Consider the following 56731-nt stretch of genomic DNA (forward strand, 5'->3'; position numbering starts at 1 on the left):
CCGGATAGCAGCCTCTCCGCTCCAGGCGGCTCCGAAAATCCGATACGGTTGCCCGGCGATGAGACGCGCCCCCTGCACGGGACGCGCGATCTGCGCTTTGACCTCCATCTCCGCGAGGGGTACCAGCCTGGGTTCCCCGAGGCTGCGCTCCCAACGGAAATAGTCGCGCGCCTGCCAGTAGCCAAGGAACGGTTGTTCCACAACCGTGATATGCGTGATCCACTTGACCCAAGCCATGCCGAACCAGCCACCCACGACCGCGCGTAGCGGGTAGCCGTGATCGCGCGTCAACGGCTCCTCGTTCATCGAATAGGCAAGGATCGTGCTGTCAGCGATGGCCTTCTCAAGCGGTAAACTGCGCGCAAAAGCGATGGGGCCGGGAGAAGCCGTTTTCCTGTTCGTGTCGACGACGCCGCTGTCTGCGCCTACGAGCAGAACCTCACGTGCGGTTCGCTTAACGCCCGCCATTTCCAAAATCTCGCGCAGAAGAACACCTGTCCACGCAGCATTGCCGACGGCTCCGTTCTGCCACTGCAACCCCTCCTTCGGTGGCACATAGTAGATGCGGCCGTTCCCTGCGCACTCGACGACGGCGGTGAAAGTCGTGCTCCGCATCGCCTTGATGCTGTCGAGGCCAAGTTCGATCGGCCGCTCCACCGCCCCGCCAACGCGCAATCTCCAGTCTCGCGCATCGAGGTCCGGCGACGGGAAATGGTTTCGCACGAAGAACAGCTCGGTTGGGATCAGCCAATCGGAGAGCGACGCAAACGGAAACTCGATGTTCTGTGGGGATTTCTGTCGAACTATTAGACTGGGTTGCTGTGGTGTCGGCATCGTCCTCGTCTCCCCTTTTCAAGAGCACAACGTCGGCTCTCGGTCGCGCGAATTCCGGTACGATCACACCGCCCTCGCAGTGCGTCTGTCGCATTCTGTCTTCGGGCCGCATTCTAGCACATACCGCACGTTCCTCGGATCGACCTCGAACGGCAGAAAAGGGGCCGACGGCGGACTTGATCGCTTGCGCCCTCCGGCGACCGTGATGACGCCACTGCTGCTCGGTGAAAGGCCGGCATCGATTGTCGTCCTTGCTGCAGCGGTCACATTGTTCGGTATCTTGCTGATCGCCGGAGAACTCGACACCGCGAGCCGTGGTGATTTAGTCGCCCTGCTATCGGCCGCTTGTGAATGGCCGAGCTCGGCCGGCACATGCAGGCGCATGGCGACGCGGCGATGGCTGCCAGCGCACAGTTCATGCTGGCGGCGCTGCACAAAATCGACCTCGACGAACCCTGGTGGCGGATCGTTCCAATCCCCGAAGGTGCGCACCGGAACTGATCGGCGAACCGCTGAACTCATTGCTGCCCGCCGGCGCTGACCGCCGCGCGCGACGATACGTACTTCCGTCAAGAGCCGATCGATCGTTGCTGCGCTTACAGCAGCTTCGAGCAGAGTTTACCATCGAGCTGCAATCGGCCATGCCGCTCAAGGGCAGGCAACAAGACGGGGATCATCGGTCGCAGTCGTTTGGAGCACAGTCGCTCGGACGCCTCCCACAGCACGATCAGCGCCTCGCGGACATCTTCGCCATAAAGAGCGCTGTGCCTCTTGCTCGCAAGTGACTTCTTCTCACGACGGTTCAGCGCGCGGATTGCATGCTTTCGATGATAGCCCGTCACCGCTACAAACTCATCCAATATACGGCATTTATCCTCTCGACGAGCCACTTTGTATCGCTCAGTAATTGCCTCGATCAGTTCCGATCGCGTCGCCATGCTGATCCGCCCGACCATTCATCCCCCGAACCGGCACGGCACGACCTGTCCATCCCTTCGGTACACAAACACTATCGGTAACATTTTGCTTGAGGCAATGCGGGGGTCAGTTTCTCATTTCGCCCGACATTCTGAGAGCTGCCGGTCGACTACGAAAGCGATAATGCCGCCTGTGAGCCGTTCAGGCGGCTAGCGTTCCCGCAATAATCGAGTGCTTTCCATCCCATTCTCAATACTTTCAGGGCGTCAGGTGAGTTGAGCGAGGATATCGTCGACGACACTTGGGACGGTACCCGTCGTGTCGATATTGATGCCGATGGGAAGATATTCCCGGGTATGATGGTAGCGGAGCACCAGCGTCCGCTCGGCCGGCTCGAAGCCCGGCTCATTTGGCCGCCCATCCAATCGTCGGTTCAAGGTCTCAACGTCTATATCGAGCACGAAAACCTTGTCGAAAAGGTCCAGGAATTTGTGGAAATTGCGCGAGCCGCCACAGAAGAAGGTGGCAGGATGGGTGGTGTCGGCAGCAATAGCGCGGACCTTGTCGACACGCCAGATCCAGTGGGCGTATCCCCAAACAATGCGGTCCGCGCCTTCGGGTGGTCCTGGGAGTGCCTGGCCCGTCTCGGGGTCGCCGACATAGGCCAAGACCCGGTCACCATGGACGACATGGTAGCCCCGCCGCTCCAGTTCGGTAGCGACAGACGTTTTCCCAGTGCCGGAACCGCCTTCGATCAGATAGTTTTTGATTCCCATAAGCGCTGCTTATCATGGCCTTCGATCTGGTGAGAAGACACAATACCTGGGAACGCTTCGCCAACGAAATGACGGCCCCTCTCCCTGCTCACACACGTTTTCCAAGCGGCCAACCTTTGGCCGAAGAATAACTCAAATGGGCATTGCACAATACGATCCAACTGCACCGGACCGTCCCGCATGGAACGCCGGCCGGAAGGTCGGCGTCAAAAAGCCGCTGAAGCAGCGCCAGATTTGGGCGATCCGCTTCTTCCTTGACAGGGAAGGACGCATGAGAGATCGCGCGTTGTTTTTTCTCGCGATCGACAGCAAGCTTCGCGGCTGCGATCTCGCGAAATTAAAGATCGGAAGTCTTGTTCCCGGGACGGAAATCCGAAACCGGGCGATGATCGTTCAACAAAAGACCAGCCGTCCGATTCAGTTCGAGATCACGACTGACGTCAGGGCGTGTCTGCTCTCATGGCTCGAACTCCGTGGTGGAACAGTCGACGACTATGCCTTTCCCAGTCGGGTCGACCATGCCGATCATCTGAGCACCCGCCAATATGCCAAATTGGAGGATGAATGGGTGACCGCAATAGGGCTGCGACGCGAATACTACGGCACGCACTCGCTTCGGCGTACCAAAGCCGCGATGATCTACAAGGCGACAGGCAATCTCCGCGCGATCCAAATCCTGTTGGGCCAAACCAAGATCGAAAACACGGTCAGGTATCTGGGGGTGGACATTGAGGTGCGCTGGAATTAGCGGAGCATACCGAGATTTGACTAGTGCGGCCCCGCATCCAGCGGGGCAGGTCGTCTCGGCGCAAATGTCTCCATTCAGAATATTGCGATCGAGCGGCTATGCGCCCCCATGTCGGCCACAGAGGGAATCTTTGCCTTCGCCCGGAAGCCGGCATTGCGGTGACCACCTAGAGTTCATAGTCGCGCCACAACCGGCCATTCCCGCAAGTTCTGTGTGCGTCACGCCCGACTCGCCCGAACGCTCAGCCACCGATCATGGGGCTTTCCGACGCACCGACGTACCTCGCTGACGATCCAGCCGGCGCCTGTGAGTGCGGACCGCAGGGCAGACTCGCGCCAGTACGTCTCGACGTAGCGCCGGGGCGCTGCAGCACTGCCGTGTGTGGACACATCCTCGCCTTCGCCCTCTCTAACCGAGGCGTGCAATCGGCCACCGGTCCGGGTCGCCTCGGCAAGCCGCCCAAGCACCGTGCCGAAATCCTCGCGCGCGACATGAATCAGGCAGGCACAGGCCCAGATCCCGTCGTACGGCGTGCCGGGACGCTGCGGGTCGGCCAAGTCTTCGGTCAGCGGGTCCAACAGGTCGGCCTCGAAGCCACTTTCGCGAAGCAGTTCGACGAAACCCTTTGAAATGTCGGTGCGCCGGACGCTAATTCCCCGCTTCTCAAGCTCAAGTGCATCTCGCCCGCCACCGCTTCCGATCTCCAGCACCCTGCCCGAGCCGCCCAGCTCGGTCACGAACGCATCGATCTCTGTCGCGACCCATTCGGGCATCGCCGCGGCCTCGGCAGCGTACTCCGCCGCGACCGTATCATAGGACCGCACGGTATCCAGGTCGGTGCTCATCCTAGCGCTCCTCCTTCAAGACAAGAGGCCTGATGAGCGAGAGGCCCATCAGCCCGTTGCGCCCTTCACACTTCGGCAGTTGGTGACATTGCGGGCGATTTGCTTCCCAGCTTTAGCAGAAATGCGGTCAGAGACACCACCGACCGAGCCAATGCTGCCTGGCGGCACCCGAAACCCTTCACATGTCGGTCATAGAGCTGACCATGTCCGTATCCTGCAAGCGGCCATCGTTTGTTCCCGCCCTTGAAGCCACTCTGCGCAAGAAGTGGACTTCCTGATCTGACGCATATAGGGGGCGGACACTAGCGGGCGGGAATGCGGAGTGACTTCGGCCACCCTCTAGTTTACGCTTGTATGCCGTTCTGCAAACACGAAGCGCGCGACGCATGCCCCGCTTTCTCGCTGTCTACAGCATGAAGCCCGAAGACCTCGCGCGCTTTCGCAGCCTGCCCAAACCCGAACAGAACGCGGTCGACACTGTCGGATTAAAGCAGTGGGCGGATTGGGAGGAGAGGAACGCTGCATCGTTCCCGGATCGCGGCGGCATGGTCGGAAAGACGACGCGGGTGACCAAGGACGGCATCGCCGGCGCCGTGAACTCCTTCTGCGGCTACATCGTCGTTGAGGCCGAGACCATAGACGCCGCCGCCCGCCTCTTCGAGAACCACCCGCATTTCTCGATCTTTCCAGGGGACGGCGTGGACATTATGCCCCTCCTCACCGACCCGGCGCCCTAGCCCTCCGCCTGAGTCGCATACGTCACGACTCGTTCAGCTAATGCTTCACCCGTCCCAGAGACGGGGCAAGACGACCTCCGCTAACGCCGCATGTCGGCCGCAGAGGCGGATTTTGCCTCCGCCCGGAAGCAGACATCGCGGCTGACCATGCTGAAGGTCGCGCTCGCGCCATAACACGAGTTTCAGGGCCTTCCTTCAAAGCTGCCCTTTGCGCATCGGCTCGAGTCGACCCAAGTCGGACCTCTTGCGGGACGGCGACCGCCGTTGGCACGAGAGCAGTCGGACTGCCTCGAGCGACCGGAATGCAGAACCGGACATCCACCTAGTTTCGATAGACGTCGCAGTTTGGCCCACCGGGCCCAATTGCATGGCCTCCAGGATCAGGCTGGGACCAAGCCACGCACCACACGGAACATCATGGGAAATGATCGGGGTCCATCGGGCAAGCCAACTAGATACCCGGCACGAACATGCTGCTCGATCGAACCGCGGGCGTCATCCGAAAGTGCCATCAACATGCCTGTGACGCTGCCCGGGCCGTCGGTGAACGTAGCCCAATAGTCCGCGAAGGACTGATACTCGCAATCTACGACAACGGGAACCTCCGTCACCTCGGCGAGGCCGATCTTCCGCCACAACGCCGCCTGACCGTTCGGCCAGAAGTGCGTGCGCCCCGCCCGCATGGATCTCATCCTGGCGACGTCGGTATCAAGCACAGCACCGGTATTATAGACGAGGTCGAAGGCGGGCATGCCACCAAAGAACTGAGTAACAGCGGACGCGACCACGCCGCCCGGACGGGTTACGCGCTTCATCTCGGCAACTACCTGTTCAATTTCCGGGATAACGTCCAGGGCCAGCGAGGAAACGGCCGCATCGAATACGTCATCGTCGAACCGCAGGTGCCGGACATCGCCGTGTTCATATGCGATATTGGGGTGGGATCGACGAAGGCGGGCTCCTTCCAGGTATCCCTCCGATGCATCAACACCGATCACATGCGCGCCCGCCTCGGCCAGTGCTTTCGTCAACACACCTGTCCCACAGGCTACATCGAGTACGCGACCGCCCGGAGCGACATTGACACGGGCGAGAAACGGGCTTGCCAGATGTTCGCTCCAGCGCCCCATGAAAGCCTCGTAGGCGTCGGAATCAGTCCAATTATATCGTAGTTGTGCAGTTTCCATGAGTTGCCATCCTCCCTCAATCAAGAATGGACCTTAACACGGTCATGCGGGCTGCGCGCATCGCCGTCACACCGGGCAATCCAGCGGAACCTTGTTTGCGCTTCCCAAGAAACATGACGCAGTGGCAACCCCTGCCACGCTGGCCTTTCCGCCGGGGTGGTCCGAACTTCCCGCTTTGGTCGGTTTGACCAGTTCGATCCGCGTAGGTCGAACGGCGGGTATGCGCGCAAGGCGGCAGAACCTTCGCCCTCGCGGCAACGGCCGCCTCCCACCCCACCCAGTCCTTCGGCGCTCATTTCGGCCGTTCTTCAGGTGCCCGAACCAGCGGGACGCCCCATAAGGCGACCTTCATGGCGCTCCCTCAAAGCTGCCCTTCGCGCAACGGATCGGGTCGGACCTATCGCTGACCTCTGGCGAGCGGTTTGGAGAGGTTGTCATTGCCAGCCGCCTACGCCTCGTCCGCGATCCATTCGAGCGAGGCGCCATGCGGGTCGGTCCAAGCGACAGGGGAGCCGTTCACAGATAGGAGGAAGTGGCCTGGCGGCCGGCTTTTTCCGGCGCACCTGGCGATGCACGGGAATACGCGAGGGAACTCGTTCGATACCCAATACGGAGAGAGACGCATCACCTGCTCAGCAAAAGCCTCTCTGTCTGCGGGGTCGGAAACATAGTCGAGGACGGCTGTGTGAAAGATGACGAGGGTAGCATCCTTTGGAGCTTCGCTGCAGAGCCGCACTAAGTCGCTCCCGCGCAGGTCGCCCTTCAGCACTCGGGGCTTGACCGTGGCAGCGATCTTTACGGCCGCCCGCAGATTGGCGAGCCGCGCCGTCTGCTCTGGCCAGACCAGCGTCTCAAGCCATGCGACTTGCGAGGGGTCCGAAGCATCGATCGGGCTCAGGTCCAGCCCTGCCCGCCAGACGACTTGCGGTGCGGCCGCAGGCATCGGCGTTGTCTCACTGGCGGAACATCGGAAGACAGGCGGCTCCGCGGCCATCGCGGGTGCGCGGATCGCCTTGCGCCCGTAATCGTAGCTGTAGAGGTCGGGCATGAGGCAGAGGCCTGCGGAAGTCCCGACCTCCAGGAGGGCCAGCGGCTGCGGCAAGCGCGCCAGTACGGGGAGTAATGTGGCGCACCTTCCCGGCTCGTTGGTTTGCGTCGAGCGCTCGAGCATTAGTGAGCGGATAGCGTCGGGATTAGCCTGAAGCGCCTGGCGAAACTCGTTCCATCCTGTCGGCGTACCGAACAGGTGACGCACCGCGGCGAGCAGAAGGTTTGGTTGCCGCTTCACGTCCGGGAGGGTCGACAGGAAGCCGAGTGTTTCCCGGTCCCCAGCAACCGCACGAGCCAACTCCTCGTATAGCGGCGACCGACCGTGAGCCTCCGTATCGGCGAAGCGAATATATCGGGCTGAGATTTCGGCCAAGCCCTCCTCGCCCATATCCGCTGATCTCCAATCCCGACGTCTCGTCACAGTACACGATCCAAGGATCAGATTGGAGCGAGGCGCGGCGCTTTTACACAAGTTCGACCCATTCCGGTCGTCAAGACGGCGGGTGTTACGCTTTTGCAGTGACCCAATGCCTCGTCACTTCCGGCTGCCCCTCGAAAGTGGCCTCGAAGGTTGGCGCGGCCAGTATGGCCTGCATGTGCAATGTCGCGCTTCCGGTATTACGAAAGCCATGCCAGATGCCGGCCGGCACGATGACTGATTGTCCCGTCGATACTGTTTCTCGTTCATCATCCAACCACAGCTCGGCTTGGCCTTCCAGAACGGAGCGTGAGGCCATGGCTGTCAACCGCAAGCTCCCTGAGCACATACTCGTCATCGAGATCTCGCACGTACTTTCTCATTGCCCGAAATGCATGGTCCGCTCGGGCTGTGGCAGCCGGAAGTGTGGCCTGATACCAGCAACGTTCCCTCGTTTGCGGAGATGTTGGTCGCCCACGGCAAACTCGCGGAGACGGTTGAGGATGCAAACGATCATCGACACGGGTAATCGCGACCGCCTCTATTAACTCGATGAACCACCGGTTGCCGGCTTCATGCGGACGCGGCGTGCTACTTTGCCAACAGAGGGGATCATGCAGATTATCGATCTTAACCTTCAGCCGACAGAAGAGTGGCGTCCCGGCGTGTTGACCAGAATGCGCGTTTCTGCGTTAACCGAGGCAGCCACGCTCTGCATATTCGAACAGTGGGTCGCACCAGGAAGTGGCACACGTACTCACACACCATGGTCAATTCAGAGGACTTGCGGTCCTCTTCCTTATCGCAATCAGCACCATTCATTGGCTTTCTCCCGAGATTGACGACCTACTTGCAGGACGCGCGAAGCCGTCGACTGGATGTCCAGTCTTCGAAGCGCTGCCGCCGACACTAGCCGTCGGCAGATCACGATGTTTCAGCCCGCTCAGGCGGTCCTGGTCTTCATCTGGCTCAAAGCGGCTAAAAGCGCCTCCGCTGCCTCACTCGATGACGCGGGGTTCTGACCGGTGATGAGTTGGCCATCAACGACCGTGTGCACACCCCAGTCCTTGACCTTGGAGAAGACCGCGCCGAGGCTGATGAGTTCGTCCTCCACCAGGAACGGCACGACCTTCGTGAGACCTACGGCCTCTTCCTCGCTATTGGTGAAGCCGGTGACGTAGCGACCTTGAACGAACGGCGTGCCGTCGGGATTGGTCACCTGACGCAGGACGCCCGGGGCATGGCAGACGAGAGCGATCGGCTTGCCGGCCGCGGTGAAGGATTCGATCAGCTTGATCGAATTCGGATCTTCGGCCAGATCCCACAGCGGGCCGTGGCCGCCGGGGTAGAAGAGCGTATCGAAGTCCTTCTGGTCGACGCTGTCCAGGCGCACAGTTCCCGCGAGCTGCGCCTTGGCAACCTCGTCATTCATGAAGCGCCGCGTAAGGTCCGTCTGGAACATCGGCTCGTCGCTCTTCGGGTCGAGTGGCGGCTGGCCGCCCTTCGGCGAGGCGAGGGTGATCTCGGCGCCGGCGTCCTTGAAGAAGTAGTACGGCGCTGCCAGCTCTTCGAGCCAGAAGCCGGTCTTCGTGCCGGTGTTACCGAGAGTGTCGTGGGAGGTGAGTACCATGAGGACTTTCATCGTTCGGATCCCTTCGTCAGATGATACGCCGTGAGGGCGTCGTAGCCGGTTGATTTGGAGCTCGATCAGCCGCATCGGCCTTTCGATGAGCTGATAATGGCACCTGCCCACATATATCAGAAATTTACTTCTTTGATTTTAGATATTCATATGAGATTACATCTCGATGAGATACGACCTGAACCTGCTCCCGGTTTTCCTCGCACTGATGGAGGAGCGGAGCGTCACACGGGCGGCAGCGCGACTAGGCATCACCCAGCCGGCGCTTTCCAACTCGTTGAACCGCCTGCGCGATACCCTGCGGGATCCGCTGTTCATCCGTGAACGGTACGGCATAAAGCCGACGCAACTGGCCGAGGAGATCGCTCCAACGATCGAAGCAGCGCTGGCCCAACTGGACGATCTCGTTTTGAACCAGCAGGAGTTCCAGCCAGCAAACGCCGAACGACTGTTCACGCTTGCCCCGAACAGCTACGTGGAGCTTGTGTTGATGCCGGGCCTCGTTGCGAGGACGCGTGAGCTGGCGCCAGGTATCAAGCTCCGCATGACAGCATTCGGCAACGATCTCGCCGAGACCGGCGTCATTTCCGGTACCACGGCCATGGTGCTTGGCCGCATCGTCGATCCGCCGGACAATCTTGTCGTCCAGCATCTTATGGACGATGGGCTCGCCTGCGTGGTGCGCAAGGACCATCCCGACGTTCGAGACCGTATTTCCCGAGAACAGTACGAACGGCTCAAGCATGTGAACGTGCTCCCGCCGGGCCGGCTGCGCGCGGGCCTCTTCCAGGCATTGGGGCAACAAAACCTCAAGCGAGAAGTCGCCGTTTCTGTCACGCACTTCCTTGCCGTGCCCGAGATGCTTGTCGTCACGGACTACTGCGCAACGCTGCCGAGCCTTATCTGTCGCAGCCTCGAGCGGGATTCGCGCCTGAAGGTACTACCGGCGCCCGTCGACCTCGGCACTTTTCCAGTGCAGATGGCTTGGCACGTTCGCTACCGCCACGACCCTGCCCACAGGTGGTTGCGTTCAATGATCGGCGAACTGGCAAAAGAAGTGACTTCGGAAGAGACCTAAGATGGCTTTCTCGTATGCGTGTTGATCTCTGACTCAACCGCGGGCGCCCTCCCGCGCAGCGAGTTCGTTCTACGGCCCCAAAGCAGACCTTCGCAGCATGAGCACGACTGCTATAAAAAATTACGCGAAATCAACGAATTGCTCCGGACCCGCCTACTCCGCAGACTGAGAATACCCCGGCGCTGTGGAGTTTCATGTGAGGGCGCTGATGGCTGGATGGGTTTGCCGATCGTAAAGCGCCAACTCCTCGGCGGTTGGCGGCTCGAACAGCTTCGACCACCTAAGCAGGTCCGCCCGCGAGATGTCGAACGTGCCGACTGGAAGCTCGGCGTTTCGCCGGGAGACCCGGTTCCAAAGCTCATCAAAGGGAACGTCGAGGAAGCAGAGGACGACGTGGGCACCAGCTGCGCGAGCTTCCTCCCGGCAGGTGTCGCGTTCTGCCCGTGACCACACTCCCCAATCCACGACAACGTTACACTGAAGCCTGATGGCACGTAGAGCGATCTGCCATTGTAGGCTCTCGACTTTACCTCGGCACGGACCAGTTTCGGCTTCTGGAGTAGAGATGCCGGGGTAAAGCTTGTGCATCCAGTCGTCTCCGGTCAGACGGAGGGCAGATGCTTCATGTTCGATTATCTTGGCGAGCGACGTCTTCCCCGAACCGGGAAGACCGCAAGTGAGGTAAAGCGTGGGCATTGGAAAATTTCTGATTCTGGCTTGGCAAGTGGAAATGGCCCCGCGGTGCCGTGCAGGACTGCGCTTCGCTCAATGCCGCAAGGCGCGGCCAATCAGAGGTGTGTTGCCATAGTTTATCTTGTAGGATCGCTCTGTTCAGGGGTCAAGACGGAGCGCATGGGCGAGCTGACAGGTGAATCGTCTAACCCACTGGCTGCTTTGGCTGACTGTCAGCATCCCCATCCCATCTCAGCCGTTCGCGTTTATGGGTTCACGGCCCAATTGCCTCCCCGTCAGGTTCAGGACAACGGGCCAGCCATTCCGCAGGGTCTTGGTCTGCTGATTCTATCAGCGAACACCGGTATTCGGCCTCGCGCAGCTTGCGAGCGGCGACTGGCTGTCGATTATTCGTACCGGCACCGCCCAATACGCGCGAAAGCGCAGGACGGCAACCGGAGAAGGCGAACATGTATTGCTTCAGGTCAGCGTCGTGCAGCGAAAAGCCGAACGTGTTCTGCAGCCCATGCATCTGGAACAGCGCATTCAGCCGGCGATTCTCCTGATTGGCGGCACCGCCGGCGAATGGGCTGGCATCGCAGAAAACCGGCATGATCGTTCGCTTCAACGCCTACCAGCCGGCTGCGATAGAACAGATCGACCTCGTCGTAGAGATTGGTAGGGTTATGCGGCCAATTGCTGATGATGCGATTTTCGAGAAAAGTCGTGCTGTCGGCGCGCGGAAAGGCTACGAGGAGGTAATGGTCGAAGCCTGCGGCTTTCGTCATGTCCTCCAGCCGGCGCTTCAGGTCGGCTTTCAGCTCGCCGGTGCGAACGGCGGTGGAGAGCGGAAAAGCGTTATCCTATGCGCAGTTTCGGGCTGCGCGCTCACGTCTTGTCATCGACTTATCCTCAGCCGCGGGCCATCGGTTCGGGTCTCGCAAGAGAAAGCGCTACGGCGCCGGACAACAGCAAGACTGCAACGATGCCCCGCGTCGTAGGGGCGTGAGGCATGCCGAGGCAGTCTTTGACTGATGCTGCGAGAAGAACGGAGACGAGGTCTAGCGCTCATTCATGATGTTGCAGCGCTTATAAGGCCGCTCCCAAAATATCTGTAATTTCTATTCGGCATGGGAGCCATGCATCCGGTACAAATTGACACTACGGCAGGCAGCCCGCCGCGGCGGGCGGTCAGGCAGCTAAAGTTGTTATCAAAGTCTTACTGTGCGCTTAGGCAATTTTTAAATGTGACAAGCTAGAGTGCCCGCGTGGTCTTGAGTTGTGTAGAGAGTCCAATGACCGAAATGATACGTCCCCGAGTAAAATATGTCATCGGCCCCGATGGCAGCCCGCTGACGATTGCGGATCTTCCGCCGCCGAATACCCGGCGCTGGGTTATCCGTCGCAAGGCTGAGGTTGTCGCCGCAGTGCGCGGTGGCCTGTTGAGCTTGGAAGAAGCCTGCGAGCGTTACACGCTCACCGTCGAAGAATTCCTGTCCTGGCAGTCGTCGATCAACAGTCACGGCCTTGCCGGCCTGCGCACGACGCGTATCCAGCAATACCGTCACTGAACCATCTGCCTCAGGCAAAGACATTTATTTCGGGCCGGACGCATTTCCCTGAAGGGAGTGAAGAAGGCCCGAAATTATTGTTGACGCTGCGTAGCACCACAGTCCCGGTTGAGTAAAAGCATCCGCCAGGCCCGTGGTCTTCGCCGCCGCAACCACGATCGCCACCAGTAATACGTCCATCATCGACCACTTGGACAGATATGGTACGGCGTGACGATAAAACCAGCTGCCGGTCCCGCCGCCGGCAGCTGTCGCCTCGGCGGCAATGCCGATGATCTTCAGGATCGGCAATACGATTGACACGATCCCGACGATCAGCGCGAGCGGGATATCCCCTCCGCTCCAGAGCGAAGCGACGATCTCCACCAGCGACGGCGTTTCGTCGAAAAAGTAGAGCTTCTCGAATCGGATCAGAGGCAGCACCAGCCCAAGCGCCAGGAAAAATGGTGCTGCAGCAAGCAGTACCGGCCGGATTCCCACCAGTCTTCTCATCGAATATCCCTTGGTTGAACACTGTGTCGTCACCTGCACCGGCTTGGCATGGCATGGCCGCCATGTCACGGTCTGCGTGAACAACATCGGTTTTCGGAGAAAATACAATGGACATTTGGAACGAAGACAATGCCTCGGGCGGGCGATATGTGGCCAAGGTCGACGGCCACGAAGCCGAAATGAGCTATTCCCGAACGTCGCTGAAGCTCGTCATCATCGATCACACCGGCGTGCCGGATGCCCTGCGCGGCAAAGGCGTCGGCCAGGCGCTTGCGCTTCACGCAGTCGAAGAGGCGAGAAAGGGCGGCTGGAAGATCTTTGCGCTCTGCCCGTTCTTCAAGGCGCAATCACAACGCCACGAGGAATGGCGCGACGTGGTGAATTAACAACACCAAAAGCCATGTATGACGGACTACGGCCCGTCATACATGGCTTCTTCAGGCGATCCCCAGGACGCCGCAGCCGGCGTCCGCTGCCACTCGGTCAGGCGCGGGCCCGAATGACGCTATCTCGCTCTTCGAGCGCGGTAGCGCGGGCATATTCCGCCTGCATCTCCTCGAGCGCCTGCTCCAGTGACTCTTCCTGCATCTTCAATTCCTTGATGGAAACCTGAAGATTGTCGGCGCGCTGGCGTGCCGCCTTTGCGAAGGTCGGGTAGGCGAAGTGATTCGGGTCGGAAATGCCGGACTTCTTCTCTTCGATGACGATCTGACTTTCCAGATCCTTCGTCATTCGTTCGAATTCCGACATCATCATCTGCAATTGCTGCAGCTGACGTCGTTTTTCGTTCACCTGAAACTCCTTCAGGCGAACTAGGCTCTCACGCGACTTCATACGCATTACTCCAGTGATGCGAGATCCCGGCTCTACTAAAATTGCCCTTGCGCACCGGTTTGAAACGGCCTGCAAAAAAAATTTCCATCGGTATTAACAAAAACCTACCGCTGGTAACCTTTCGTTTACGGGCATCGTTAATGATAGTGCCGATGATTTAAGGGTCGGTAAACATCACTACGCGATTTCCGGATCCTGTTCATTGGTGAGTCGAATGAATCGCTTACCAGCCATTCTTAATGTAAGAGTTAAGGAATTGGCGTTGCGGATTCTCATTGGAAAACAGAGAAATGGACAAATTGCTTAATAAATTCGTTACCTCTTGCCAGAGTGAATCAGAATTTGTTAACCATTTCGTGGCAGCTTCCAAATCACGCAGTGAAGTATTCGGTATCGCGTAGGGGGCCAGACCACCTTTCGGCGGCGGTAAAGGGGATAATAATGCGGGTACTACTTATCGAAGACGACAGCGCGACAGCGCAGAGCATCGAACTGATGCTGAAATCCGAAAGCTTCAACGTCTACACCACCGATCTTGGTGAAGAAGGCGTCGATCTCGGCAAACTGTATGATTACGACATCATCCTTCTCGATCTGAACCTTCCAGACATGTCCGGATATGAAGTGCTGCGCACTCTCCGCCTGTCCAAGGTCAAGACACCAATCCTCATTCTCTCCGGTATGGCAGGGATTGAAGACAAGGTCCGCGGCCTTGGCTTCGGCGCCGACGACTACATGACCAAGCCGTTCCACAAGGACGAGTTGGTCGCTCGCATCCACGCGATCGTCCGCCGTTCCAAGGGCCACGCCCAGTCGGTCATCATGACCGGCGAGTTGATCGTGAACCTCGACGCCAAAACAGTTGAAGTCGGCGGCCAGCGTGTTCACCTGACGGGCAAGGAATACCAGATGCTGGAGCTGCTTTCGCTCCGCAAGGGCACGACCCTGACCAAGGAAATGTTCCTCAACCACCTTTACGGCGGTATGGACGAGCCCGAACTGAAGATCATCGACGTCTTCATCTGCAAGCTGCGCAAGAAGCTCGCAAATGCTGCCGGCGGCGCAAACTACATCGAAACCGTCTGGGGCCGCGGCTACGTTCTGCGCGAGCCGGATGGCGCCGAGTACGCCGAAACTGCCTGAGACACCGAATTTCCCCTTTCGATATGAGATATCCCGCTTTTCCGGCGGGATTTTTCGTTTCGATTGCATGGTCTCAAAAAAACAAAGCCGCCCGGAGGCGGCTCAGGCCTTGAAGAATATAGGAAATCAGGCGGCGATGGCGCGGTTGCCGAAGACGGCCGTCAGGATCTTGCGGTCGAAGGGCTTCAGCAGGAAGTCGGTGGCCCCTGCCCGCTTGCCCATCATCAGCTTCTTGAGATCGGCCTCGATCACACAGTAGTAGATCTTGACGTCCTTGCCGCCTTCCATCGCCCGGATGGCGGAAATCAGTTCGAGCGCGCCGTCCATGCCGGAATCGACGATGATATATTCCGGAAGCTCGGCCTGGCAGCGCGAAAGCGCTTCGCTTGCATTGGACGCCTCACTGACAAGGAAATCGAGTTCGGAAAGGATACGCTTTCCGACTTTGCGGACGACATCCGAACTATCAGTGATCATGAACCGCTGCATGCCTGCTCCTTCGCTCCACTTTTACCCCAGTGGAACTCCCTCAGTCCTTGAGAATAGGTCCATTAGGCTAAGGAAGTGTTACCTGGGACGTGCCAGGCTGCAGCGATGCAACCATGACGCTAGACAAAAACCGCCTCCGCGGTGAAGATAATTTCTTCGCCCGTTGCGCTGTGGCCGAGCTCCATACCGCACTCGTCGGCAAGCAGGACCGTGTAGTAGGGCTGGATCGAATGCGCATCGATCGCCTCCTCGACTTGGCCCGATGTAATTTCCACGAACTTCGCCGGCAGGCGCATCAGCTTGCCCTTGGCGACGATCTTGAACTTGGCGTCGAACTCCGGGTTCTCAAGCGTCACTTCCAGTGAGCCGCCGCGCGGGATCGAGGAATAGGCAACCAGGAAGAGATTGAGCAGCAGCTTGACCCGGTTTTTCGCGACGATGGCGCGCGGCCCATTCCAGCTCACCTCGGTCTTCTTTTCTGCAGCTGCGAAATCCTTGGCTGCGCGCTCAGCCTCACCGGTATCGATCGAAGCGCCGACCGAACCGGAGGCGCCAAATGCAAGGCGTGCAAATTTCAGGCGAACCGAGGCATTGAGCGCGCTCGTGCGGATAAGGTCCATGGCGTCCGAATCGGCCCCGCCTTCGTCCAACAGCTCGAGACCATTGTTGATCGCGCCGACGGGCGAGATGACGTCATGGCAAACACGGCTGCAAAGTAGCGCGGCCAGATCGGGGCCGGTCAGTGTGAGATTGGGGTTCTTGGACATCATCGTCTCCTAAAGGCGGCAAGATTTCATCCCGCCTATCATGCTTGATCAAAATTGCACGAAGTTTGCGCCGTACTCGTCGCCATAATGACACCATATTTGGTAAACCGATTGTTAAGACGATCCGCGCAAAATGCATCCATTGCCGGAAACGGCTCATCGAACCGACCATGATGAACGGATGACACCATGCGCCTTCAATCCCCCGGAAGATTTATGGGCTTTTGCCGACTCTTCGTCGCGCTGACCATTGCAGCATTTGTGCTCTCCCCGCAGCAGGCGGCAGCACAGCAGGCCAACAGCAATCAGTACACCATGCAGGAGATCGTCGACGCTGGCCATTCCTTTTTCGGATCGACCAGCGGCGGCCTGGCAAAGGTAGTTGAAGCGGCCTTTCAGAAATACGGTCTGCCAAACGGTTACGTTTTGGGACAGGAAGGGTCCGGCGCCTTCATCGCCGGCCTGACCTACGGAGAAGGCCAGCTCAACACCAAGAACGCCGGCGCACATTCGCTCTACTGGCAGGGACCGTCCCTCGGCATCGACTACGGCGGCCAAGGCTCGCGCGTCATGATGCTGGTCTACGATCTGCCTTCGATCGAGAGCATTTATGCCCGCTTCGGCGGCGTCAGCGGCCAGGCTTTCGTCATTGCCGGCTTTGGCATGACGCTGCTTAAAAACAATAATGTTCTGGTGGTTCCGATCCGCACCGGCGTCGGAGCCCGCCTCGGCGTCAACGTCGGCTATCTGAAAATTACGCCCGGCCCGACCTGGAACCCCTTCTAATCCCACGATCCCGCGGCGGGTTTCTTGCCCGCCGTCACCTTCCCGCCACTTGCTCTAGGCGCAGCGCGTGCTTTAATCATTGGCGCTGACGCAAATCAAACCTTAAAGCAATGGCCGCGCCGTGATCGAATATACTCTTTTGTTCGGACTGGGTTTCCTGACGGCGGCGTTCCTCGTCTTCCTGATCTCTCCTGCAATCCATCGCCGCATCGTCTGGTATACGGAAAACCGCATGAAGGCGACAATGCCCCTCACCCCGCAGGAAGTAAGGGCGCAGAAGGACATGGTTCGGGCGCTCTACGCTGCGGAGAATGCCAGAACGGCGCAGGACCTGATACGCGAGCGCGAAAAATCCCTGTCGCTGCAGCTTCGCCATGATTCCCTTGCGCTCGATGCCGGCCGCTTGTCGTCCGAACTCGGCGCACTGCAGGCGCAGATCGGCGATCTGAACGTCGAGGCCGCCGAAATGCGCTCCCGCCTGCGCAAGGACGAAAACTATATCAGCCAGTTGAAGACGAGCCTGCATATTGCCGAACAGGCGACTTCTGCAAAGGAAAGTGAGATCGAGACGCTGCGCACGCGCCTCAACAAGTTCGCCGAGAAGGCGGACAACCTTAAAATCGACATGGCGGCGCGCGACACCGAGATGGAAAGTCTAAAATCCCTTGCCAACGCGCTGCGCGACGAACGCGACACGTTGCGCCAGGACGTCAATCTTCTGCAGAAGCGGGCCAAGGATGCCGAGCAGAAGCTGACGCAGCAGGAGCATTTGGTGATCCGCCTGGAGGACAAATGCGCGCGCGAAGCTGCTGCCGCTGCCGACAAGGAAACGCTGCTCGGCCGCCGCCAGCAGGAAATCGCCAAGCTCAAGGAGCAATTGAAGTCGCTCAATGCCGGCCTGCGCAAGGCAAACCGCGGGCTGCGCGATGCGGGTCTGGCAACGCTCGAAACCAAAGGGGAGGAACTGATGCAGGAAGAATCTCCAGCTTCCGAACTTGATTCAGCAGCGGTTGCCGCCCGCCTTGCCGAAGAAGTTCGCGCGCGCAGTGCAGCCGTTTCCGATCGCATTTCCAAGGCGAAGGCGACGACGGGCAACGACAGCGCCATGCGCGAAGAGATCGCCTCGATCGCGGCTGGCATGGTCGCACTGACGGCGCTTAACGAGGGCCCCTCCTCGCCGATCCGCGACCTTCTGCCGGAGGATGCGGGTAACGAAGAGGGCGAACGCGTGAGCCTCGCCCAGCGCGCCGCAACGATCCTGTCGCAACCGGGCTGATCAGAGACGATCGGCCGCCGATGCCATCGCGAACAAAGCGATGCCGGTCGCCGTCGCGACATTGAGACTGTCGAGGCGGACAGATTGCGGAATGCGCGCACTCTTGAAGCGCGCCAGGACAGCTTCCGGCAGCCCATCTCCCTCTGTACCGACCACCAGCGCCATGCGATCCGAAGGTTTTATCGCACGGATATCCGTCTTGCCGCGCGGCGATAGCGTCCAGATATCGAAACCGCGTTCTGTCAGTGCGATGAGGATATCGAGAGCACTGCTGCTGCGTTGATAGGGAACGCTCAGCACGGAACCTACCGAGACACGCATCGCCTTCCGGTAAAGCGGATCGCAGGAGGTCTCGTCGAGGAAGATGGCGTCCGCGTTGAAGGCGGCCGCATTGCGGAACATCGAACCGGCATTGTCGTGATTGGAAATGCCGCAGCCAACGAGCACCAGCGCGCGCTCCGCCAGGCTGTCGAGCAGGTTCTCGCTGCCCGGGATGCGTCGGCCGAGCGCCAGCACGCCGCGATGCAGATGGAAGCCGACGATGCCGTCGAGAACATCCGCCTCGGCGACATAGACTGGGACATCGTCCGGCACGCGCGCAAGAATGGCTGCGACGCCTTCGGCGCGGTTTCGCAGCAGCAGGATTTTCTCGGCCTCGAAGCCGCGTCTGGTAGCATGGGCTTCGGCCAGCATGCGCAGCACGACGGTGCCTTCGGCAATGAAACGGTTCTGCCTGCCCGTCAGGTCGCGTTCGCGGATCGCGCGAAATTCCGCAATGCGCGGATCGTCGGCGCTTTCGATCGTGATCGGCGCGGCAGCCATCGGCCTCAGTTGCCGGCGACGGTGATGTCGGCGACGAGCCGACCCGCCTCGATGTCGAAGACCAGCGCCTTACGCTTGCCGTCGATCGATTGGCCGAAGAACAGGATCTGGCTGCCGGAGAGCGAGGTGGACTGCACGGCGAACCCGAGCGGCAGGGAAACTGTGGATCTTGCCGGCGAATCCGAAGAGCCGCCGGAGCCCGAAACAACTGCCGTTTCTGCCGGTTCGGCCTTCATCGTCTTGTAGACAACGGCGCCGAAGACCGCCATAAGGCTCACGAACATGATGGCGCCGGAGACGATCTGCAGGCGGACCATCTTGCGCCGGACATTTTCCATTGCCGGATCAAGGGGCTGTTCTTCCTGATCGTCCAGCTCGATTTTCGTCATCGTGGTGTCCTATGAAATACTTCGGAGAAGAAGCGTCTTGAGCGACCCCTTTAAACAAGCATCCGGCATTAGGAAAGTCCTGACTGCCGATGAGAAGGCCGAAGGCCGCCTCGACGCCTGGCTGACGGCTCAGCTCGGCGAGGAATTTTCCCGCAGCCGCGTCAAGGTTCTGATCAAGGATGGCCAGTTGCTGGTGAACGGCGCCGTCGTACTCGACCCGCAAAAGAAAGTGCGCTCCGGCGACAATTACGAACTCCTGCTGCCCGAGCCGGAAGACCCGACGCCGAAGGGCGAAGTCATCCCGCTCGACATCCTTTACGAGGACGACGACCTCATTGTCATCTCGAAACCGACCGGCATGGTCGTCCATCCGGCTGCCGGAAACTGGACGGGAACGCTCGTCAATGCGCTGATCCACCACTGCGGCGACAGCCTCTCGGGTATCGGCGGCGTCCGGCGGCCAGGCATCGTGCATCGGCTTGACAAGGATACGACCGGCGTCATGGTCGTCGCCAAGAACGATATTGCACATCGCCACCTGTCGCTCCAGTTTGCAGATCACGGCCGCACCATGCCCCTCAAGCGCGCCTACCAGGCGATCGTCTGGGGCCGGCCGCGCTCGCTCTCAGGCACGATCGATGCACCGCTCGGCCGCTCGACCGGCGACCGCACGCGCCGCTCCGTCAAGCGTCCTGACAGCCAGGATGCTGATGAGGCCATCACGCATTACGCGGTGCTGGAACGCTTCCACGAGAGCCCGGATGCAACAGCGCTTGCCGCCCTCGTCGAATGCCATCTGGAGACCGGCCGCACCCATCAGATTCGCGTCCATATGGCCCATATCGGCCATCCGCTGCTTGGCGATACGGTCTATGGAGCGCATTTCAGAACCAAGGCCAATCTACTGCCCGATGAAGCACGTAACGTCGTCAACAGCTTCGGCCGTCAGGCGCTCCATGCCTATATGCTGCAGTTCGAGCATCCCCGCACGGGTGAACTCATGGACTTCGAAGTGCCCCTCCCCGCAGATATGGTGGAACTCGCAGAAGCGCTCCGACGTTAGCAGTATAACGTCTTCGTGAAGGCTTTTGATGGGCTTGAACCGCTGTTCCGCCATACTTATCTGTATGTTGACTTAGTGCGGGCTTGGATTTGAGCCGCACGTCCCGGTTCGCCAGTTCAGACGCGGGGACGCGTTCCATCGGGAACCGGAATCTATATAGGAGGGTGCAATCATGGCCCGCAATACCTTGCCGTCCATTACCGCCGGCGAAGCCGGTCTCAATCGTTATCTCGACGAAATCCGCAAGTTTCCGATGCTGGAGCCGCAGCAGGAATATATGCTGGCAAAGCGCTATTCCGAGCACGGTGACCGCGAAGCTGCGCATAAACTCGTTACCAGCCACCTGCGTCTCGTCGCCAAGATCGCGATGGGCTACCGCGGCTACGGCCTGCCGATCGGCGAAGTTGTGTCCGAAGGCAATGTCGGCCTCATGCAAGCCGTCAAGAAGTTTGATCCGGAACGCGGTTTCCGGCTCGCCACCTACGCAATGTGGTGGATCAAGGCCTCGATCCAGGAATATATCCTGCGCTCGTGGTCGCTGGTGAAGATGGGCACGACCGCCAACCAGAAGCGCCTGTTCTTCAACCTGCGCCGCCTCAAGGGTCGGATCCAGGCAATCGACGAAGGCGACCTGAAGCCGGAGCATGTCGCGGAGATCGCCACGAAGCTGAACGTCTCCGAGGAGGAGGTCGTTTCGATGAACCGCCGCCTGTCCGGCGACGCTTCGCTGAACGCGCCGATCAAGGCCTCCGAAGGCGACAGCGGGCAGTGGCAGGATTGGCTCGTGGACGATCACGACAGCCAGGAAGACGTGCTGATCGAGCAGGATGAGCTCGAAACGCGCCGCCGCATGCTCTCGAAGGCGATGGGCGTGCTGAACGACCGCGAACGCCGCATCTTCGAAGCACGCCGCCTTGCCGACGATCCGGTCACGCTGGAAGATCTGTCAACCGAGTTCGACATCAGCCGCGAACGCGTGCGCCAGATCGAAGTCCGCGCCTTCGAAAAGGTGCAGGACGCGGTGCGCAAGGAAGCGTTGGAAAGGGCAAACGCCGTCCGTGTCGTCGAAGCCACGGCATAACGGGTTGGCGCCTCGACATGAGATCGGAAAGCCGCTTGCTGCAGTTTGCGACAGGCGGCTTTCTTCATTTTAAGTTCGCAAGAGGCACCTTCCGGGATGAGGCAAAGGCCGAAACTGTTCGGCGCGGATTACAGCGTTTATGTGCGGTCCGCGCGGCCTGCAACCTGCAACTCCAAGGCAGTGCGCCCGGATGAACCAGATCATCAGCATCGCGGATGGATACATCTACTCCAACCTCGTCTGGGGAATACATGTGGAACTGGTGTCGAAGCCGCTGCGCGGAGAGCCAAGCGATGAGGCGGGCGTGGCCATCGCTCGATCCAAAGCGCCTGTTTGCCTGCAGGCTCTTGCGGATTTGATGGATGGGGAGCCTTGGCTCGCGGGTGAGACGCTGACATCGCACCAATGATGGATTATTTCCTGACGGTTCCCGAAGGGCGGAAGCTGCTTGAGCAGTACACCGGCCTCACCGCCTGGTGGAAACGCATCGCCGAGCGTAAAAGCATGCAATACACGAAGCCAACGACTTAAGCCCGGCAGCGGGTTGTCCCGTTGCCACTTTTCCAGGCGACCAGCGCGCTACTGGCTCGTGCTCACGTCGCCGAGCGCCGCCCATTCTTTGATTGCTGTATTGAAGGCTGCTATGCCGGTCGGACCCTTCTGCATCGTGATCAGCGCGCGGCGGCCGTTGCGATAGGTAATCGGAATATCGATCCAGTCACGCGTCGAAAGCAGATCGAGGTTCGCCTTGCGGGCATCCGGATAATCGTTCAGCGCAATCATGTGGAAGTCATCGGTGATTTTGGCAGGAACCGCAATCAACGGGTCGCCGCGATCCTGCTCCGTGCGCTTCATCGAAATGCGTTGGACGCTATCGATGCTGCCGCCTTCGAAATTCGGCGGAAGCGAGAAGACGATCTCGACGAGATGGCTCGCCGGAAGCGACGGATCGGAGTTGCGCTTGAAGGTCACGAGAGCCGAAAGATTGCGCTCCGGCACCGTCACATTGGCCTGCACCGTCGATTCTTGCTTGCCGCCCTGGCCGGCTTCATGCTGGACGCTCCAGGCGACGCCCCCCTGGATCGCCGTTGGCGAGCTCTGGCCGATCCGCTCCTCATACAGGAACATCTTCTCGCTCGCACCGGCCGGCACCTGCTGCGGGGCAGCGGACGGGCCGTTCGGCGGCGGCGTCTCGGCGGACGCCCCACCTGCCTGTACGGGCGGAGCCGGCGCGGTGGATGCGACATTCTGCTCGGAGACCGACTTGCCTTCGGCGGTCGGCGTACCGGGCATGGCAGCCGGGCCGCTGTCGACTTCCGTACCGTCTGCCATGAGGCGCTGGTTGAATTTGTTGTTGACCGAAGAGCCGTCATCGAGCGCGGCAACCTGCCGGCCAGGTTCGGCAGGCTTGGCCGCTTCTGTGTTGTTTGTCGAAGGGGTTGCCGGCGTCTGGTTCTGCATAGCAGCGGGCTCGCTCTCGGCTGTCTTGGACGGAGCGGCGCTCACCAGATTGTCAACCATCGCGATCAGCTCGGCACGGTTCATCCAGGCGGCATAGGCACCGCCGCCCAGCAATGCCAGCACGCCGATGACGGCAATGATCGTGCCGATACCGAAGCGGCGGCGCTTCGGTTCCATGCGGAAATTCTTGCTCTGCAGTTTGGCGGCAACGATCTGGTCGATATCGGCAGTTGGCGCCGAATCGTCGTCTTCGGCGACCACGCCGCGGCGACCGTAACCCCGAAGGGCCTTGGCTTCCTGCCACTCTTCGCCCGGTACGTCGGCAGCAGGCGCCGCGGGCTTGCCGTGGATCTCGGCGAACAGGTCCGAATCGTCGAAGTGCGCTGCGACAGGGGCCTTCTTGTTGTTGGTGCCTGCCTCGATCGGCGGCAGATCGTCAAAGGCTGCGGCTTCCCAGGAAAAACCCTGGTTTGCGGCCGGCATCTTCGCGGGCGGCGGCGGGTTTTGAAGACCAGCAATGGCTTCCTCGAAGGCGCGCGCGTGGTCGTTGGCCGACTCCGCTTGAGGAACGCTTTCTGAGAAGTTCCTGACCTCCTCCGTGGCCCATTCAACCTCTGCGTCCTTCGGTGGCTCGGCCGGGGTTTCGGCAGCCGGCTCGGCCCAGACGGGATCGAAATGCGCAACCGTTTCGGCGCGCAGCGGCTCCTCGCGGCTGTGCTCGACGAACTCCTCCGGCTTCTCGAAAGAGACGAACGGCTCAACGAGCCGGTTCGACGGATTGTATTCGCCGGCAGGAGGAAGGGGTTCCGGTTCGACAGCCGGTTCGGCCTCGACGGCAGGCGCGTCCTCGAGATACTCCTCCGGCGGGAGTGCGTATTCGTCGACCGGCACTTCATCGCGATGCGACGCAGCCCACTCCTCGGGAGGTGCTGCTTCCGCCTCAGCCGCAGCAGTAACTTCCTCGACCGGGCGGTCCCATCGTTCTTCTTCTTGTTCTTCCGGCACCGCCGCTACCGACGCAGGCTCCTCGTGAGGCTCCTCGTAGGGAGCCGCCTCTTCCTGCGGTTCAGGCTGCGGCTCTTCGTGACGGTATTGCGCTTCTTCATCCGCATCGGCGCGATGCTCTTCTGCGACCGGTTCTGCAGCAACCGGTTCGTCAGCAAGTTCTGCGGCAACCGGTTCGTCAGCGACCGGTTCTCCAGCTACTGGTTCTTCAGCCGGCTCCGGAGCGACAGCATACTCTGTTGACGGCTCGGAAACAGGCTCTTCATGGACAGGCGCGTCTGCTGCAGCAATGGCTGCCTCATCGTCCGGCAATGCCTCGGAGTGCTCGGCCTCCACCTCACGGATAGCAGCATCGAGCTTATCGAGCTGGCGCTGCAGCATCGCTTCCGGCGGGCGCGGCTTCATGTTTTCGAGCTGCCGCTGCACCGCGCCGCGGGCACGCTCGTAAACCTTCGTCCGCATCTCGGGGGTGTTTTCAGCCAGGCCGTCAACCGCCCGCCGGATAACTGCAATAAAATCAGCCATTAGTTACTTTTCTCGAGAGGCCCGATTCGCGGCCGGACCAGATGCCATAATGACCCGCGACATTAATCCTCAAACGGATCAGTCACAAGTATGGTGTCATCGCGCTCGGGGCTTGTGGACAAAAGCGCGACAGGCGCACCGATTAGCTCCTCGACCTGGCGGACATATTTGATCGCCTGCGCAGGCAGAGCGGCCCAACTGCGGGCACCGACGGTCGACTCCTTCCAGCCTTCCAGCGTGATGTAGACCGGCTCCACGCGAGCCTGCGCCGCCTGGCTTGCCGGCAGGTGGTCGATCTGCTCGCCGTCGAGCATGTAGCCGACACAGATCTTCAGCTCGTCGAGACCGTCAAGCACATCGAGCTTCGTCAGCGCAATGCCAGTGATGCCGTTGGTGGCGACCGACTGGCGCACAAGCGCCGCATCGAACCAGCCGCAACGGCGCTTGCGTCCCGTCACCGTACCGAATTCATGGCCCTTCTCACCAAGGAACTGGCCAACCGAATCGTTGAGTTCCGTCGGAAACGGACCTTCGCCGACGCGCGTCGTGTAGGCCTTGGTGATGCCGAGGATATAGCCGAGCGAGCCAGGTCCCATGCCCGAGCCGGCAGAAGCCTGGCCGGCGACCGTATTCGACGAGGTCACGAAGGGATAGGTGCCATGGTCGATATCGAGCAAGCTGCCCTGCGCGCCTTCGAAGAGAATGTGCGCGCCCTTGCGGCGCTCCTTGTCGAGGAGCAGCCACACCGTTTCGCGGAAGGGAAGCACGCGATCGGCGATCGACGTCAGCTCCGTCATGATCGCCTCGTGGCTCACCTCGTCGACGCCCAGGCCGCGGCGAAGCGCGTTGTGGTGCGTGAGGATACGGTCGACCTTGCCCGGGAGCGCCTCCAGATCGGCGAGATCCATGACCCGAATCGCGCGACGGCCGACCTTGTCTTCATAGGCCGGGCCGATGCCACGGCGCGTCGTGCCGATCTTCGTGCCGCTGTTGGAGGCGGCATCTTCGCGATAGGCATCGAGCTCGCGGTGCAGCGAGAGGATCAGCGTAGCGTTGTCGGCGATGCGCAGGTTGTCGGGAGAAATCTTGACGCCCTGTTTTTCGAGCTTCTCAATCTCGGCAATCAGCGCGTGCGGATCGACGACGACGCCGTTTCCGATCACCGCCATCTTGCCCGGGCGCACGACACCGGAAGGCAACAGCGACAGCTTGTAGCTCGTGCCGTCGATGACGAGCGTATGGCCGGCATTGTGTCCGCCCTGATAGCGCACAACGATATCCGCACGTTCCGAAAGCCAATCGACAATCTTGCCCTTGCCTTCGTCACCCCATTGCGAACCGACCACGACTACGTTCGTCATCCAACTCTTCCTGTTACCGGCGGATTATCCGCGCTCTGCTCAAACCCGCGCATCTATAAAGCTTTGTTTTTTGGAAAGCGACCCTGTTATCAGAGCGAAATGGGCTTTTTACGTGACAAATCAGCCAGTCCCGGGCTATTGCCGGTCCATCGGCAGCCCTGCGAACTACTTTTCGGAAGACGGAAAAGAATCAACCTTGCATATCACGGCCTATATTTGTCTCGCCATTGCGACGTTGTGCTGGGGTGGAAACACTGTCGCCGGAAAGCTGGCGCTCGGCCATGTGAGCCCCATGACGCTGACGTTCCTACGCTGGACAATTGCCACCGCGCTCATCGCCGCGGTGTCGATTCCGCAGATCAAGAAGGACTGGCCGGTCGTCCGAAAGAAGCTGCCACTGCTGCTTTTCTACGGCATGGTCGGCTATACGCTCTTCAACGCCATGCTTTACTCGGCCGTGAAATACACCACCGCCATCAATGTTGCGATCGAGCAGGCAGGCATCCCGATGCTGATCTTCCTGCTCAATCTGATTTTCTTCCGCACTGGCGTTTCGGCCGCGCAGGTCGCCGGCTTCGGCATGACGCTCGTCGGCGTGGCCTTGACCGCCTCCCATGGCGATATCGCGGCGCTGCTTACGCTCGGTCTCAACCGCGGCGATGCCTTGATGCTGGTGGCGGTCGCCGCCTATTCGATCTACACGATCTTTCTGCGCTGGAAGCCGCCGGTCGACTGGCGCACGCTCATGGCCTTTCCGGCCCTTGCGGCGGCGCTGACGTCGCTGCCACTGCTGCTTTGGGAAAATGCGGCCGGCAATGTCCAGATGCCGGACGGCAAAGGCTGGATCATCACATTCTACACGGCGATCTTCGCCTCGCTGGTTGCGCAGATCCTCTATATCAAAGGCGTGGAGTGGATCGGCGCCAACCGGGCCAGCCTGTTCATCAATCTCGTTCCGGTTTTCGGCACGCTCTTATCCGTGCTGCTGCTTGGCGAAGCATTGCAGCTTTTCCATTTCGTCTCGCTGGTGCTGACGCTGGGCGGCATTGCGATCGCTGAGAAGGGACGTCCAAAGCTTTCGGCTTCGACCGCCCCCGCCTCGCCAATGGACTAAGATCAGCCGAGTTCCAGCGTCGTGACGCCGTAGACGTTCCTCAGCGGAATGGCAGGTGCCGTGCCGCGATACATGCGCGCCGTCTCGAATACCGGTTCGAGCCCCATGCTTTCGGTAAGCGCGATCGCTTCCCTGTTTTCGGCGGGAACATCGATGAACACCCGCTCGCCGCCAGCCTCCGGCAGCAATTCGGCAAGCAGCGCGGCTGCGGTATCGGAATCGGCGGCAAAAAGCGGCCCGATCTTGTAGCCTTCGTAACAGCGGCGGATCGTGGCGTAGCCACGGATCTTGCCGCTCTTGCGCGCGATCGCCGTCTTGCGCCCGCGCCGCCGCTTGCACCATGCGGCTACGAATGCATTGCGTGGCTCGGTGAAAATCGCGGCATCGTAACGGAACAGACCGTCCAGCTTGTCCGACACCGGGTGCGCTAAGAGCGAGGACTGCGGCAACGCCGCCGCAATGCCGCCATACCGGATCGTCGTATAGGCAGGTTCGAAGCCTGCCTTGCGGTAATTCTCCTGCTGAGCGACGACGCCGTCGAGCCCGATCGTGCGGTCTGCCGCAGACGCCATGCCGGCATTCCAGAGCGCCTTGCCGTAGCCTTTGCCACGGAAATCCGGATGGACGATGTAGAGGCCGAGAAACGCCAAGTGTTCGCCGTATTTCACCACCGAGATGGAACCGACGGGAACTTCACCAACCGCACCGATGAAAAAGCCGGACGGGTCGGCTTCCTGGAAAGCGAGCGAATCGTCGAGTCCTGGATTCCACCCCTCCTGCCTTGCCCATTCGAGCACAAGCTCCAACTCACCCGGCCGCATCGCGCGAACCGCAAATTCCGAACTCATGCAACCTTCCCAAGCAAATCCTGCCTCCAGCTTGCAGGGCAGAATAAAGCGTTAAAGTCTGGACCGCGGCATCGCTGCCGGGCGCGAAGAAACATGCTCATTGCTGAAACGACCTGCATCGATCGTCATAAGGCACGACACGAAAATCTTCGCATCACAATTATCATGAAGCAACGCCGTTGAAATCTCAAGAGAATTACTTCGCAGAAGCAGCAAAGCGTAAATGACAGCACCGCTTTGCTGGTACTGCAGATTGGTTCGCGTGGCCGCTTCGGATTGTCCTAGCGCAAACCAAGTGAATTCTTTGCTAATATAGCACTTTCCGCGCTCAATTAGGTTGCAAGTCAAACCTGAAGCATGCTGTCTACAGTGGCGCATCTGCAATGAGTGAAAGCCTTGGCCACGCAACCGTCCGGCCTGCATATGAAAACGCCGCCGCCGCGCCGCAAGCGCCGTGCAGCATTGTGGCTGATGCTCACGCTTTCGATCTCGCTCGTTGCGGGCACCGTCCTGCTATCCAACGACATGCGCCATCTTCGCAGCCTGGCAGCTCTGTCGGCCTACCATCTCAACCCGCAGGTCCAGCAACCAGAACCACCGCCGCTAGACCCGGTAGAGGTTGCAAAGCCTGCTCCGCAGCTGCCGGTCAAGATCCCGCCGAGGCTGATCGAGATTCCGAAGTCCGAGTTCGCCGGAAATTTCCTGCGGACGTGGCGGAAGTCCGGACCTGACATGTGCGAAACGTTGCGCAAGGCCGGCATAGAGATGACCAAATGGCGTGCCTCCGCCATGGGCAGCAGCGCCTATGAATGCTCTTTTCAAGAGGTCTACAAGGACGATGGGGAGCGCCCGCTGAGTTCTGTGTTTCTGATCATTCGCGGAGATCGCAATGGCACGATTTCCAACATACGCGCCAAGATCGTCGGGCCGGCGACCGATAGCGCGGGCCGGCTCGATCCATCTTTCATGCGCGTTTTCGAAGCGGTGCTCGCACAGTCGCACTGGCTGGATTTTCACGATGCCTTGAGCGCGATCGAAGAACTGAAGGATGTCAGAGAGGAAGCTTTTGGCGCAAGCGTCGTCTTCTCGCGCGAATTCAGCAGCCAGAACAGCTTCAATTTTATCATGACGATCAAGGCGGCACCCGGTCCGCAGATGCGGACGAGGGCCTATTTTTCGACCGGACGCTGGATGCCCGCGCCGGACAATGAGGTCTCGGAAGCACTGCCGCCAATCTTCCGGTAGCTAGAAATATGGCTCGAAGAAGCGCCGCACGGCGTCGATCTCGTTCGGACGGATGTCATGTCCGCCCGGATGCCACTCGGTCTCGGTCGCAGCCCCCTGCCCGGTGAAATAGCCGGCGAGGGCCTGGGTCAGCCCGACCGGAGAGATCGGATCACGTTCGCCCGCCGTAATCAGCACCTTGCGGCCCTGGAGTTCCCGATTGGCCTTCGGCCGAAACGGAATGAGAGGATGCATGAGCACCGACGCATCGAACAGCCCGTTTTCGATCAAGACATTCGCCAGGATGTTCGCACCGTTTGAAAAGCCGAGGCCAAGGATGTGCGACGCGCCGTGATCGACCGTCATGTCCTTCACGAAAGACGCCAACTTCTGCGTGGCCCTGGCAAGATCGTCCATGTCGTAGACGCCCTCGCCGGTGCGCTTGAAAAAGCGTGCCGCGCCGTGCTCTGAAACATCCCCCCGGGGAGCGACGATCGTCGCATCGGGCAGAAGCCGCCGTGCGAAGTCGAAGAACTGGTTTTCGTCCCCTCCGGTGCCATGCAGCACAAAGAGGATGGGTTTTCCCGGTGCACCGGCATGGAGCCGGTGCACATAGCTGTGGTCGTTCATCGATTTGCCCCTTTAAGCTTCGAGCGGTTGCAGGTGCTGCTCGATCAGTTGCCGCAGATGCGCGTGCTGCTGCGGCAGCTTCAGCGCTTCGCCGAGATGAGCCGTGTCTTCGTCCCGGTCGAAGCCGGGTTCGTTGGTCGCGACCTCGAAGAGAATGCCGCCGGGCGTGCGGAAATAGATCGCCCAGAAATAATCCCGGTCGATGACCGGCGTCACCTGGTAGCCTGTATCCATCAGTGCCTTGCGCACCTCGAGCTGCCTTTCGCGGTTGTCGACAGCAAAGGCGACATGGTGCACGGAACCGGCGCCCGGCAGAGCACGGGAGGTATTCGGCATCGTTTCGAGATCGACCAGATGCGCGCCGTTGCCGCCTGGCATCACCAGCCGCTTCACGCCATCCTTCTCGTCTTGAACCTCATAGCCCATGAATTTCAAGAGTTCTGACGTTGCGCCCTCATCGCGAAGGCGCATGGCGACGGAGTGGAAGCCACGGATGGCGTGATCCTCGCCGATGCCGCCATGCGTCCAGGGCTGGCGGCCATCGTCCCTGACCTCAACAAGCGCGAAACCGTCACCATCAGGACCCGCAAAGTGCAGTCGCTTTTGGCCGAAGCTCTCGTCCGCCTTGAGACCGCTGACGCCGAGCTTGGTGAGACGGTCGCTCCAAAAGCCGAGCGAGCCCTCTGGAACGGAGAAAACGGTCGTACCGACTTCGCCGGTGCCTGGACGGCCATTCGCCATCTTGGGAAACGGGAAATAAGTCATGATCGAACCCGGCGAACCGGTCTCGTCGCCATAATAGAGATGATAGACGTCAGGCGCATCGAAGTTCACCGTCTTCTTGACGCGGCGCAGGCCGAGCGCGTTTGTGAAGAACTGGTTATTTGTACGGGCGTCCTCCGCCATCGATGTGACGTGGTGCAGGCCCTTGATCTGGTTGAGCATGTCGAGACCCCTTTCTTGCCCGCAACGGCGAGCCTTGATGGGTCATAGATGATCGCTTGGAGCGATTTGGAATAGCCCCGGAGACCAAAACGCATTGTCTCCTTTTATTGAACACCGGTCCGAGGGTGTTCAGAAAACTCTAGGCATCCTGCGGATTGGCGGGCAACTCCCAGTCGACGGGCGCGCGGCCGTGAGACTGCAGGAAAGCGTTTGCCTTCGAAAAATGCCGACATCCGAAAAAGCCGTTATGCGCCGAAAGCGGCGACGGATGCGGCGCCTTGAGGACGAGATGACGGTTGCTATCGACAAAGGCTGCCTTCCGCTGCGCGTAGGAACCCCAGAGCATGAAGACGACGGCGTCGCGTTCCTCGTTGACCTTGCGGATCACCGCATCGGTGAAACGCTCCCAGCCCTTGCCCTGATGCGACGCGGCCTGCGCCTCCTCGACGGTCAGAACGCTGTTCAGCAACAGCACGCCCTGGCGGGCCCAATGCTCCAGGAAGCCATGCCGCGGCGGCTTAATGCCGAGATCGGTTTCCATCTCCTTGTAGATATTGACCAGCGACGGCGGAATGCGCACGCCTGGGCGAACGCTGAAGCAGAGCCCATGCGCCTGTCCGAGGCCGTGATAGGGATCCTGCCCCAGAATGATGACCTTCACCTTTGCAAGCGGGGTAAGATCAAGCGCGCGAAAATACTCCGCCCCTTTGGGGAAGATGCGCTTGCCGCTTTGCTTCTGCACCAGCAGGAAATCCTTGAGCTGCTGCATGTAGGGACTGGTAAATTCGGTCGCAAGTGCCGCCTTCCAGCTCTCTTCGAGCGCGATGGTCTGTTCGCTCATCGATAGTCCTCGTTCCACCGAAGGGGGGATAGATTTGCCTTGAAAAGGGATGCGCGCAATATTTTAGTCACCTATCGCGGCCAAAATTTACGAAGTATCGTTAGACTGGTGATAATCGCGCAGGAAAGCAAGCTTCAGCAAGGGCTTAACACGCATGAAATTTGGAACAAGCGGCCTGCGCGGCCTTTCCGCCGATCTGAAAGGCAGGGCGTCGGTGGTCTACGCGACAGCGTTCGGACAATATCTTCTTGAGAGCGGGCACGCGCAGACGGGCGACCTCGTCATGCTCGGCCGCGATTTTCGTGATTCCAGCCCTGCAATCGGCGCGACATGCGCTCTCGCGCTGACCGCGCTTGGCTTCAGGGTCGCCGACTGCGGCACCGTCCCGACACCAGCGCTGGCATTTTATGGATCCCGCAACAAGGCCGCGAGCCTGATGATCACCGGCTCGCACATCCCGGCCGACCGCAACGGCATCAAATTCTACCGACCTGATGGCGAGATCGACAAGGCGGACGAAGCCGCGATTTTTGATCTTGCAGTCAAGCTCGAGAACTCCCTGCCTGCAGAGCCAATGGCGGGAGAAGCGAAGGTCGAGGACCGGTCCGGCGACTGCGCTAGAGCCTTCATGGCCCGCAACGCCGGCATTCTCTCCAAAAATGCCCTTTCCGGCCGAAGGATCGGCGTCTATCAGCATAGCAGCGTTGCCCGCGACATGTTGGTGCAGCTCTTGTCGCATTACGGCGCCGAAGCCATCGCGCTTGGACGGTCGGAGACCTTCATCCCGGTCGATACCGAAGCCGTTTCGGCAAAGACCGTTGCGCTTCTCAAGGATTGGGCGCAGTCCCTGACACTTGATGCGCTTGTTTCGGCCGACGGCGACGGCGACCGGCCACTGGTGACGGATGAGAACGGCCTGCCGCTGCGCGGCGACTTGCTGGGGCTGATCACTGCGAATTTGCTGAATGCCGGGACCGTGGTCACGCCTGTCACCTCCAACTCCGGCATCGAAGCGGCCGGCGCCTTTGCCGTCACCCGCACGCGCGTCGGCTCGCCCTTCGTCATCGCCGGCATGCAGGAGGCGATCCTCGCAGGCAAGGACCGCGTGATGGGCTTCGAGGCCAATGGCGGCCTGCTGACCGGTTCAAATTTCGCCGTCAATGGCAGGACGCTTGAGGCACTGCCGACACGCGACTGCTTTTTGCCGATCCTGGCAGTCCTTGCGCTGGCAGCGGCGCAAAAGAAGCCGCTGTCGGTCATTGCCGCTTCCTACAATCTCCCGATCGCCGCGGCCGATCGGCTGGAGAACTTCCCCGTCGAGACCAGCGCAAAATTGATGGCTTACCTGCGCGCCTTACCGGAAAACCTGGCGGATTTCCTGAAGCCGATTGGAAGCCCCTGCGCGCAAAGCGACATCGACGGCCTGCGCGTCACGCTGGCCGACAGGCGCATCATCCACTTTCGCCCCTCGGGCAACGCGCCGGAGATGCGCTGCTACGTCGAAGCTGAAACCGAACACGCCGCAAGCCAGTTGCTTGAAGCCGGACTGAGCCGGATCAGGCAGTGGGCCGGACAGAACTGATCAAAGACAGAAGATTTTGAGGAAACGCACCCGATGACGCAAAAAATTGTTCCCGTGATCATGGCAGGAGGCAAGGGCACGCGCCTGTGGCCGCTGTCGCGCGCTGCAGCCCCCAAGCAGTTCATCCAGTTCATTGGTGACAAGACGCTGTTTCAGGAAACGCTCGCCCGCGTCTCCGATCCAGCCCTCTACGAAGCCCCGGTCGTGCTGACCAACGAGGAATTCCGCTTCCTCGTGGCCGAACAGGCCCGCGAACTCGATCACGCGCTGAAGGCGATCCTGCTGGAGCCGGTTGCCCGCAACACCGCACCCGCCGTTGCCGCCGCTGCCGCCCTCATCGCCGACCTTTTCGGCAAGGACGTGATCATGCACGTGCTCGGCTCTGACTATGAGATCGTCGCCGATCAGAGTTATTTCGACAGCGTCCGCGCCGCGCGCGAAACAGCCGCCAGCGGCAAGCTCGTGACCTTCGGCATCAATCCGACCGAACCGGCAACCGGCTACGGCTATATCGAAGGCGGCGAGGACCTTTCGGCCGGCGCACAGACCGTGAAGCGCTTCATCGAAAAGCCGCCCTTGGACAAGGCAAAGGAGATGGTGGCTGCCGGCGGCTTCTACTGGAACTCCGGCATGTTCATGTTCCAGGTGGGGGCGCTGCTGGCGGAAATGCGCAACTATGCGCCGGATGTCGTCGCCGCCGCCGGTGAGGCTGTTGCGAAGGCCACGCGCGATCTCGACTTCACGCGTCTCGACCCCCAATCCTTTGCGAAGGCCCCCAGCATCTCGATCGACTATGCGATCATGGAAAAGACGGCCAATGCCGCTGTCGTGCCCTCGCCCTTCAAGTGGTCGGATCTCGGCAGCTGGGATTCCGTCTGGAAAACCGGGACGCGCGACCCGAACGGCAATGTCGCAACCGCCAATACGACGCTTGTTAACAGCCGCAACTCGCTGGTGATGAGCCACGGCGTGCATCTTGCCGTCCAGGGGATGGAGGATGTCGCGGTGATCGCCAGTGAAGATGCCGTCTATGTCGGCAAGCTCAAGGACAGCCAGAGCGTCGGCGACCTCGTCAAGACGCTCGCCGCCCTGCCCGCGACGTCGAAACTGACGGAGACCCATCCGACCTCGTACCGGCCGTGGGGCGGCTATACCTCGATCTTCAACGGCGACCGTTTCCAGGTGAAGCGCATCTTCGTCACACCCGGCAAGAAGCTCTCGCTGCAGAAGCATCACCACCGCTCGGAACATTGGATCGTCGTCAAGGGCACGGCCGAGGTGACGATCGGCGAGAATGTGCAGATGCTGCGGGAAAACGAGTCCGTCTATATCCCGCTCGGCGAGGTGCACCGCCTCGCAAACCCGGGCAAGATCTTGCTCGAACTGATCGAAGTGCAGACCGGCTCCTACCTCGGCGAGGACGATATCATCCGCATCGTCGACGAGTTTGGGCGCAGCTGAGAAGTGGGGCTGTCTTGAATTTATAACGGTGCGCCTGTAACACGATCGCGTTTTGCCGCCGGCAGGCCGCGATCGTTTTTGATGAAGGTTATCCCATGCGCATTGTTATGATTGGTTCGGGTTATGTCGGTCTCGTCTCCGGCGCCTGCCTTGCAGATTTCGGCCACCACATCACCTGCGTCGATAAATCCGAAGCGAAGATCGACGCCCTTGAACGCGGCGAAGTGCCGATCTTCGAGCCGGGCCTCGATGCCATCATCGAGCACAACCGCAGCGCCGGCCGCCTGGATTTCTCCAAGGATCTCGCTGCACCGGTTGGAGACGCCGATGTCGTCTTCATCGCGGTCGGCACTCCGTCGCGGCGCGGCGACGGCCATGCCGACTTGAGTTACGTCTATGCCGCCGCGCGCGAGATTGCCGCAGCCGTCAGCGGCTTCACGGTCGTCGTCACGAAGTCCACCGTTCCCGTCGGCACCGGCGACGAGATCGAGCGCATCTTCCGCGAAGAATTCCCCGGCAAGGACATCGCCGTCGTCTCGAACCCGGAATTCCTGCGCGAAGGTGCCGCCATCACCGACTTCAAGCGCCCCGACCGCATCGTCATCGGCACCGAAGACCCGCGCGCGACGGAAGTCATGCGCGAAGTCTACCGGCCGCTCTACCTCAACGAGGCACCGCTTTATTTCTGCGAGCGCCGCACGTCGGAACTGATCAAGTACGCCGCAAACGCCTTCCTCGCCATGAAGATTACCTTCATCAACGAGATCGCCGACCTTTGCGAGCAGATCGGTGCGGATGTGCAAAAGGTTGCCAAGGGCATCGGCATGGACAAGCGCATCGGCGACAAGTTCCTGCATGCCGGCCCCGGCTATGGCGGCTCGTGCTTTCCGAAGGACACGCTGGCGCTCGTCAAGACCGCGCAGGACTATGACAGCCCGATGCGCCTCATCGAAACGACGGTTGCAATCAACGACAACCGCAAGCGCGCCATGGGGCGTAAGGTGATCGCCGCCTGCGACGGCAGCGTGCGCGGCAAGAAGATCGCCGTCCTCGGCCTGACCTTCAAGCCGAACACCGACGACATGCGCGATGCGCCGTCGATCACCATCATCCAGGCCTTGCTCGACGGCGGCGCCACGGTTCACGTCTACGACCCGGAAGGCATGCAAGCGGCCAAGGAAATGCTCGGGCCGGTGACCTACGGCAATGACCCCTACGAGATTGCCGAGAGCGCCGATGCCATCGTGCTCGTTACCGAATGGGATGAATTCCGTGCGCTCGACTTCAAGCGCCTGAAGACCACGATGAAGAACCCCGTCGTCGTGGACCTGCGCAATATCTATCCCGTCGCCGAAATCACGCGCCACGGCTTCAGCCACTTTGCCGTCGGCAAGAAGACCGAGTAGAGATAGAAAATGCACTACTTCATAACAGGCACCGCAGGCTTCATCGGCTTTCATCTCGCGCGGCGCTTGTTGCAGGATGGGCATCGGGTTACCGGTTTCGACGGCCTGACGCCCTATTACAACGTCAAGCTCAAGCATATGCGGCATGCGGCTCTGGCGCAGTTCCCGGCCTTCAAGCCGGTGGTCGCCATGCTTGAGGATGAAAAGGCGCTCGAAGATGCGGTCGGTCAGGCAAAGCCGGACATCCTGATCCACCTCGCGGCCCAGGCCGGCGTCCGCTACAGTCTTGAAAACCCGCGCGCCTACCTGAGCTCGAACGTCGAAGGCTCCTGGAATATTCTGGAAACTGCCGAGCGCCACAATGTGCAGCATCTGATGCTGGCCTCGACCTCTTCGATCTATGGCGCGAACGCTTGCGTTCCCTTCCATGAGACCGACAGGGCCGACGAGCCCCTGACGGTCTATGCCGCGACCAAGAAGTCGATGGAGCTGATGGCGCACAGCCATGCGCATCTCTACAAGCTGCCAACCACCGCCTTCCGCTTCTTCACCGTCTATGGTCCCTGGGGCCGCCCAGACATGGCGCTCTTCAAGTTCGTAAAGAACATGCTGGAAAACCAGCCGATCGAAATCTACGGCGAAGGCAAGATGAGCCGCGATTTCACCTATATCGACGATCTCGTCGAGGCGATCGTGCGGCTTTCGGCGATTATGCCTTCGGAAGAAAACCGCATCGCCGACGACAAGGTCGAGACCTTGTCCCGCCAAGCGCCGTTTCGCGTCGTCAATATCGGCGGCGGTCAGCCGGTCAGCCTGATGGACTTCGTGAAGACAGTGGAAAAAGCGCTCGGCCAGCCGGCTGAGCGCAAAATGCTGCCGATGCAGAAGGGCGACGTGCCGCGCACCTTCGCCAGCCCGGACCTGCTTGTCGCCCTGACGGGTTACAAACCCGATACGAAGCTTGAAACCGGCGTCAGGGCCTTTGTCGAATGGTATCTGGAAGCCCGCCGGGAGCTGGAGCCGTAACCGCCAACACCCGGCTGTCCGCGCCTGATCTGGCCGGGGTCCGGCCGGCCGGCGAAATGAACTTGCCGATCTCCGCAGCCGGCATCGGATAGCCGAGCGCGTACCCCTGCAGCATGTCGCAGCCGAGCTGCGTCAGCGCTTCGGCATGGCCCTCCGTTTCAACGCCTTCAGCGATCACGCCGACGTTGAGCGCCTTGGCGATGTCGATGATCGAGCTGACGACACAGCGCTGCTCCTCGGATTCGACGATGTCAGTCACCAGTTGCCGGTCGAGTTTCAGGCATTTCGGGCGCAGCCTTGCCAACCCGATCAACGAGGCGTGCCCCGAACCAAAATCATCGATCTCGATATCGATGCCCATCTGCTTGATCTGATCGATGTTGCTCAGCAGCTTGTCATCGGGATCGTCGAGAAAGATCGTCTCCACCAGTTCGAAAGAGAATTCGCCCGGAGGAACCTTGAGCGCCTGCAGGCTGTCGAGCAGCGCCGGATCGAACAGCCGCGCGCTCGAAATATTGACCGCTATGCGCGGAACGGCGGCACCCCGATCCTGCCAATGCCGGCGATCCTCCAGCGCCATTTTCAGAATTGCCGCGTCGATATCCGCCGACAGCCCATTCTCATCCGCGGCCTTCAAGAAGACGGCCGGCGACAGCACCCCCCTTTCGGGATGAATCCAGCGGGCAAGCGCTTCAAGGCCGGAAATCGACCGCGTCTTGGCGTCGAACTGCACTTGGTAATGAGGAACAATCTCTCCGCGCTCCAGCCCGCGCTTCAGCTCCTCGGCGAGACGCCGTTTGCCGAGCAGGTCCTCCCGCAACTGCCGGGTAAAGAATTCGATGCGGTTCAGGCCAAGTTTCTTCGCCTGATAGAGCGCAAGATCGGACTCGGTGAACAGTTTGCGTGTCCGCCGGCCGGCACTCCATGATATCCCGATCGAGGTACCGGACTGCAGCAATTCCTGGCCGAACCGGATCTTCTTTCGCAGCCGCTGCTGGACATCCGCGGCAATGCGCGTGAGCTCTTCGACACCTGCGAAATTCCACAGCAGAATGACGAATTCATCGCCGCCAACGCGGGCGACGAGGCTGTTTCCAGAAACGGCGGCCGTCATCCGCAGCGCGGCCGCACGCAGAACGGCGTCGCCTGCGGCGTGGCCGTAGCTATCGTTGATCTGCTTGAACTGGTCGAGACCAAGGTGAAGGATCGCAAGCGTCGAGATCGACTTGTCGGCATGCAGTTCGACAAACCGCCTGTCGAACAGGCGGCGGTTGGGCAGCCCGGTCAGATAGTCATGTTCGGCAGCATACTCGATCCGTGCGTTACTTTCCTCGAGCGCCCTTGCCCGCGCTTCGGCGACCTGCCGCTGACGCTTCAGCTCCGCGTTCAGCATGACATCGGCCGTGACGTCCCACTCGGCGCCGATGAATGAGGGGGCACCTTCCTCGCTGACGTAGAAATGCGCCCGCGAGCGCAAATGCCGGATTTCGCCGTTCGGCAGGATAATACGGAATTCGGAATTATAGGCGCCACGCCGGGCGATCGCCTCGTCGAATTCCTGCACTGCGCGTTGCCGGTCTTCCTGATGAACGGCGTCAAACCAGAACGATGTGGGAAGGACGCGCATGGTCTCGCCCGTTTGATAGAGCCGGTGCATTTGCGCATCCCAGACGATCTGGTTGGTGCGCACATCGTGCTCCCAAACGCCGATCTGCGACGCATCGAGCGCAAGCTCGAGGCGCCTTAACAGATCCTGGAATTCCTGTTCCGACCGGGTCGGTGTCCTTTTCGGCAATTCGGTGTCTCAGACTTAAGCAGATGCGAGAAATCATAATACTGTCTCAAGCCCACATTAACGAAGCCTTTTATGGATTGCCGAGCTGGCTATTGGGAGTACCTTCCTTACTCCCTAGGAAACATTCGCCTAATGATTGTGGCGCGGTGGAATCCTTGCAATCTGCCGGAAGTCTGCCGCCCCTTCAAGCACAGCCCCTTCCGAAAGCTGACTGACCGACCGGCGGTAGATACGCTGCCATGGCGTCGCGTCCGGCGGCACGGGCGGGATACCTTTTCCTTTCCGGCGTTCGATCTCGGCGTCGTCGACCAGCATGTCGCAGCGACCCAGATTGAAATCGATGCGGATGATGTCACCGGTGCGAAGCCAGGCGAGACCGCCGCCGGCGGCACTTTCCGGCGAGGCATTGAGGATCGAAGGACTGTCCGCCGTACCGGATTGTCGGCCATCGCCGATCGTCGGCAGGCTGCTGATGCCGCGTTTCAAGAGATGGTCCGGCGGTTGCATATTGACGACTTCGGCTGAACCTGGCCAACCGATCGGCCCTGCCCCGCGGATGACGAGGATGGTATTCTCGTCTATATCGAGCGACGGGTCATTGATGCGCCTGTGATAGTCCTCGGAACCGTCGAAGACGACCGATTTGCCCTCGAATATGCCCTCACGTCCAGGCTCCTGCAGGTATCGTCTGCGGAAATCGTCGGAGACCACGCTCATCTTCATGATCGCGAAATCGAAGAGATTGCCTTTGAGTACGAGGAAGCCAGCCCGCTCCTTGAGGGGTTGTGCAAACGGCCGGATGACCTCACGGTCGCTTGCCTGCCGGCCTTCCAGGTTTTCCGCCAACGTCTTGCCGGTGACGGTCCGACAGTTGCCGTCGAGCTTTCCGGCCTGCAGCAGTTCCCACATGACCGCAGGCGTGCCGCCTGCCCGGTGATAGCGCTCGCCGAGATAGGCGCCTGCCGGCTGGACGTTGGCAAGCAGCGGGATATCGAAGCCATGGACCTGCCAGTCGTCGGGGTGCAGCTCGACACCGGCATGCTTCGCCATGGCCGCCAGATGCGGTTGCGCATTGGTCGAACCACCGATCGCCGAATTGGTGCGGATGGCGTTGAGGAAAGCCTCGCGCGTCAGGATATCCGACGGCTTCAGGTCTTCGAACACGATCTCGACGGCACGGCGCCCGGTGCGGTATGCCATCTGGCCGCGCTCGCGGTAAGCTGCCGGTATGGCGCCACAACCCGTCAGCGACAGGCCAAGTGCTTCGGCAAGCGCATTCATCGTCGAAGCGGTGCCCATCGTATTGCAGTGGCCGACGGATGGTGCGGAATCGAGCGCGGCCTGAAGGAACTCTTCGCGGTCGATTTCGCCGGCACCGTATTTGCGCCGCATGCGCCAGATCACAGTTCCGGATCCCGCCAGTTCGCCCTCGTGCCACCCATCAAGCATCGGCCCGCCTGAAAGTACAATGGCGGGAATATCGACGGTGGAAGCCGCCATGATCGCCGAAGGCGTGGTCTTGTCGCAGCCGGTGGTCAGCACGACGCCATCGAGCGGATAGCCGTAGAGAATTTCGACGAGCCCGAGATAGGCGAGATTGCGGTCGAGTGCGGCCGTCGGACGCTTGCAGTTTTCGAAGATCGGATGCGTCGGGAACTCGATCGGGATGCCGCCGGCATCGCGGATACCGTCGCGCACCCGCTTGGCAAGTTCGACATGCACCCTGTTGCAGGGCGTAAGATCGCTGCCGCTCTGGGCAATCCCGATGATTGGTTTGCCGCAGCGCAACTCTTCCGGTGTGATGCCGTAGTTCATGAAGCGCTCCAGATAGAGCGCCGTCATGTCAATATGGTCAGGATTATCGAACCAGTCCTGCGAACGCAGGCGACGCTTCGGCGGCTTGTAGTCGTTCATTCTTTCCTCCAGAACGGCCAGTCGGCATATCTTTCCGAATGGCTCCGTCCATCCGATGTACGTTCATCAAGACATAAACCCGCGACGCCTCCATGCAAATAAAAAAGGCGGGACCGGATGTCCCGCCTCTTGATTTGATGATGTTTTCGCTTACTCCGCTGCGACGCGAATGGCGGCCTCTTCCGACGGCGGACGATTGTCGTTGTGCTGCACCAGCGGACGGTTGCCCGTCAGCTTGCGGAGTAGCACATAGAAGACCGGCGTCATGAAGATGCCGAAGAAAGTCACGCCGATCATGCCGGCAAAGACCGCGACACCCATGGCGGCGCGCATTTCCGCACCGGCACCGGTGGAGACGACCAGCGGCACGACACCCATGATGAAGGCCAAGGAGGTCATCAGGATCGGGCGAAGACGCAGACGGCTTGCCTCGATCGCCGCCTGGACCGGCGTACGGCCTTCGAACTCCAGTTCACGGGCGAATTCGACGATCAGGATCGCGTTCTTCGCCGAAAGACCGACAAGAACCACGAGGCCAATCTGCGTGAAGATGTTGTTATCTCCGCCCGTCAGCCAGACGCCCGTCAAGGCGGCCAGCACGCCCATCGGCACGATCATGATGATCGCAAGCGGCAGGGTCAGGCTTTCATACTGGGCAGCTAGCACGAGGAAGACGAGGAGCAGCGCCAGCGGGAAGATGATCACGCCGGAATTGCCTGCCAGGATCTGCTGATAGGTCAGATCCGTCCACTCGAAGCTGATGCCCTTCGGCAGCGTCTCGTTGGCGATTTTCTCGATCGCGGCCTGCGCTTGGCCGGAGGAGAAGCCCGGAGCAGGACCGCCGTTGATATCGGCGGAGAGGAAACCGTTATAACGGTTGGTCCGCTCCGGCCCGGTCGTCGGGCTGACCTTCAGCAACGCCGACAGCGGGATCATCTGGCCCGATGCCGAACGAACCTTCAACTGGCCGATATCGTCCGCCTGAGCGCGGAACTTCGCATCGGCCTGCACCCGGACGCTGTAGGTGCGGCCGAAAGCATTGAAGTCGTTGACATAGAGCGAACCCAGATAGATCTGCAGCGTTTCGAAGACATCGGTCACCGAGACACCGAGCTGTTCGGCCTTCGCGCGATCGAGGTCAGCAAAGAGCTGCGGAACGTTGATCTGGTAAGCAGAGAAGATGCCGGTCAGCTCAGGCGCCTGGTGGGCCTTGGCGATCATTGCCTTGTTGGCCTCGTCGAGCGCCTGGTAGCCGAGACCGGCGCGGTCTTCGAGCTGCATCTTGAAGCCGCCCGTCGTGCCGAGGCCATTGACCGGCGGCGGCGGGAACATGGCGATGAAGGCATCCTGGATCGCCCCGAACTTCTGGTTCAAGGACATGGCGATCGCACCGCCGGAAAGTGCCGGCGACTTGCGCTCCTCAAAATCCTTCAGCGTCACAAAGACGATGCCGGCATTTGAAGAGTTGGTGAAGCCGTTGATCGACAGGCCCGGAAAGGCGATTGCGTGGGCAACGCCGGGCTCGGCCATGGCGATATCGCTCATCCGCTTGATGACGTCTTCGGTCCGGTCAAGGCTAGAGGCATCCGGCAGCTGGGCAAAACCGATCAGATACTGCTTGTCCTGTGCCGGCACGAAACCGCCCGGAACGGCGTTGAAGAGGCCATAGGTCGCGCCAGCCAGCGCCAGGTAGATGACCATGACGATGCTCTTGCGCGACAGCAGGCCGCCGACACCCTTGCCGTAGGCTTTCGAACCTGCACCAAAAACGCGATTGAAGCCGCGGAAGAACCAGCCGAAGATGAAGTCCATGCCGCGCGTCAGCCAGTCACGCTTGGCGTGGTGGCCCTTAAGCAGGAGCGCTGCCAGCGCCGGAGACAGGGTCAACGAGTTGAAGGCCGAGATAACTGTCGAGATCGCGATCGTCAGCGCGAACTGGCGATAGAACTGCCCTGACAGGCCGCTGATGAAGGCGAGCGGCACGAAAACGGCGACGAGCACCAGTGCGATTGCGATGATCGGGCCGGAAACTTCCTTCATGGCCTTGTAGGTCGCATCGCGCGGGCTGAGGCCATTCTCGATGTTACGCTCGACGTTTTCGACGACGACGATCGCATCATCCACCACGATACCGATCGCCAGCACCAGGCCGAAGAGGCTGAGTGCGTTGATCGAAAAGCCGAAGACGTACATCACCGCGAAAGTACCTATGATCGATACCGGGACGGCGATTAGCGGGATGATCGAGGCACGCCACGTCTGCAGGAACAAGATGACCACGAGAACGACAAGAGCGATGGCTTCAAGCAGCGTGTCGACGACCTTCTCGATCGACGAACGGACGAATTTCGTCGTGTCATAGACGATCTCGTAGCTGACCCCGTCCGGCATTGCGATCTTCAGCTCCTCCATCGTCTTTTGGACTTCGTCCGAGATGGTGATGGCGTTGGAGCCCGGAGACTGGAAGACCGGGATGGCGACCGCCGGCTTACCGTCGAGGATCGAGCGCAGCGAATAGTCGGCGGCGCCGAGTTCGATGCGTGCAACGTCGCGAAGGCGGGTGATTTCGCCGTTGGCGCCCGACTTGACGATGATGTTGCCGAACTGCTCCGGCGTCTGCAAGCGCCCTTGCGCGTTGACGTTCAGCTGCAGCTCAGTGCCTGGCAGGCTCGGCGAAGCGCCGATCGTGCCGGCAGCGGCCTGAACGTTCTGCTCGCGGATCGCATTGGTGATATCGCTGGCAGCGAGATTATGTTCGGCGGCCTTTTGCGGATCGATCCAGACGCGCATCGAATAGTCGCCCGAACCGAAGACCTGCACCTGGCCCACGCCATCGATGCGCGCCAGGCGGTCCTTGATGTTCAGGACGCCGTAATTGCGCAGATAGGTGATATCGTAGCGGTTGTCCGGCGAGATCAGGTTGACGACCATCATCAGGTCGGGAGAGCTCTTGACGGTGGTGATGCCGATGCTCTTCACCTCGTTCGGCAGGCGAGGTTCGGCCTGCGAAACACGGTTCTGAACCAGCTGCTGCGCCTTATCGGGGTCGGTGCCAAGCTTGAAGGTTACCGTCAGCGTCATGACGCCATCGGAGGTCGCCTGGCTGGACATGTAGAGCATGTCCTCAACGCCGTTGATCTGCTCTTCGAGCGGTGTCGCAACCGTCTGCGCGATGACGTCCGGATTGGCGCCCGGATAAGTGGCACGTACGACGATCGACGGCGGCACGACCTCCGGATATTCGGAAATCGGCAGTGCCCTGAGGCCGATCAGACCGGCTACGAGGATGAGGACCGAAAGCACGCCGGCAAATACCGGGCGGTCCACAAAGAATCTGGAGATGTTCATTTCAAGGCCCTCTCCGGGATGAACTTGGATGCAAAACCCTTCTCCGGCGGTTGGGGTGCCGCCGGCGGGTCAATCATTTCGTTGGTGGCCCGAAGGGTCGGACGACGGGGAGGCTCGGCAGGTGTCGTCTTTGCTTTTGGCTCAGACGTTCGCCCCTTCGTCGCTCACCCCTCATCCGTTCTCCGGACGTCTTCTCCCCCGCCGGGGAGAAGGGGAATTTCTCTGGCGGCCCTACTTGGCCGCCACTTTCTCTTCCATCTGCGGCTCGACCACCGCACCTGGACGGATGCGCTGCAAGCCATTGACGACGATCTTCTCGCCCGGGTTCAGACCACTTTCGATGACGCGAAGGCCTTCACTTGCCCTGCCGAGCTGGACCGGCCGATAGCTGACCTTGTTCTCGCCGTCGACGACGAAGACGAACTTCTTGTCCTGGTCGGTGCCAATCGCACGCTCGCTGACGAGAATCTTATTTTCGGCTTTCGGCTGGCCCATTCGGACGCGCACGAACTGGCCGGGGATCAGCTTGCCGCCCGGATTGTCGAACACGGCGCGGACTCCGATTGTGCCGCTTGCAGCATCGACCTGGTTGTCGACGAGCTGGAGCTTGCCCTTGATCGGCGTGCCTTCATCAGCAAGCGTGCCGACCTCGACCGGGATCTGTTCGAGGGCGCGGACTGCACTGTCATTGGCCGGAAGCTGCGACAGCGCCTTCGTCACCATCTCTTCGCTGGCGTTGAAGCTCGCATAGATCGGATCGATCGAGACGAGCGTCGTGAGCGCTGGGGAAGCCGAACCCGCAGCAACAAGGTTGCCGGCGGTGATCTCCAGCTTGCCCACTCGGCCGGAAACCGGAGCCCGGACCTCGGTGTAGCCGAGATCGAGCTGAGCCGACTGCAGCGCCGCCTGCGCGGTGCGGAGCCCTGCCTGCGCCTCGGTAAAGGCGCTCTGGCGCTGGTCCATATCGCTCTGCGAGATCGTGCGGCTATCCGAAAGCCGGCGGCCACGCTCAAGTTCGATCTGCGCCAGGCTGACCTTGGCCTCGGCGGAGGCAACCTGCCCTTCGGCTTGAGAAACCGCCGCCTGGTAAGGGGCCGGATCGATTGTGAAGAGCAGGTCGCCGGCCTTCACCAGTGCACCTTCGCGAAAGTGGACTGACTGGATGGCGCCCGCAACGCGGGAGCGTAGCTGAACTCGGTCGACCGCTTCGAGACGGCCCGAGAACTCTTCCCAGGTGGTCACATCACGGCTTGCGACGACGGAAACCGTCACCGGCACAGCGGGAGCTTGTGCAGGGGCGGAAGCAGCCGTTGCAGCCGTGCCCATCGGCAATTCAAAAACGATGGCAGCTGCTGAAACAGACGCAACAAGCCCTATGCCAGCGCCCACCAGGGCCCAGCGCTTCTTTCTGGACGTCATTGGTACTCTCCTTCCGGCCTTATACGGCCGACGATAATCAGTTCGTTTCAATGCAATTGGTGTTGAACGCTTAACTCCTGAACGAAACTTGTGAACTGGCGGCTGACGTTCTCCTGCCAGTTCGAGGTGCCGTCCGTTTTCCCGCCGTAAATAGATGGCCAGCCTCCCCCGGCGGGGAGGATATGCTGGCGGACCTCGACGCCTGCCGCTTTGAGGCGGGCGGCGTAACCGACGGTCTCGTCGCGCAGAGGGTCGTCCTCCGCCGTGAAAATCAGCGCCGGCGCAACGCCGGCAATGCGCGAACAGAGACAGGGCGCCGCATAAGGGTGACAGCCGCCGCCGCTGAGATAATGGCTCCATCCTTCCGACCAGCGCTGGCGCATGCCGATGCCGTCAGCCTCGCGGATGGAAGACGTGCCCATGAACGGATCGAGGAGCGGCGAAATCAGAATCTGGCCGTCGAGGGCGTCGGCATAGTGATCGCGTGCCTTCAGCGCTACGCCCGCCGCAATATTGCCGCCAGCCTCTTCGCCAGCGATCAGAAGCAGCGAGTTGCGATCGCCAATGCCAGAGGCGCGCTTGTTGGCAAGATAGGAAAAAAGGGAATAGCCGACTTCCAGCGGCTTTGGAAAGACGTTACCGAGCGGCGCGTTGTAGTCGGGGATCGCGACAATCGCACCGGCTTTCGCCATGCTCTCAGCAACCGCGCTTGCCTTGATGCCGGCCTGAATGCCCGATTCCAGGAAGGCGCCGCCGTGAAAGAACAGAACGATCGGCGCCCCCTTCCCGAACTCGGCGCCTTGATAGACGCGCGCGGAAACGGGGCCAATGCCCACCTTCTCCAGCACCATGTCTTTCACCTGCACCGTCATCGGTCCGGCTTTCGCTCAATCGAAGATAACGCGTGGTAAGCACCTACAGCTTGCCATTCTGATAAAAAAGATATTGTTATTCACATCGCGGAATAAGAAGCTGTATTATGATTACACTGTTCCGATTTTCGAATAATATCGCAGTGCAAACTGTGGAGAACTCCGATGGACCAGCTCTCGGCAATGCGCGCCTTCATACGCGTCGTTGAGACGGGCAACTTTACACGGGCGGCCGACACGCTCGCAATGCCCAAAGCGACAATCACCAATCTCATCCAGGGCTTGGAAGCGCATCTGCGCACCAAGCTTCTCAACCGTACGACGCGGCGCGTCATGGTGACGACGGACGGCGCACTATATTACGAACGCGCCTCGCAGATCGTTTCCGAACTTGAAGAGCTCGACGGCAGTCTTTCCAACTCCCAAAGCCTTCCAAGCGGTCGCTTACGCGTTGAAATGGCAGGCGCTTTTGCCGACACCATCGTCGTGCCAGCACTTTGCGATTTCTACCTCAAATATCCCGATATCCGCATTGATCTCGGTGTCAGCGACCGCACCGTGGACTACCTTGCAGAAAACGTCGACTGCGCCCTTCGTGCCGGCACCCTCGCCGACCAATCGTTGATCGCAAGACGTGTATCCGAAATCGAAATGGTCACCTGCGCATCGCCCCGGTACATCGAGAAATTCGGCATGCCCGCGCACCCGCAAGAGCTTGAAAGCAGCCATTACGGCATCAGCTATTTCCGCGCACAGACCGGCCGCACAATCCCGTTCGAATTCAAGAATGGCAACGAAGCGTTCGAGGTAAATCCGAGATATATCGTTTCGGTGAATGACGGCAGAACCTTCATGAGCGCCCTCACCACCGGCCTCGGCGTCGGCCAGACGCTCCGTTTCATGGCCCGCAGCGCGCTTGCGAGAGGCGAGCTCGTCCAGGTTCTGCCGGAATGGAAGCGCGATCCGCTGCCTCTCTACGTAGTCTACCCGCCGAACCGGCACCTGAGCAACAAGGTACGCGTTTTTGTGGACTGGATGGTCAAGCTGCTTGCCGACGCCAAGCTCAACGACGCTTGAAAACGGAAGCGGCCCGGAAGGCAGAAAAATCTTCGACGGGCCGCGATCGGATCAACTTCGAATCAGGCCCGCCGCATCACCAGGGAAATAATGCGGCGGGCTATTGGAGGCTTGGCGCCGGAATGGGGATTTCCGTTGGCGCCTTGCCAAGGAATATAATTGCATCCGGAGCGAATGTAAGGCGCAAACTTCGCGCATCACCGTTCAGAAAAACGGAACAATGCCGCCACCGAGCCGCAAACCATGTCATGGGATTAGACCATGCCGCCATTGGCGCGCAGGACCTGTCCGTTGATCCAGGAGCCATCCGCACCAGCGAGGAAGGAAACGGCAGCGGCGATGTCTTCCGGGCTACCGAGGCGTTCGAGCGGGTTCATCTTCGCCATGCGGGCGACGAGTTCGTCTGACTTGCCATTGAGGAAGAGATCGGTAGCGGTCGGACCGGGAGCGACCGCGTTGACCGTGATGTTCCGTCCGCGCATTTCCTTCGACATGATCGCCGTCAACATTTCCACCGCCGCCTTGGTGGCGGCATAGACGCCGTAGGTTTCGAGCTTCACGCCGACGACACTGGTCGAGAGGTTGATGATCCGGCCGCCGTTGCGCAGGCGCTTACCGGCTTCCCGAAGCGTGTTGAACGTACCCTTCAGGTTGACGCTGACCTGGCGGTCGAAGTTGGCATCGTCGGCATCGGCGATTGAAGACAGCATCATGATGCCGGCATTGTTGACGAGAACGTCGATACCGCCGAAGGCTGCTTGCGCACCATCGAACATCTGGCGCACCGCTTCGGGGTCGCTGACATCGGCCTTAGCCGTCAGCGCCCTGCCGCCGGCCTGCTCGATTTTCTGGGCCAGTTCTTCGGCGGGAGCGGCATTGCCGGAATAGTTGATGACGACGGTAAAGCCATCCTTGGCAAGACGTTGGGCAATGGCGGCACCGATACTGCGGGATGCACCCGTGACAAGCGCGACCTTGCTGTCATTGCTGGCCATTTTCCTTCTCCTTCAGTTCCTTGCGCCGCAGCGCGTTTCGATGAGGAGAAGATGATACTTTCCATCGTGCGGATAATCATGCATTCTTCGGCATCACTATCCGACGAATGCGAACAAATACCATGGACCGATTTGATGCCATGCGGGTCTTTTGCCGCATCGTGGAACTCCGCAGCTTCACGCTCGCGGCCGAGGATACGGGCCTGCCCCGCTCGACGGTGACCGATGCCGTCAAGCAGTTGGAAGCGCGCCTGGGCGTGCAGCTGCTCCAGCGCACCACCCGCCATGTCAGCCCGACGCTCGACGGCGAGGCCTATTACCAGCGCTGCCTTTCGATCCTCGCCGACATCGAGGAGGCCGAAGGCGCCTTTGTCGGCGCCAAACCGAAGGGCATGTTGCGGGTCGATGTGCACGGCACGCTTGCCAGGCATTTCGTGCTGCCGAGCCTGCCATCCTTCCTGGAGACCTATCCGGATATCGAATTTTACATGAGCGAAGGCGATCGTCTGGTCGATCTCGTCCGTGAAGGCATCGATTGCGTGTTGCGCGTGGGCGTGCCGCAAGATAGCGACATGATCGCCCGCCGCGTGGCCACGCTGGAAGAGATCACCCTCGCCTCACCCGCCTATCTCGAACTCCACGGCATACCGGAACATCCCGACAAGCTCGACGGCCACCGCATGGTCGGGTTCCGGTCCAGCGCCACCGGCGGGCTGCTGCCGCTCGAATTCATCGTCGACGGAAAGGTCCGCACCATGTCGATCCCAGCCATCGTCTCGGTCAATGCAGCCGAAAGCCTCCATTCGGCGGCACGCTACGGACTGGGCATCATCCAAGTGCCGCGCTACCATGCCGAACGCTACATCGCCTCCGGCGAGCTCGTTCAGATCCTGAAAGGCTTCCCGCCGACCGAGACGCCGGTCTCGCTCCTTTATCCGCGCAATCGTCAACTTTCGCCGCGCGTTCGCGTCTTCATAGACTGGCTGGTGAAGCTCTTTGGGCAGCAGCGGGCAAGTTTCGGGTAGTCGCATCTGACGCGCGATGATATCGGCCGGAATCAAACGACGGGAACTTGAATGACGAACACAGGTGCCATTGGAAACGCTCCCTTGACCGGTCGTGACCTTCGAGGCTTCTTCGAGCGCGATGCGATCGCCGTCGCACGCGATCTCGTCGGCTGCCACCTGCTCGTCAACGATGCGGGCGGGCGCATCACCGAGACGGAGGCCTATTTCCCGCACGACGAGGCCTCGCACAGTTTCCGCGGACCGACCAGGCGCAACGGAGCGATGTTCGGCCCGCCGGGCAATGTCTATATCTACCGCATCTACGGCATGTACTGGTGCCTGAACTTCGTCTGCACGCCGGGCTCGGCCGTCCTCATCCGCGCGCTGGAACCGCAAAACGGTATCGCCGGGATGATCGAGCGCCGCGGCACCGATGTGCTCACCCGTCTCTGCAGCGGTCCCGGCAAGCTCTGCCAGGCGCTCGATATCGATATCGCGGTCAACAACCGCCTGCTCGACCGCCCGCCTTTTGCAATCTTTCCCTCGGCGCCGGTTCCGATCGCCTCGGGCACGCGCATCGGCATAACGAAGAATGCCGAAGTTCCATGGCGCTTCGGCATTCAGGGCTCGCGATATCTGAGCAAGCCGTTCCGCTGATCACTCCATGACGGCGCTGTGATCCGTTGATGCGGGCGCCGCCTTGGGTTTGCGCAAGATGAGCGCCAGAGGCATCACCCCAAGCGACATCAGCATCAGGAGCTTGAAGTCGTCCATGTAAGCGATGATCGTCGATTGCAGCGTAATGAGCTCGTTGAGCGAAGCCCGGCCCGCCGCGGTGAGCGGGCTGAGCGACTGCGCGGCGGCTGTATCAAAGGCGCGGTTGAACGGCGTGACATAGGCCGCGATCGAAGCGTGATTGCTCTGCGTATTCTCGACGATCAGTGCCGAGACGATCGAAATGCCGACGCTCGAGCCGATGTTGCGGGAAAGATTGTAGAGGCCCGTGCCCTCGCTGCGCATATGCGCCGGCAGCGTCGAGAAGGCGATCGTCGTCAGCGGCACGAACAAGAAGCCGAGACCGGCACCCTGGATGAAACCGACCGAGACGATCGTCCACTGCGAGACGTCCGGCGTCCAACCCGTCATGTCGTACATTGCCCAGGCCGTAAGGCCGAGGCCAAACACGAGGAGCCAGCGGGTATCGACCTTGCCGATCAATCGCCCGACGATGAACATGCAAAGCATGGTACCGATGCCACGTGGCCCCATGACGATGCCGGCCGTGATGACCGGATAGCCCATCAGCGTCTGCAGATAAGGCGTCATCAGCGCCAGCGAGGCGAGATAGGTGACGCCGACCACGAAGATGAAAACCATGCTGATCGCGAAATTCTGGTCGAGAAACAATCGTGGATTCACGAAGGACTTTTCGGCCGTCAGCGTATGAACCAGCAGCAGATAGAAGGCTGCCGCGCAGACGATCGCTTCGACCATGATCTCGCCGGACGAGAACCAGTCGAGCTGTTCACCGCGGTCTAGGAACAGCTGCAGCGCGGCGATGAAGAGGCTCATCATGCCAAACCCGAACCAGTCGAGCTTCGCAAGCGCATCGCGCTTCGTTTCGCTGACGAAGATGACGATGCCCGCAAAGGCGAGCGCACCGATCGGCACGTTGATATAGAACACCCAGCGCCAGCTGATGTTGTCGGTGAGCCAACCGCCGATGACCGGCCCCAGCACCGGCCCGACCATGACCGAGACGCCGAATAAGGCCATGGCCGAGCCGCGCTCCTCGACCGTATAGATGTCGAGGAGGATGCCCTGGGAGAGCGGTACGAGAGCAGCCCCGAAGAGGCCCTGGAGAAGGCGGAAGGCGACGATCTGCGGCAATGATTGCGCTACGCCGCAAAGCACCGATGCCACGACGAAGCCCGCAATTGCCGTCAGGAGCACGTTCTTGCGGCCGAACTTGGCGGCGAGGAAGCCCGACGGCGGCGTCATGATGGCAGCCGCGACGATATAGGAAGTCAGGACCCAGTTGATCTGGTCGGCCGAGGCCGAAACGCTGCCCTGGATATAGGGCAGCGCGACGTTGGCGATGGTGGTGTCCAGCGCCTGCATGATGACGGCGAGAATGACGCAGGCCGTGATCGCACCGCGATTGGCAACCGGGCCGGCGGGAGATGTTGCAGCGTTACTCATGGCCCTTGCCGGCTTCGCGGCCCAACAGCATGTTGACGAAATCCGGCAGGCCGCGGGCATGGCCGGTATCGACATCGACGATCGTGCTCATGCCGACGCGAAGCGGCGGCTTGCCGTCGTCATCGTCGATGCTGACACGCATCGGAATACGCTGCACGACCTTCACCCAGTTGCCAGTGGTGTTTTGCGCCGGAAGCAGCGAGAAGCTGGAGCCGGATGCCGGACTGATGCTTTCGACCTTGCCCTTCCATTCGACGCCCGGATAGGTGTCGACAAAGATGCTCGCCTCTTGGCCCGGCTTCACGTAGGTAAGCTCGGTTTCCTTCGGGCTTGCAGCGATCCAAAGCCGGCTGGTCGCAACCAGCGAGAAGGCCTGTTGCGAGGCCTGCAGGTAGGAGCCGACCTGCAGCGCGTTGACATTGGTTACGACACCGTCGAACGGCGCCTTGACGACGCTATGGTCGAGTTCGCGCTGGGCATTGTCGACATTTGATTTTGCCTGCAGGTAGAGCGGGTTCTGCTCGACCGGCTGGCTTGCATCGTCGCCGAGCGCTGCAAGCGTTGTTGCAGCCTGCGCCCTGGCGACGGCAACCTTTTGAAGCGCGGCATCGAGATCGTGCTTGGCTTCATCATAGGCGGCACGTGTCGCGGCCGAACTGTTGACGAGGCTCTGCTGACGATCGAACTGCGCCTGGAAATACGAAATGTCGGCCTGCGCCTGCGTGATTTCCGCAAGCGACTGCCGGTAGCTGGCCTTCAGGTTTTCGATCTGGTTGCGCTGGACGCCAAGCTGCGCCTTTGCGCCGTCGAGCGCGATCCTGAAGCTGTCGGATTTCAGGCTAAAGAGCACCTGCCCGGCCTTCACCCTTTCGTTCTCGTGAACGTTGATCTGGTCGACGATGCCGGAAACATCCGTCGTCAGGCCGACCATATCCGCCTGGATATAGGCATTGTCGGTCGACATGACCTGCCCGCCATTCACGTAGAAATAACCGCCGGCAACAAGGGCAATTGGCAGCAGCGCAAACAGCACGGGGCGGGTGAGGCTGCGCCGACGGCGGACCTTGATGCCGTCGGGCGCAGCCACTGCGGTGGCCGGCGCTGAATTGGATGAAGGCGCTTCGGCTACCGTTTCCTGGATTTCGGAGACTTCCTTGTCTTCGGTGGGATCGTTGTCTTCGGTCGCATTCTTGGCGTTGGCGTCAACGACGCGGAGGGAGGATTTTTCAACCATGGTTCTGCTCATTCCCGGCGGCCGGTGTGCGGCACGCCTGCACTAGATTTGTTTTCATCAACGATAGGGTTGAAAGAGCTGTTCGCGCGCTTCGGCGCAGACGCTGTCGAGGGCTTCGCGGCGCGTGGCTTCTCCGATCACCCGCATTTGTGCAAGCAGCGGCAATGCCTCGTCACGCATGTATAAAAGCCAGACGCGCCGGTCCGCCGGATGCTGCCGCCGTTCGACAAGTCCGCGCTCGGCAAGCTTGTCGAGAATTCGCACCAACGTGATCGGCTCGACTTCGAGGATTTCGGCAAGCCCACCCTGGTGAATACCCTCGTTGTTCGCGAGATAGGCAAGCGTTTGCCATTGCGAGCGGGTCAGCCCAAGGGATTTAGCCCGCTGCTCGAACCGCTTGCGAAGCAGGCGGGCGACGTCGTGCAGAACAAAACCGAGGGGCGGATGGGCGCTCATGAAAGCTATGCCAGCTATTTATAAGTGTGCTTATAATGTTGGTAGATATAGTGAGCATGTGCGACGCACAAGATCATCGGCCACAGATTTTGCAGTTGCGGCCAAAATGCCGCAGGGCACGGTTACGACGGGCTTTCAGAACCAGGGTTTTCGGGTTGGAAGGACGTCTTGCAGGAGAGCTGTTCGTCGACCGGCAAGATTCTTAAGTTGGCGGCGATTGGGGTTTGCAATTTTTGCCTACTGACGTTTATAGTCCGATTTCATAGAGTTACCGGAGCAGACCTTCGGCCTTTTTTGCAAGCTGGCACCCCCTGCCCGAACGGCCGGTGCGTGACAAGAGCAGCAAGACGAAGGCGGGAAAGCCGGGTTCGACACAGCAGATATGAATCGCATCGTTACCGCATAAGTTTGGCGGCATACCGGCCGCCCAGAATGGGGGATCGCTATGCCTTACTCTCTTCGTAAAGCCCTTGCTCTTACTTGCCTTATCCTTTTTCCCGCAGTCGTCATTGCCCAGGACGCTCCGCCTGCTCCGCCCGTCACGGTTGCAAAACCCGTCGTTCGCGATGTGGTGGACAGCGACGAGTTCATCGGCCGCTTCGCGGCAGTCGACGAGGTCTCGGTGCGAGCGCGCGTCGGCGGCTACCTGCAGGAAGTACATTTCACCGATGGCACGATGGTCAAGAAAGGCGACTTGCTCTTCGTCATCGATCAGCGCCCCTTTGTCACCGCGTTCAATGAGGCAACCGCTGCGCTTGAAGTCGCCAAATCGACACTGATCTACGCAGAAGCGCAGTTCAAACGCGCAGAATCACTCGCAACCAGCGGCAGCCAGTCGGTTTCGACGCTCGATGACCGGCGCCGCGAATGGGTATCCGCTCAGGCCAATGTCCGCGGCGCCCAGGCCACGGCAGATCGGGCCACGCTCGATCTCGAATATACGAAGATTACCGCCCCGATCAGCGGCCGCATCGACCGGCGGCTGATCTCGGTCGGCAACCTCGTGCAGGCCGACCAGTCGGTGCTGACGACGATCGTTTCGCTCGATCCGATCGACTTCTATTTCGACGTCGACGAGCGCAGGCTGTTGAATTTCGCGCAGACGGCGCGTGCGCGCGGCAGCGACCTTCAGCAGGGCGGCGGCGGTCTTGAGGTGCAGGTCCGCATCACGGATGCCAACGAAAAGCCGTTCACAGGCAAACTTGATTTCGCCGAAAACCGGGTCGACAGCCAGACCGGCACGATGCGGGTCCGCGCCCGCTTCGACAACCCGGGCTTCGTGCTCCAGCCGGGCCTTTTCGGCCGTGTGCAGGTGGAGGCGTCCAACGTCTACAAAGCCATTCTGGTGCCGGACGAGGCGATCGGCACTGACCAGAACCAGCGCGTCGTTTATGTCGTCGGCGAAGACGGCACGGTTTCCACCAAGCCCGTGCGCCCCGGCCCGCGGCTTTACGGCTACCGCGCCATCCGAGAAGGCATGGACGGCAAGGAAACCATCGTCATCAACGGTTTGATGCGTGCCCGCCCCGGAGCCAAGATCACGCCGCAGATGACCGAGCTGCCGCAGAGCCGCGAGGACATCCCGCCGGAAGCCGCAGGCATGGAGTTCGCGCAATGAGGTTCGCGCATTTCTTTGTCGACCGGCCGATCTTCGCGTCCGTCCTCTCCATAGTTCTGCTCATTCTCGGCGGCCTCGCCTATTTCCAGTTGCCGGTGGCGCAGTTTCCCGAAATAGCACCGCCCACCATCGTCGTGCGCACCAACTATCCCGGCGCCGACGCCCAGACCGTCGCCGACACGGTCGCAACGCCGCTCGAACAGGAAATCAACGGCGTCGAGAACATGCTCTACATGTCCTCCTACTCGACTGACGACGGGTCGATGTCGCTGACAATCACCTTCAAGCTCGGTACCGATCTGGATACGGCGCAGGTTCTCGTCCAAAACCGGGTAGCGATCGCCGAGCCGCGCCTGCCCGATGAGGTTCGCCGCAACGGGGTCACCACCGCGAAGAGTTCGCCCGACCTGATGATGGTCGTGCATATCCTGTCTCCGAACAGCCGCTACGATCAGCTTTACGTTTCAAACTACGCCCGCAGCCGCATCCGCGATGTGCTGGTGCGTCTCGACGGCGTCGGAGACCTCACCATCTTCGGCGAGCGCGAATATGCCCTTCGCATCTGGCTCGATCCGCAAAGGCTGGCCGCTTACAGCATGACCCCGAACGATGTGGTGGCTGCCTTGCGCGAACAGAACGTGCAGGTTTCGGGTGGCTCGATCGGCGGGCCGCCGGCTTCGGGCATAAACGCATTCCAGTACACCGTGACGACGCAGGGCAGGTTCTCCGATGCGCGGCAGTTCCGCTACGTCATTGTGAAAGCGACGGAGGACGGCCGCCTCGTACAGCTGCAGGACATTGCCCGCATCGAGCTCGGGGCCAAGGAATACGTCACCAACAGCTACCTCGACGGCAAGCCGGCGGTGGCGCTCGGCATCTTCTCGCGTCCGGGCACAAACGCGCTGGCTACCGCCGCCGAAATCAAGGCGAACATGGAAGAGCTCGCCAAGGATTTTCCTCCAGGGCTGGCTTACAACATCGTCTACAATCCGACCGAGTTCATTTCCGAGTCGATATCAGAGGTCTACAAGACCATTTTCGAAGCGGCCGTGCTGGTCGCAATTGTGGTGCTGGTCTTTCTGCAGTCTTGGCGCACGGCCATCATCCCCATCGTCGCGATCCCGGTGTCGCTGATCGGCACTTTCGCTTTCCTGCTCGCCTTCGGCTTCTCGCTCAACATGCTGACGCTCTTCGGGCTCGTGCTCGCTATCGGCATCGTGGTAGACGATGCGATCGTCGTCGTCGAGAACGTCGAGCGAAATCTGGCCAAGGGCATGACGCCGAGGGAAGCGGCGCATGTGACCATGGACGAGGTCGGAACGGCGGTCATCGCCATCTCCCTGGTACTCATCGCCGTGTTCGTCCCAACGACCTTCATCCCAGGCATTACCGGCCAGTTCTACCGGCAGTTTGCGGTGACGATCTCGGTCGCAACGGCAATCTCGGCGGTCAATTCGTTGACTTTGTCGCCAGCCATCGCTGCGCTCGTGCTGCGGCCGCACGAAGAACATGCGAAGGAGACGCGAAATCCGTTCACGCGACTGGGCCGCGGCCTCGCCAACGGCTTCAATCGCGGTTTCGAGGGAATGAGCAACGGCTACTCATGGATTGTTCGCCGTACCGTTTCGACAAAGACTGCTCTGTTCTGTGCACTGCTGGTATTTGCGGGACTGCTGGGATCGACCTACTACATGGGTCGAATCGTCCCCAGTGGCTTCATCCCCAATATGGACCAGGGCTATGCAAT

General features: G+C 60.5%; 52 protein-coding genes and 2 pseudogenes (2 of these 54 running past the window's edge). 23 read left to right on the forward strand and 31 right to left on the reverse strand.

Features of this window, described 5'->3' with window-relative positions:
• Positions 1-834 carry the 5' portion of a sulfite oxidase gene (locus tag RGR602_RS14535; protein ID WP_039845694.1) on the reverse strand. Its footprint begins 276 nt before the window's first position, so only the first 834 of its 1110 coding nucleotides appear in the window; it begins with the start codon at positions 832-834; the stop codon falls past the left edge of the window.
• A gap of 351 nt (positions 835-1185) precedes the next feature.
• On the opposite strand from RGR602_RS14535, the gene RGR602_RS37200 reads away from it, so the two are divergent.
• Positions 1186-1335: a hypothetical protein gene (locus tag RGR602_RS37200; RefSeq protein WP_166677442.1), complete on the forward strand. Its 150-nt coding sequence runs from the start codon at positions 1186-1188 to the stop codon at positions 1333-1335.
• Between the two features lie 95 nt (positions 1336-1430).
• Here RGR602_RS37200 and RGR602_RS14540 read toward each other — a convergent pair whose 3' ends face one another.
• Positions 1431-1772 (reverse strand): hypothetical protein, encoded by a 342-nt coding sequence (locus RGR602_RS14540; protein ID WP_223843945.1) that lies wholly within the window; start codon positions 1770-1772, stop codon positions 1431-1433.
• Positions 1773-2018: 246 nt separating this feature from the next.
• Positions 2019-2528 carry a DEAD/DEAH box helicase family protein gene (locus RGR602_RS14545; RefSeq protein WP_039845695.1) on the reverse strand — a complete coding sequence of 170 codons (510 nt, stop codon included), beginning with the start codon at positions 2526-2528 and terminating at the stop codon, positions 2019-2021.
• A gap of 136 nt (positions 2529-2664) precedes the next feature.
• Between RGR602_RS14545 and RGR602_RS14550 the strand changes: the two are divergent.
• Positions 2665-3296, forward strand: a pseudogene (locus RGR602_RS14550) (tyrosine-type recombinase/integrase).
• A gap of 198 nt (positions 3297-3494) precedes the next feature.
• On the opposite strand, the gene RGR602_RS14555 reads toward RGR602_RS14550, so the two are convergent.
• Positions 3495-4121 (reverse strand): class I SAM-dependent methyltransferase, encoded by a 627-nt coding sequence (locus tag RGR602_RS14555; RefSeq protein WP_039845696.1) that lies wholly within the window; start codon positions 4119-4121, stop codon positions 3495-3497.
• A 386-nt stretch (positions 4122-4507) separates the two neighbouring features.
• On the opposite strand from RGR602_RS14555, the gene RGR602_RS14560 reads away from it, so the two are divergent.
• Positions 4508-4858 carry a hypothetical protein gene (locus RGR602_RS14560; RefSeq protein WP_039845697.1) on the forward strand — a complete coding sequence of 117 codons (351 nt, stop codon included), beginning with the start codon at positions 4508-4510 and terminating at the stop codon, positions 4856-4858.
• 380 nt (positions 4859-5238) lie between these two features.
• On the opposite strand, the gene RGR602_RS14565 is transcribed toward RGR602_RS14560, so the two are convergent.
• The 4 genes from RGR602_RS14565 to RGR602_RS14580 form a co-directional block, all read right to left on the reverse strand.
• Positions 5239-6045 (reverse strand): class I SAM-dependent methyltransferase, encoded by an 807-nt coding sequence (locus RGR602_RS14565; RefSeq protein ID WP_039845698.1) that lies wholly within the window; start codon positions 6043-6045, stop codon positions 5239-5241.
• A 448-nt stretch (positions 6046-6493) separates the two neighbouring features.
• Positions 6494-7483: a DUF2332 domain-containing protein gene (locus tag RGR602_RS14570; protein WP_039845699.1), complete on the reverse strand. Its 990-nt coding sequence runs from the start codon at positions 7481-7483 to the stop codon at positions 6494-6496.
• A 118-nt stretch (positions 7484-7601) separates the two neighbouring features.
• Positions 7602-7832 (reverse strand): cupin domain-containing protein, encoded by a 231-nt coding sequence (locus tag RGR602_RS14575; RefSeq protein ID WP_223844020.1) that lies wholly within the window; start codon positions 7830-7832, stop codon positions 7602-7604.
• Positions 7833-8456: 624 nt separating this feature from the next.
• On the reverse strand, positions 8457-9155 hold the full coding sequence (locus RGR602_RS14580) for a type 1 glutamine amidotransferase domain-containing protein (protein ID WP_039846896.1): 699 nt from the start codon (positions 9153-9155) through the stop codon (positions 8457-8459).
• Between the two features lie 166 nt (positions 9156-9321).
• Here RGR602_RS14580 and RGR602_RS14585 point away from each other — a divergent pair, with 166 nt between their 5' ends.
• A complete protein-coding gene (locus tag RGR602_RS14585) occupies positions 9322-10233 on the forward strand; it encodes a LysR substrate-binding domain-containing protein (protein WP_039845700.1) in 912 nt (303 codons plus the stop codon).
• A gap of 192 nt (positions 10234-10425) precedes the next feature.
• Here RGR602_RS14585 and RGR602_RS14590 read toward each other — a convergent pair whose 3' ends face one another.
• Both RGR602_RS14590 and RGR602_RS39405 read right to left on the reverse strand, forming a co-directional pair.
• Positions 10426-10929 carry an AAA family ATPase gene (locus RGR602_RS14590; RefSeq protein ID WP_039845701.1) on the reverse strand — a complete coding sequence of 168 codons (504 nt, stop codon included), beginning with the start codon at positions 10927-10929 and terminating at the stop codon, positions 10426-10428.
• A 250-nt stretch (positions 10930-11179) separates the two neighbouring features.
• Entirely contained in the window at positions 11180-11518 is a 339-nt protein-coding gene (locus RGR602_RS39405; protein ID WP_052451569.1) for a hypothetical protein, read from the reverse strand.
• 682 nt (positions 11519-12200) lie between these two features.
• On the opposite strand from RGR602_RS39405, the gene sciP reads away from it, so the two are divergent.
• A complete protein-coding gene (gene sciP, locus RGR602_RS14600; RefSeq protein ID WP_007533628.1) occupies positions 12201-12476 on the forward strand; it encodes a CtrA inhibitor SciP in 276 nt (91 codons plus the stop codon).
• Positions 12477-12500: 24 nt separating this feature from the next.
• On the opposite strand, the gene RGR602_RS14605 is transcribed toward sciP, so the two are convergent.
• The gene (locus RGR602_RS14605; protein WP_039846897.1) at positions 12501-12968 is read right to left on the reverse strand and encodes a paraquat-inducible protein A; all 468 of its coding nucleotides are present in this window, start codon (positions 12966-12968) and stop codon (positions 12501-12503) included.
• Between the two features lie 107 nt (positions 12969-13075).
• Here RGR602_RS14605 and RGR602_RS14610 point away from each other — a divergent pair, with 107 nt between their 5' ends.
• Entirely contained in the window at positions 13076-13354 is a 279-nt protein-coding gene (locus RGR602_RS14610; protein ID WP_039845702.1) for a GNAT family N-acetyltransferase, read from the forward strand.
• A gap of 97 nt (positions 13355-13451) precedes the next feature.
• Here the strand turns inward: RGR602_RS14610 and RGR602_RS14615 are convergent, their stop codons facing one another.
• Positions 13452-13802: a hypothetical protein gene (locus RGR602_RS14615; RefSeq protein WP_039845703.1), complete on the reverse strand. Its 351-nt coding sequence runs from the start codon at positions 13800-13802 to the stop codon at positions 13452-13454.
• 441 nt (positions 13803-14243) lie between these two features.
• On the opposite strand from RGR602_RS14615, the gene ctrA reads away from it, so the two are divergent.
• Complete coding sequence (gene ctrA, locus RGR602_RS14620) at positions 14244-14945, forward strand: response regulator transcription factor CtrA (protein ID WP_003542362.1); 702 nt, start codon at positions 14244-14246, stop codon at positions 14943-14945.
• Positions 14946-15071: 126 nt separating this feature from the next.
• Here ctrA and RGR602_RS14625 read toward each other — a convergent pair whose 3' ends face one another.
• Together RGR602_RS14625 and chpT are read right to left on the reverse strand one after the other, a co-directional pair.
• Positions 15072-15434, reverse strand: a complete 363-nt coding sequence (locus tag RGR602_RS14625; RefSeq protein ID WP_039845704.1) for a response regulator — start codon at positions 15432-15434, stop codon at positions 15072-15074.
• A gap of 119 nt (positions 15435-15553) precedes the next feature.
• Entirely contained in the window at positions 15554-16201 is a 648-nt protein-coding gene (chpT, locus tag RGR602_RS14630; protein WP_039845705.1) for a histidine phosphotransferase ChpT, read from the reverse strand.
• Between the two features lie 189 nt (positions 16202-16390).
• Here chpT and RGR602_RS14635 point away from each other — a divergent pair, with 189 nt between their 5' ends.
• Positions 16391-16987: a DUF1134 domain-containing protein gene (locus RGR602_RS14635; protein WP_039845706.1), complete on the forward strand. Its 597-nt coding sequence runs from the start codon at positions 16391-16393 to the stop codon at positions 16985-16987.
• A 121-nt stretch (positions 16988-17108) separates the two neighbouring features.
• Positions 17109-18263, forward strand: coding sequence for a hypothetical protein (locus RGR602_RS14640; protein ID WP_039845707.1), 1155 nt, complete (start codon positions 17109-17111; stop codon positions 18261-18263).
• Here RGR602_RS14640 and RGR602_RS14645 read toward each other — a convergent pair whose 3' ends face one another.
• Both RGR602_RS14645 and RGR602_RS14650 read right to left on the reverse strand, forming a co-directional pair.
• Positions 18264-19085, reverse strand: coding sequence for a TrmH family RNA methyltransferase (locus RGR602_RS14645; protein ID WP_039845708.1), 822 nt, complete (start codon positions 19083-19085; stop codon positions 18264-18266).
• A 5-nt stretch (positions 19086-19090) separates the two neighbouring features.
• Complete coding sequence (locus RGR602_RS14650; RefSeq protein WP_039845709.1) at positions 19091-19474, reverse strand: hypothetical protein; 384 nt, start codon at positions 19472-19474, stop codon at positions 19091-19093.
• A 37-nt stretch (positions 19475-19511) separates the two neighbouring features.
• On the opposite strand from RGR602_RS14650, the gene RGR602_RS14655 reads away from it, so the two are divergent.
• The 3 genes from RGR602_RS14655 (at position 19512) to RGR602_RS38350 (ending at position 22027) form a co-directional block, all read left to right on the forward strand.
• Positions 19512-20537, forward strand: a complete 1026-nt coding sequence (locus tag RGR602_RS14655; RefSeq protein WP_039845710.1) for an RluA family pseudouridine synthase — start codon at positions 19512-19514, stop codon at positions 20535-20537.
• Between the two features lie 172 nt (positions 20538-20709).
• Positions 20710-21618: an RNA polymerase sigma factor RpoH gene (gene rpoH / locus RGR602_RS14660; RefSeq protein WP_039845711.1), complete on the forward strand. Its 909-nt coding sequence runs from the start codon at positions 20710-20712 to the stop codon at positions 21616-21618.
• 190 nt (positions 21619-21808) lie between these two features.
• Positions 21809-22027, forward strand: a complete 219-nt coding sequence (locus tag RGR602_RS38350; RefSeq protein WP_052451571.1) for a glutathione S-transferase family protein — start codon at positions 21809-21811, stop codon at positions 22025-22027.
• A gap of 170 nt (positions 22028-22197) precedes the next feature.
• Here RGR602_RS38350 and RGR602_RS14670 read toward each other — a convergent pair whose 3' ends face one another.
• Both RGR602_RS14670 and RGR602_RS14675 read right to left on the reverse strand, forming a co-directional pair.
• Positions 22198-24609: a RodZ family helix-turn-helix domain-containing protein gene (locus tag RGR602_RS14670; RefSeq protein WP_039845712.1), complete on the reverse strand. Its 2412-nt coding sequence runs from the start codon at positions 24607-24609 to the stop codon at positions 22198-22200.
• A gap of 62 nt (positions 24610-24671) precedes the next feature.
• Positions 24672-25970, reverse strand: a complete 1299-nt coding sequence (locus RGR602_RS14675; RefSeq protein WP_039845713.1) for an adenylosuccinate synthase — start codon at positions 25968-25970, stop codon at positions 24672-24674.
• Between the two features lie 196 nt (positions 25971-26166).
• On the opposite strand from RGR602_RS14675, the gene RGR602_RS14680 reads away from it, so the two are divergent.
• Positions 26167-27084, forward strand: a complete 918-nt coding sequence (locus RGR602_RS14680) for a DMT family transporter (protein ID WP_039846898.1) — start codon at positions 26167-26169, stop codon at positions 27082-27084.
• Positions 27085-27086: 2 nt separating this feature from the next.
• Here the strand turns inward: RGR602_RS14680 and RGR602_RS14685 are convergent, their stop codons facing one another.
• Positions 27087-27932, reverse strand: coding sequence for a GNAT family N-acetyltransferase (locus tag RGR602_RS14685; RefSeq protein WP_039845714.1), 846 nt, complete (start codon positions 27930-27932; stop codon positions 27087-27089).
• Between the two features lie 396 nt (positions 27933-28328).
• Between RGR602_RS14685 and RGR602_RS14690 the strand changes: the two genes are divergently transcribed.
• Positions 28329-29177 carry a DUF6030 family protein gene (locus tag RGR602_RS14690; RefSeq protein WP_203226166.1) on the forward strand — a complete coding sequence of 283 codons (849 nt, stop codon included), beginning with the start codon at positions 28329-28331 and terminating at the stop codon, positions 29175-29177.
• On the opposite strand, the gene RGR602_RS14695 is transcribed toward RGR602_RS14690, so the two are convergent.
• The 3 genes from RGR602_RS14695 to ung form a co-directional block, all read right to left on the reverse strand.
• A complete protein-coding gene (locus RGR602_RS14695; RefSeq protein WP_039845716.1) occupies positions 29178-29786 on the reverse strand; it encodes an alpha/beta hydrolase in 609 nt (202 codons plus the stop codon). It lies immediately after the preceding gene.
• A 12-nt stretch (positions 29787-29798) separates the two neighbouring features.
• Complete coding sequence (locus tag RGR602_RS14700) at positions 29799-30731, reverse strand: VOC family protein (protein ID WP_039845717.1); 933 nt, start codon at positions 30729-30731, stop codon at positions 29799-29801.
• A 139-nt stretch (positions 30732-30870) separates the two neighbouring features.
• Positions 30871-31572 carry a uracil-DNA glycosylase gene (gene ung / locus RGR602_RS14705; RefSeq protein WP_039845718.1) on the reverse strand — a complete coding sequence of 234 codons (702 nt, stop codon included), beginning with the start codon at positions 31570-31572 and terminating at the stop codon, positions 30871-30873.
• 154 nt (positions 31573-31726) lie between these two features.
• Between ung and RGR602_RS14710 the strand changes: the two genes are divergently transcribed.
• From RGR602_RS14710 to RGR602_RS14725, 4 genes are all read left to right on the forward strand, one after another.
• Positions 31727-33154, forward strand: a complete 1428-nt coding sequence (locus RGR602_RS14710) for a phosphomannomutase (RefSeq protein WP_039845719.1) — start codon at positions 31727-31729, stop codon at positions 33152-33154.
• Positions 33155-33187: 33 nt separating this feature from the next.
• Positions 33188-34615 carry a mannose-1-phosphate guanylyltransferase/mannose-6-phosphate isomerase gene (locus RGR602_RS14715; RefSeq protein ID WP_039845720.1) on the forward strand — a complete coding sequence of 476 codons (1428 nt, stop codon included), beginning with the start codon at positions 33188-33190 and terminating at the stop codon, positions 34613-34615.
• A gap of 95 nt (positions 34616-34710) precedes the next feature.
• The gene (locus tag RGR602_RS14720) at positions 34711-36021 is read left to right on the forward strand and encodes a UDP-glucose dehydrogenase family protein (RefSeq protein ID WP_039845721.1); all 1311 of its coding nucleotides are present in this window, start codon (positions 34711-34713) and stop codon (positions 36019-36021) included.
• A gap of 9 nt (positions 36022-36030) precedes the next feature.
• Entirely contained in the window at positions 36031-37047 is a 1017-nt protein-coding gene (locus RGR602_RS14725) for an NAD-dependent epimerase/dehydratase family protein (protein ID WP_039845722.1), read from the forward strand.
• On the opposite strand, the gene RGR602_RS14730 is transcribed toward RGR602_RS14725, so the two are convergent.
• The 5 genes from RGR602_RS14730 to RGR602_RS14750 all read right to left on the reverse strand — a co-directional run bounded on the left by RGR602_RS14730 (position 36995) and on the right by RGR602_RS14750 (position 46395).
• Positions 36995-38842: a putative bifunctional diguanylate cyclase/phosphodiesterase gene (locus tag RGR602_RS14730; protein ID WP_052451572.1), complete on the reverse strand. Its 1848-nt coding sequence runs from the start codon at positions 38840-38842 to the stop codon at positions 36995-36997. The genes RGR602_RS14725 and RGR602_RS14730 overlap by 53 nt on opposite strands.
• Before the next feature lie 129 nt (positions 38843-38971).
• Positions 38972-40756 (reverse strand): IlvD/Edd family dehydratase, encoded by a 1785-nt coding sequence (locus tag RGR602_RS14735; protein WP_039845723.1) that lies wholly within the window; start codon positions 40754-40756, stop codon positions 38972-38974.
• A gap of 150 nt (positions 40757-40906) precedes the next feature.
• Positions 40907-44104 carry an efflux RND transporter permease subunit gene (locus tag RGR602_RS14740; protein WP_039845724.1) on the reverse strand — a complete coding sequence of 1066 codons (3198 nt, stop codon included), beginning with the start codon at positions 44102-44104 and terminating at the stop codon, positions 40907-40909.
• Positions 44105-44335: 231 nt separating this feature from the next.
• Positions 44336-45523, reverse strand: a complete 1188-nt coding sequence (locus RGR602_RS14745) for an efflux RND transporter periplasmic adaptor subunit (RefSeq protein ID WP_039845725.1) — start codon at positions 45521-45523, stop codon at positions 44336-44338.
• A gap of 47 nt (positions 45524-45570) precedes the next feature.
• Entirely contained in the window at positions 45571-46395 is an 825-nt protein-coding gene (locus RGR602_RS14750; RefSeq protein WP_039845726.1) for an alpha/beta hydrolase fold domain-containing protein, read from the reverse strand.
• Positions 46396-46560: 165 nt separating this feature from the next.
• Here RGR602_RS14750 and RGR602_RS14755 point away from each other — a divergent pair, with 165 nt between their 5' ends.
• Entirely contained in the window at positions 46561-47472 is a 912-nt protein-coding gene (locus tag RGR602_RS14755) for a LysR family transcriptional regulator (RefSeq protein WP_039845727.1), read from the forward strand.
• 254 nt (positions 47473-47726) lie between these two features.
• Here the strand turns inward: RGR602_RS14755 and RGR602_RS14760 are convergent, their stop codons facing one another.
• Positions 47727-48467 (reverse strand): SDR family oxidoreductase, encoded by a 741-nt coding sequence (locus RGR602_RS14760; protein WP_039845728.1) that lies wholly within the window; start codon positions 48465-48467, stop codon positions 47727-47729.
• Positions 48468-48589: 122 nt separating this feature from the next.
• Between RGR602_RS14760 and RGR602_RS14765 the strand changes: the two genes are divergently transcribed.
• Positions 48590-49492, forward strand: coding sequence for a LysR family transcriptional regulator (locus RGR602_RS14765; protein WP_039845729.1), 903 nt, complete (start codon positions 48590-48592; stop codon positions 49490-49492).
• A gap of 51 nt (positions 49493-49543) precedes the next feature.
• Positions 49544-50131 (forward strand): DNA-3-methyladenine glycosylase, encoded by a 588-nt coding sequence (locus tag RGR602_RS14770; protein WP_039845730.1) that lies wholly within the window; start codon positions 49544-49546, stop codon positions 50129-50131.
• Here RGR602_RS14770 and RGR602_RS14775 read toward each other — a convergent pair whose 3' ends face one another.
• The 3 genes and pseudogenes from RGR602_RS14775 to RGR602_RS14785 form a co-directional block, all read right to left on the reverse strand.
• Positions 50132-51676: a DHA2 family efflux MFS transporter permease subunit gene (locus tag RGR602_RS14775; protein ID WP_039845731.1), complete on the reverse strand. Its 1545-nt coding sequence runs from the start codon at positions 51674-51676 to the stop codon at positions 50132-50134. It lies immediately after the preceding gene.
• The gene (locus tag RGR602_RS14780; RefSeq protein WP_039845732.1) at positions 51669-52910 is read right to left on the reverse strand and encodes an HlyD family secretion protein; all 1242 of its coding nucleotides are present in this window, start codon (positions 52908-52910) and stop codon (positions 51669-51671) included. Before RGR602_RS14780 ends, RGR602_RS14775 begins: the two co-directional genes overlap by 8 nt.
• Positions 52903-53366 (reverse strand): annotated as a pseudogene (locus tag RGR602_RS14785) (MarR family winged helix-turn-helix transcriptional regulator). Before RGR602_RS14785 ends, RGR602_RS14780 begins: the two are co-directional and overlap by 8 nt.
• Before the next feature lie 445 nt (positions 53367-53811).
• Here RGR602_RS14785 and RGR602_RS14790 point away from each other — a divergent pair.
• Both RGR602_RS14790 and RGR602_RS14795 read left to right on the forward strand, forming a co-directional pair.
• A complete protein-coding gene (locus tag RGR602_RS14790; protein ID WP_039845733.1) occupies positions 53812-54984 on the forward strand; it encodes an efflux RND transporter periplasmic adaptor subunit in 1173 nt (390 codons plus the stop codon).
• Positions 54981-56731: the 5' portion of an efflux RND transporter permease subunit gene (locus RGR602_RS14795; RefSeq protein ID WP_039845734.1), read on the forward strand. The gene runs 1423 nt beyond the window's last position; only the first 1751 of its 3174 coding nucleotides appear in the window; it begins with the start codon at positions 54981-54983; its stop codon lies off the right edge, out of view. Before RGR602_RS14790 ends, RGR602_RS14795 begins: the two co-directional genes overlap by 4 nt.

This window comes from Rhizobium gallicum bv. gallicum R602sp (assembly GCF_000816845.1).
Taxonomy (GTDB): domain Bacteria; phylum Pseudomonadota; class Alphaproteobacteria; order Rhizobiales; family Rhizobiaceae; genus Rhizobium; species Rhizobium gallicum.

Coding starts and splice junctions, on each gene's coding strand:
- ung (WP_039845718.1), bottom strand. CDS start 31,572: ATGAGCGAACAGACCATCGCGCTCGAAGAGAGCTGGAAGGCGGCACTT.
- chpT (WP_039845705.1), bottom strand. CDS start 16,201: ATGTCCAAGAACCCCAATCTCACACTGACCGGCCCCGATCTGGCCGCG.
- RGR602_RS14675 (WP_039845713.1), bottom strand. CDS start 25,970: ATGACGAACGTAGTCGTGGTCGGTTCGCAATGGGGTGACGAAGGCAAG.
- RGR602_RS14760 (WP_039845728.1), bottom strand. CDS start 48,467: ATGGCCAGCAATGACAGCAAGGTCGCGCTTGTCACGGGTGCATCCCGC.
- RGR602_RS14715 (WP_039845720.1), top strand. CDS start 33,188: ATGACGCAAAAAATTGTTCCCGTGATCATGGCAGGAGGCAAGGGCACG.
- RGR602_RS14755 (WP_039845727.1), top strand. CDS start 46,561: ATGGACCAGCTCTCGGCAATGCGCGCCTTCATACGCGTCGTTGAGACG.
- RGR602_RS14575 (WP_223844020.1), bottom strand. CDS start 7,832: ATGGCCTCACGCTCCGTTCTGGAAGGCCAAGCCGAGCTGTGGTTGGAT.
- RGR602_RS39405 (WP_052451569.1), bottom strand. CDS start 11,518: ATGCCGGTTTTCTGCGATGCCAGCCCATTCGCCGGCGGTGCCGCCAAT.
- RGR602_RS14695 (WP_039845716.1), bottom strand. CDS start 29,786: ATGAACGACCACAGCTATGTGCACCGGCTCCATGCCGGTGCACCGGGA.
- RGR602_RS14775 (WP_039845731.1), bottom strand. CDS start 51,676: ATGAGTAACGCTGCAACATCTCCCGCCGGCCCGGTTGCCAATCGCGGT.
- RGR602_RS14790 (WP_039845733.1), top strand. CDS start 53,812: ATGCCTTACTCTCTTCGTAAAGCCCTTGCTCTTACTTGCCTTATCCTT.
- RGR602_RS14750 (WP_039845726.1), bottom strand. CDS start 46,395: ATGACGGTGCAGGTGAAAGACATGGTGCTGGAGAAGGTGGGCATTGGC.
- RGR602_RS14650 (WP_039845709.1), bottom strand. CDS start 19,474: ATGACGAAAATCGAGCTGGACGATCAGGAAGAACAGCCCCTTGATCCG.
- RGR602_RS38350 (WP_052451571.1), top strand. CDS start 21,809: ATGAACCAGATCATCAGCATCGCGGATGGATACATCTACTCCAACCTC.
- ctrA (WP_003542362.1), top strand. CDS start 14,244: ATGCGGGTACTACTTATCGAAGACGACAGCGCGACAGCGCAGAGCATC.
- RGR602_RS14720 (WP_039845721.1), top strand. CDS start 34,711: ATGCGCATTGTTATGATTGGTTCGGGTTATGTCGGTCTCGTCTCCGGC.
- RGR602_RS14765 (WP_039845729.1), top strand. CDS start 48,590: ATGGACCGATTTGATGCCATGCGGGTCTTTTGCCGCATCGTGGAACTC.
- RGR602_RS14645 (WP_039845708.1), bottom strand. CDS start 19,085: ATGGCTGCCGCGCCGATCACGATCGAAAGCGCCGACGATCCGCGCATT.
- RGR602_RS14610 (WP_039845702.1), top strand. CDS start 13,076: ATGGACATTTGGAACGAAGACAATGCCTCGGGCGGGCGATATGTGGCC.
- RGR602_RS14670 (WP_039845712.1), bottom strand. CDS start 24,609: ATGGCTGATTTTATTGCAGTTATCCGGCGGGCGGTTGACGGCCTGGCT.
- RGR602_RS14565 (WP_039845698.1), bottom strand. CDS start 6,045: ATGGAAACTGCACAACTACGATATAATTGGACTGATTCCGACGCCTAC.
- RGR602_RS37200 (WP_166677442.1), top strand. CDS start 1,186: ATGGCCGAGCTCGGCCGGCACATGCAGGCGCATGGCGACGCGGCGATG.
- RGR602_RS14580 (WP_039846896.1), bottom strand. CDS start 9,155: ATGAAAGTCCTCATGGTACTCACCTCCCACGACACTCTCGGTAACACC.
- RGR602_RS14685 (WP_039845714.1), bottom strand. CDS start 27,932: ATGAGTTCGGAATTTGCGGTTCGCGCGATGCGGCCGGGTGAGTTGGAG.
- RGR602_RS14590 (WP_039845701.1), bottom strand. CDS start 10,929: ATGCCCACGCTTTACCTCACTTGCGGTCTTCCCGGTTCGGGGAAGACG.
- RGR602_RS14635 (WP_039845706.1), top strand. CDS start 16,391: ATGCGCCTTCAATCCCCCGGAAGATTTATGGGCTTTTGCCGACTCTTC.
- RGR602_RS14735 (WP_039845723.1), bottom strand. CDS start 40,756: ATGAACGACTACAAGCCGCCGAAGCGTCGCCTGCGTTCGCAGGACTGG.
- RGR602_RS14540 (WP_223843945.1), bottom strand. CDS start 1,772: ATGGCGACGCGATCGGAACTGATCGAGGCAATTACTGAGCGATACAAA.
- RGR602_RS14770 (WP_039845730.1), top strand. CDS start 49,544: ATGACGAACACAGGTGCCATTGGAAACGCTCCCTTGACCGGTCGTGAC.
- RGR602_RS14570 (WP_039845699.1), bottom strand. CDS start 7,483: ATGGGCGAGGAGGGCTTGGCCGAAATCTCAGCCCGATATATTCGCTTC.
- RGR602_RS14710 (WP_039845719.1), top strand. CDS start 31,727: ATGAAATTTGGAACAAGCGGCCTGCGCGGCCTTTCCGCCGATCTGAAA.
- RGR602_RS14745 (WP_039845725.1), bottom strand. CDS start 45,523: ATGACGTCCAGAAAGAAGCGCTGGGCCCTGGTGGGCGCTGGCATAGGG.
- RGR602_RS14740 (WP_039845724.1), bottom strand. CDS start 44,104: ATGAACATCTCCAGATTCTTTGTGGACCGCCCGGTATTTGCCGGCGTG.
- RGR602_RS14725 (WP_039845722.1), top strand. CDS start 36,031: ATGCACTACTTCATAACAGGCACCGCAGGCTTCATCGGCTTTCATCTC.
- RGR602_RS14625 (WP_039845704.1), bottom strand. CDS start 15,434: ATGCAGCGGTTCATGATCACTGATAGTTCGGATGTCGTCCGCAAAGTC.
- rpoH (WP_039845711.1), top strand. CDS start 20,710: ATGGCCCGCAATACCTTGCCGTCCATTACCGCCGGCGAAGCCGGTCTC.
- RGR602_RS14615 (WP_039845703.1), bottom strand. CDS start 13,802: ATGAAGTCGCGTGAGAGCCTAGTTCGCCTGAAGGAGTTTCAGGTGAAC.
- RGR602_RS14700 (WP_039845717.1), bottom strand. CDS start 30,731: ATGCTCAACCAGATCAAGGGCCTGCACCACGTCACATCGATGGCGGAG.
- RGR602_RS14545 (WP_039845695.1), bottom strand. CDS start 2,528: ATGGGAATCAAAAACTATCTGATCGAAGGCGGTTCCGGCACTGGGAAA.
- RGR602_RS14780 (WP_039845732.1), bottom strand. CDS start 52,910: ATGGTTGAAAAATCCTCCCTCCGCGTCGTTGACGCCAACGCCAAGAAT.
- RGR602_RS14585 (WP_039845700.1), top strand. CDS start 9,322: ATGAGATACGACCTGAACCTGCTCCCGGTTTTCCTCGCACTGATGGAG.
- sciP (WP_007533628.1), top strand. CDS start 12,201: ATGACCGAAATGATACGTCCCCGAGTAAAATATGTCATCGGCCCCGAT.
- RGR602_RS14605 (WP_039846897.1), bottom strand. CDS start 12,968: ATGAGAAGACTGGTGGGAATCCGGCCGGTACTGCTTGCTGCAGCACCA.
- RGR602_RS14555 (WP_039845696.1), bottom strand. CDS start 4,121: ATGAGCACCGACCTGGATACCGTGCGGTCCTATGATACGGTCGCGGCG.
- RGR602_RS14560 (WP_039845697.1), top strand. CDS start 4,508: ATGCCCCGCTTTCTCGCTGTCTACAGCATGAAGCCCGAAGACCTCGCG.